This is a genomic window from Chloroflexus sp. (assembly GCF_034434295.1).
Lineage (GTDB): Bacteria > Chloroflexota > Chloroflexia > Chloroflexales > Chloroflexaceae > Chloroflexus.
Genome location: NZ_DAOTZQ010000108.1, coordinates 1 through 57671, shown reverse-complemented (window position 1 = coordinate 57671; position 57671 = coordinate 1). Strand labels below are relative to the sequence as shown.

Below are 57671 nucleotides of genomic sequence, written 5' to 3'. Positions count from 1 at the left end.
CCTTCATCTGCTCGGTCAGAGCCTTCAACTCGTCCCAGGTGGTTGGTACCGTGTAGCCAGCAGCTTCAAAAGCAGGCTTGTTGTACCAGATGAAGCCTTTGGCGTTAACGCGGTGGAAGACGCCGTAGGGAGTCCCATCGAATGTACCCAATTCCTTCCAGAACGGTGCATAGTTTTGATCAATCTGGGCAATGATTTCTGGCCACAAGGGAGTAAGGTTGCCCTCGGCAGCCAACCGGGCGGCACCACCCGGTTGCGGGAATCCGGCAATATCCGGCGGATCGCCTGCCTGTACACGGACAACAATCTGCGTATCGAAATCATTCACACCGGTGTACACGACATCGATATCCGGGTTGGCGGCCTCGAAAACCTTAATCACTTCCTCGAAGGCATCGGCCTCACCACCGCCAAATGCCCCGAGAATGGTAACGCGCTTCTGTTCACCAGACGTCTGGTTTTCGGTCCCACCAGCCGGTTGGGTTGGTTGAGTCGTTTGCCCACCGCCACCACACGCCGCCAGCACGAGGCTTACCACGGCCATCAGCACAATCAAAAAGCTCAAACGCGAACGAAACATGGTTCTAGCTCCTTCCAAGGGTTGCAGTCAACTCTGACGATCCGTTAAAAAGTGATTGTTGTGACAAAGACACCTCCTTTCTAATCCAGGGTTTACAATGTTGCCGGTTGAATGCCGGGCAACAAGCGGCAGCTATATTGAAGCCCGTTCAATTAACGGGCAGGGGATATAATGCTGTGTCGGTGGCAGGCTCTCGCCTGTGGGCAGCGATTGTAACAGTTCTACGGCTCGTCTGCCCATCTCGTAGTGCGGTAGCTCGATGGTCGTGAGTGGTGGGTAGAGCTGAGCAGCGATGAGTTCGAGATTGTCAAACCCGATAACTGCCACGTCCTGGGGGATGCGCAAGCCCAGCCGCTTGATCGCATCATACACGCCCATTACCATCTTGTCATTGAAGCAGAAGATGGCGGTTGGCCGATCAGGTCGTTCAAGCAGATCACGGGCTGCGCTGAATGCATCCTGAGCATTGGAATGACAACTGCGTACTAGTGACTGATCAAACGGTAAGCCATAATCGGTCAGTGCTCGTCGGTACCCCTCCAGGCGGCCAAACAGAGCTGGCATAGGAATGATCTCGTTGATGAAGGCGATCCGACGGTGGCCGCGCAGGATCAGGGTTTCCGTCGCCGTATACCCTCCCTGTACTTCGTCAGGAATGATTGCCGGCAACGACCGGTCGGCCACGAAGCAGTTGACCAGAATTGTTGGTACTGTCGTGATACCAGTCGGTGGTGTCACTTCGTGGTGATACATGGTTGCGTAAATCAAGCCCTCCACCTGGCGTTCCAGCATAAATTGCAACGCTGTCTGCTCAATATCCTGCTGACCACTGGTATTGACCACCAGGAGCATCTGACGATTATTCCACGCCGCTTCTTGGGCGCCCAAAATCATGCGTACCGCGTAGGGAGACGTGACGACCTCGTCGGAAATCAACCCTAGCGTTTGTGAGTGGCGGGTACGCAAACTACGCGCCACCGCATTGGGACGCCAGCCAAGGGCATGAATGGCTGCCCAGACCCGGTCGCGCGTTTCCTGACTGATGGCCGCGCTCGTGACATTGTTGACCACGAATGATACTGTGGTCTGCGAAACGCCAGCCAGTCGCGCCACATCGTACATGGATGGCGGACGATTCCGTTTTGGACGAGATTGGTCGTTCATTGACCGTATTTTCGGTTAACTAAAACGAATTACTAATTCGATTTATAATATAACACAACCCACAACTTTTGTCAAGGTGAGCTGTCTTGTTTGTCGTGCGTTGCCCCTAAAGTAACGTATTTCGAGTGTTGTTCGATGCGTAGTCTGAGCGTGATTCACGCAATTATCCTGTACTCATGGACAGAACATGTTGCTGAAATGCTTCCCCAACCCACTCAGTACTTCATATGTGGTGCTGTGTAGTGTGTAGAAGCTGCATCTCTACACCAACCTGCTTAATTGCCGTCCAGGTGTAAGATGTGCCAGCCCGATAGTTACCGACGGACAAAGAAGCATTTGTGGCAATACCACCGCAACCTGACACGGTGCTCTGTGATCCCCCAGATTGCTGCCATCGTTTGGGTTGTTGAGATGCCTGTTGAGAGAATATATTTGTATTATACCGCATTCTACCCACGTAAGCGATCACATCTAAATTAACCCAAATTGCCACCTACCCTGTGAGCAGGCCTCGAAGGCTACTGCTGTGATGAACAGCACGACGCTGCGCACAACACCGTGCAGCATAACTGCACGTTATGAACCGTTTAGGTAGCAGCCGTTCCCATCGACGCGCTCCGTCACGCCTTAAGGCAACAACTCGGGTTATGCCCATCCTCTGTGTCCTCCGTGCCGCTGTGGTGATATAAGGTAGCAACTTGGATTAAATTATTAGAAATGTTCCAGGGGTTGTTTTGCTATCATACCAGACTTGTCAATAGTTGCCGGTCAGATAGGGGGGATACCGTTTGCTACCATCTATCTTGACCGGCTTTTTCAAACATGCAGCGCAGCTTCGCTATCGTGTGAGGTTGTGGCCTCAAACGCGAAAGGCGGACAGGTGACCAGAATTTATTTCATAACCCAAGTTACCACCTATGCTGAGAGCAGGCGACAGAAGCCAACTATCAGTATGAACAGCACAACCAGTATGAACAGCACAACGTTGCCCTCACCACCGTATGGCGTACCGCATAACGATGTAAGGAGCAGCCAGTTCCTATGAACATGCTCCGTCACGCCTCATGGTAGCAACCCGCATTATACCCATCCTCCGTGTCTCTGTGGTGACAAAGGGAGCAACCTGGGTTATGGTATCAGTGGTGAAGAGCGGACAAACACTGCGCACTATCTCACCACTGGCGTGGCGACTGTTAATCGCGCCACGCCAGCAGGTGGTTGTGACCGCTACTCCTCATCGAGAGGCAGGTTTCGTTGGCGGGCAATCTCGCGTAAGGCACGGGTCAGGCTTTCTAATTGGCGTAACAAGAGCCGTACCTTGAAGACTGCACCCTCGTCTCGTTCAATCCACTTCAGCAGATCGCCATCATGCACAGCACGGGCCAACCGATCACTCTCGTCGACCATCTGATCGAGCGAGCGGATGCGGAAGACGCGCACCTTGTTTTTGGGCTGATTCTCGATAGTCTCTTCTTCTACAGTCAGATAGGTGTCGGCCTGTTCCTCATCGTCCCAGGTGTCATCATGTGCCGGGAGATCGACCGTTGCCACCGGGGTATGGCTCAGCGGACCACCACTGCTTCCGGCTGGCGTGGCCTTCGTGCGTAACTCCTCACCCTGTTCGAGCGCCTGCAAAGCCACGTCAAGGGTGAGGTTTGGGTTGGCGGCAAAGTAGGTGGTGAGCCGACTCAATTCGGCTGCCGACATCCCCTCCTCAACGGCAAAGCGGGCGAGATCAATTTGTGTCTTCGAGTTGGTAATTCGACGTAGATGTTGAGCCTGGGTTACGTTTAGATCGCCGCGCCGAATCATCTGTTGCACTTCTTCAGGCAGTTCCAGGAGGCCGAGATAGCGGCGAACCGTGCGTGCTCCCAGCCCCACCGCCTGACCAACCGCCTCGTCGAGTTCGTTGTCGGGCAATTTACCGCGGGTTGCGATGATATGCTCGCGGAGACGGGCAAAAGCGCGGGCCTGTTCGAGGTCGTTCAAATCCTGCCGCTGCACATTTTCTATGAGTTGGCGTAGCAGAAGATCAGGATCATCGTTATCGAGTACAATGCACGGCACTTTGCTCAGACCGAGCTGGATGGCTGCGGCTCGCCGTCGCCCGCCGTACACTACCCGGTAGCGTCCACCGCCGATTGGTGTCACCCCTATTGGCTGGAGCATTCCGTATTCAGCTATCGTTGTCGCCAGACCGGCAATATCCCCCGGTTCTTCACGCACACCGGTGGGATCAACCTCTAACTGATGTGGATCGAGGTAGAGCAACTGCATTTCAGAGTTCTCCCTCTGACAACAGAATGACCGGCCTCACCCGGTCATTGTGATCTATCCGAACAATTGTACCAAGTATAGCAGGATTACGCTATTCTGGCAAACAATAACCCAAGATCAGTGCACCGGCCCGCCGTGGAGAGTCCTGGTAGTGCTTACATTCCACCATCTGATACCAAATCTTTCTCAACAATCTGCATCGTTCAGGTGTGCCACCAGCGGGTCGGTTGGTTGTCGGTGGTGTTGTAGGGGCGACGCATGCGTCGCCCGCTGTGCTGTCGTGCTAGCCGATCATTACGCAGGCTCATGAACGCTTGCTCATCCCCAACGCCAGAATCTGCTGCTCCCAGGCTGCCGGTATGGGAGCGAGGAGGGCCGACGACCATCACCAGTATCACCACTCGTTTGATTTGGTTGCCTTGAACACTCATTATGCACGTGTCGCAGCGTTTGGAGTGCGGCAGCCATGCTCACAATCCGGTGAATGTCATGCCGTGTATCCTGCTAGCTCCGGCGATGCAATGTATTCTCATCACGCTAGAACTTATTTCATAAACACTGTGCTATCGTGCTACAGACTATCACCCAGACGCATAAACACTTACCCATCACCAAAGACCCGTTTATCCTGCTCCTGACCTGTTGACAGAGAGCAGCTCCAGTCGTGCCATCACGCACTGGATGGGTTGCCGTGCCCGCTCGTCACGCACGTGTCGCAGTATTTGGAGTGCGGCAGCATGGCTGCCGCAGCAGCCGTGCTCACGATCCGGCACGGGGCACACCGTTGACCCTACCGGTCTCTGGGATGCTGGATGTGCTCGTTACGATCATAGAGGAGGTTAGGAGTGAATGATAACTTCTAGCAGATGTTTTTGAAACAGGTTCTAGTCTGTCAGTCATTAATGACATAACCGCTCATCATGCCAGTATTGGCTTCCAGCAGTTGCATTTCCTATACCGTTGCGTACTTGCGTATAGCATAACCGCTCATCATACCAGTGCTGGCATCCAGCAGTGTCTCGTTCAGGTGCAGTATCAGGGTAAGAGTTGGCTGGTGTGTCACGTTGTGCTGCCATACTTGCTGTGATGATGAGTTGTAGGGGCGACGCATGCGCCGCTCTGACATGCCGGCGAGTGGTGCATCGTTCAGGTCAACACACAGTGCAGCATTTGTCGCACCGTCTGGCGTAGCTGTGCCCTCTACCAGATGCGTGTCGTACCGATCACCCTGCTCACTGGGAAGATGCGCGATCCATTCTCGATCATGCCTGATAAAGATTAACGGGCTGACTTTGCTATCACCACAACAGCGGTCGCTAGCCTGTCCTGATGCGTATTCACAGTGTGCTGACCGGCTCCTGTCGGCGATGCCAAACGAACTTTGCTTTGTTGCAACAGGTTCTACACTGATCGGACTGTCAATAGTTGACTACCGTATCTTTTGGAATTATGATAACGCATCATCATAACCGCATACCGAGGGTCATCAATGTTTGATCTACGAGGTCGTACTGCCATTGTCACCGGTGCCGGACGTGGTATCGGCCACGCAATTGCCACCGCATTTGTCGAACATGGTGCGCAGGTTGCGTTGCTAGACCGTGACGCGACAGTGGTTGCCGCTGCTGAGCGACTCGGTGATCAAGCGCAGGGTATCGTGGCCGATGTTGCCGTTGCCGCAGAGGTAGATACCGCCGTCAATCACGTATTACATCAGTGGGGGCGAATTGATATTCTGGTGAATAACGCTGCCGTGCTTAGTTCCGCGCCATTTCTTGATTTAACACCTGCTGAATGGGAACGCACGCTGGCAGTCAATCTTACAGCGATATATCACACATGCCGGGCAGTCGTGCCAGTAATGATTGCGACCGGCTACGGTCGTCTAATCACCATTGCTTCAGTTGCCGGCAAGCGTGGCGGTGGGATCCTCGGCAGTGCTGCCTACAGCGCCGCCAAAGCGGGAGCGATTGGTCTGACTAAAGCACTGGCCCGCGAGCTGGCGCCACATGGGATCACGGCAAACACAATTTGTCCCGGCCCAGTCGAGACCCTACTGTTGTCGGTGATGACGCCGGAATTGCGGGAACGAGCGCAGCGCCTGATCCCTCTGGGTCGTTTTGCCCTACCGACAGAGGTGGCGGCAGCAGCGCTGTTTTTGGCCTCAGCCGAAGCATCTTTCATCACCGGCGAGACAGTTGATGTCGATGGTGGCCTGACGATGGATTAGAAGAAAAGCCTGACTGACATGCGTTTGTTAAGATATGATAGTATGGCGTACCGGACATCGCCATAAACAACGCAGATCGCAATCATGTGAGGAATTATGTCCATGAGCGAGTCAACCATGTCCATCCTTACCCTCGAACAGGTTCGCCAGCTCCAGCGCTTCTTTCTCTGGGTAGCCGGGATTGTCGGGATTGTCGCAATCGTTGCGACCGTGTCTGCGGCAATCTGGCGCACCCCCACCCTGATTGCGCTCATGATCCTGGATTGGGTATTGGTTGTCGGTCTCCTACAGGCATGGGCACAAACACGCAGCGGTCAGGTACGTGTCGCGTTAATGACTTCATTTATTGCTCTCATTCTGTACGGCCTATTCGGAGCGGTTATCTTGCCGAATCTGGCCTCGCTGATGGCATTTGCCCCTGTGCTGGCAATTGTCGCCATGCTGCCATTTCTGAGCGGAGTTGCGCTCAGGCGCTTGCTTATCGTAGCCTGGATTGCCGTTGTTGTCACGATAGTACTGGGTTCGCAGGTACGTCTCTTTCCGCCGGTACCCGAGGTTCTGGAACTACCGTTTCAGTTTGCCGGTGTGTTGGGGATCAGTGCAATCCTGTTATTGCAGCTCTGGCTCTTTCACGAACGCCTGTTGGGGGTTATCAGCCAGTTGCGGCAGACCAACGAGGCGCTTCAGCATGAGCGCACCGGCCTGCAGGAACGGGTTGCCCAACGGACGGCTGATTTGCAGCAGGCGTTGGCCGAAGTTGAGCGGCAAATGGCCGAGCAATCGCGACTACTGGCTGAAAATGAGCGTCAGCGTGAGCTGATTCGAGGTTTGAGTATGCCGGTGCTGCCGGTTTCTCAGGAAACCCTGGTGATGCCTCTGGTTGGTGAGCTTGATGCCGAACGGATCGCGGTGGCGCAGGCGACAGCACTTCAGGCGATTGATCGGGCCGATGCCCGCCATCTGGTGCTTGACATCACCGGGATGCCGTTTGTTGACACAACGGTCGCTGCCGGTCTGATGCAACTGGTGCAGTCGGCCCGCTTGCTGGGGGCAACAGTAACCCTGGTTGGTGTGCGTCCAGAAGTTGCACAGACAATTGTAGCGCTGGGGATCGATCTGTCTGAGGTAACGACCGCAGCCGATCTGGCGTCGGCACTACGGCGTCAGCGGGTAACGGCGTAGGCACCGGTTGAAAGCGACCCACAAACACACGCCCTACCTGCACTTGCGCAGACTCTATAGGCATATCCCGGCAGGTATGTACCGGTTGCCCACCCTACCCGGTTCCTGATACCATGTATCTATGACTGCCCGCTATTGTCTTGTGTTATGTGTCGTTGATAGGTTTGATGTCAGTCTCCTGTACCATTGCGCGTATACATGCCCGTCACCAATCCGGTGCGTGTCGTATGGTGAGAGAGTGCTGGCGGCTTGAAGCAAGGTAAAACCTCACCCTTATTAACCTGCACTTACCTCTCCGATCGACAATCCCCCCGTCACCATGGTTGGCGCACAAAAACAAGGTACGGTGCAGTATTCAGATGTTGCACCGTACCAGATCATCGACAACAGCTTAACGGTACGACGAACGGCGTCGGCGCTGCCGATCCGCCAGCCAGCGGTCAAAGGCTTGCGAGAGTTCGCGCCAGTTGAAGATCTTAACGTCAGGTGCCACCCGATTCCGCCGAATGATGACCCACGACCACAGAATGGCCTGCCCAATAAAGACGAAGATGACGATACCGATCATAATCCAGAGATCCATCGCTCGCCTCCTGCCTGGACATATATTTGACATATCATACCGCTATTATACACTAAATACAATCCGGCTACTGATATATCTTGTGCGTGTATATACAGCATGGTAGCACTATTGGAGGTAGATAGGAAGCAGGTGGAAGATTGTCTTATGATTCGTCTTAGCTAGAACTTATTTCATACAAGCTGTGCTGTTGTGCTACCTGATCATCGCCCACGCTTATGAACGCTTGCCAATCGCCAATAACAACATCTCCTACACCCAGGCTACCGGTATGGCAGGAGGAGGCTGACTACCGACCATTGCCGGTGCCAGCATACGCTGGATGGGTTGCCGTGCCCGTGCGTCATCCACGTGGCGCTGTGTATGGCGTGCGGCAGCCATGCTGCCGCAACAGCCGTCCTCACGACCCAGCGCGGGGCACGTCGTTGACCCTACTGGTCACGCGGGGCGGGTTGTAGGCCACACGACACGCTCGCCACCCATCACACTGGTGCGGTGACCGGGCGTGACAACGCGTGAACCAGTTCGTGCACCTCTGATGAACCACTAGCAGCTCGCCAGGAACACACCGGCAGCTTGCCAACAAATGCATAGTGTCATTCAAGAGAAACATATACGCTCAAACCAAAAACAAACAGGGGTGCACGTTCGTACACCCCTGTCATACTATCGTAGCGCTGGAACGTTAGAAGTCCATCCCGCCACCGGCGCCCGGAGTTGCCGCCGGCTTTTCCTCAGGAATGTCGGTAATCAGCGCCTCGGTGGTCAGGATCATACCGGCAATCGAGACCGCGTTCTGCACAGCGCTGCGGGTGACCTTCACCGGGTCGATAATACCCTGCTCGATCATGCTGCCATACTGACCGGTCAGCACGTTGTAACCGATGGTCTTGTCACCCTTCTCCTCTTGCAAGCGGCGGACATTGGCGATAATCACCGAACCGTCCTCGCCGGCGTTGCGGGCCAGGATGCGCAGCGGCTCCTCGAGTGCACGACGCAGAATCTGGAGACCGACCTTCTCGTCTTCGTGAGCAACCTGCACGTTGTCGAGCGCCGGAATAGCGTTGATCAGCGCGACACCACCACCGGGCACGATGCCCTCTTCAACGGCAGCGCGGGTTGCGCTCAGCGCGTCCTCAACGCGATGCTTCTTCTCCTTCAGCTCAGGCTCGGTCGCAGCACCGACCTTGATCACGGCCACACCACCGGCCAGCTTGGCCAGCCGCTCTTGCAGCTTCTCGCGATCAAAGTCGCTGGTTGTGGTCGCAATCTGGGCACGGATCTGCTCGATGCGGGCGCGGATCGCCGCCTCATCGCCACGGCCCTCGATAATCGTCGTGTCGTCCTTGGTTGCAATCACCTTACGAGCGCGGCCCAGGTCCTCGATGGTAGCGCTATCAAGCTTGCGGCCAATCTCCTCGCTGATGACGGTGCCACCGGTGAGAATAGCAATGTCCTGCAGCATAGCCTTGCGGCGATCACCGAAGCCAGGCGCCTTGACGGCCAGGGCATTGATCGTGCCACGCAGCTTGTTGACCACCAGTGTCGCCAGCGCTTCGCCATCAACGTCTTCAGCGATGATGACGAAGTTCTTCGTCACCTGCAACACCTTCTCGAGCACCGGCAGGATTTCCTGAATGCTGCTGATCTTCTTGTCGGTAATCAGGATGTAGGGTTCGTCAAGCTCGGCTTCCTGGCGCTCGACGTTGGTGACCATGTAGCCCGAAATGTAGCCCCGGTCGAATTGCATACCTTCGGTGTATTCCTTCTCGAAGGTAACGCCCTTCGACTCTTCAACGGTGATCACACCGTCCTTGCCAACCTTCTCCATCACTTCGGCGATCAGCTCACCAATTTCGCTGTCAGCCGCCGAGTTGGTGGCAACGTGGGCAATGTCGGCGCGGTCGCGGACCGGTACGGCGCTCGCCTTGATAGCGGCTACCAGGGCCTCGGCACCACGATCAAGACCACGCTTGAGCAACATGGCATTGGCACCGGCGGCTACTACCTTCAGACCCTCCGTAACGATGGCCTGGGCCAGCACCGTCGCAGTGGTGGTACCATCACCAGCCACATCGTTGGTCTTGGTCGCAGCCTCCTTAAGCAGTTGCGCACCCATGTTCTCGAAGGGATCCTTCAGCTCGATCTCCTTCGCGACCGTCACACCGTCGTGGGTTACTGTCGGCGAACCAAACTTCTTGTCAATTGCCACATTGCGACCGCGCGGGCCGAGCGTGGTCTTCACCGCATCAGCTACCAGGTCAACACCACGCTTCAGGGCACGGCGTGCCTCTTCATTGAAATAAAGCTGCTTTGGCATAGGATCTATAATCCTCCCTTGAGAATAGCGCTACTTGCGCGACGTTGTTACTCCTGAACGATACCCAGAATATCCTTCTCCGACAGGATTAGATACTCGACATCATCGAGCTTGAATTCGGTGCCGCTGTACTTGGCGAAGATCACACGGTCGCCAACTTTAACGTTCATCGGGATCAGCTTGCCATTGTCATCACGGCGACCCTCACCAACTGCCAGCACCGTGCCTTCCATTGGGCGCTCTTTGCTGGCCGTATCAGGCAGGTAAATGCCGGTCTTGGTCTTCTCTTCACGCTCTACCGGCTTGACCACCACACGGTCGCCAAGGGGTCGGATGCGGAAATCCGCCATAGCTGCTATCCTCCGTTTGGTATAGGTTTCTTCCAATGTGCGAAGGTTCCATGAATTAGCACTCTCTATGCGACAGTGCTAATCCGTTGGTAATAGTACACAAGAACGGTCGGTTTGTCAAGTCAGTTTTAGCACTCGGCGTTAGAGATTGCTAGAAGTCCGTTCGCCAGGCAGATTATAGCAGTTGTGCAATCCGGCTTTTGCGCTGCAAAGCTGCGCACAGATGTGCATCTCGCCAGGGGTGATCGTTCTGTCTGTACCTGGCCGTGCGGCCATATCGAAGCAATATGCTGGCAGCACGACTCACCTTCACCATTGCCACCAATCCCACCCCGCATGCTTACACCCTGATGCAGCCTTATACTAAAAGTGGCACATAGATTTTCCTGGAACTCATTTCATCAAAGCCGTACTGTCGTGCTAACTGACCATTGCCCAGGCGCATGAACGCTTGCCAATCGCTAAAGCCAGTATATCCTGTTCCCATGCTGCCGATGTGAAAGCGAGGCGGGCTGATAACCATTGCCAGCGTTGGATTGATTCCCTGACCCGCCTGTCATGCGCGTGTCGCGAAGTTTGGAGTGCGGCAGCGTGGCTGCCGCGCCAGCCGTACTCACGATCCGGCACGTGGCCTGCCGTTGACCCAGCTGGTCACGCGGATGCTGTGGGTGCTCGCCACGATATGGGGTCGGTCGGCAATGAATGAGATAATCTCTAGCAGATGTTTTTTGAAATAGGTTCTACAGTGATGCCGGATATAGCGATAGCGCAGCAGTGTGGGCAATCCCAGTTTTTTGGTTTCTGTCACGATAATCCAAGTTGCCACCTATGCTGTGAGCGGAACAGAGGGGTTTACTACCAGGATGACCAGCACGACGTTGCACGCAACACTGTATGGCGTAACTGTACGAACGATATGGGGAGCAGCAAGTTCCTGTGGACGTGCTACGTCATATCTCACGGAAGCAACCCGAGGTATCCACTTCCTCTGTGTCCTCCGTGTCTCTGTGGTGAACTAAGGTGGCAACTTGGGTTATGATAGAAGTATTCAGTTGTTGCGAGTAACGAACGACGGAGGGGACATGAATGATCTCTTCGCATTGCATTGGAATGGGCCGCCATTTGTACTCTTCAGCGGGCCACACCTGATTGCACTGACGTGTGTCGCCGTTGCGTGTGGTTGGATACTTGGCCCTGGTCGTCGAATGTCGTCAGAGGCAGGACGCTACTGGCGGTATGGCTTGGCGTTTACCCTGGCGGTCAATGAGCTGGCGTACAACTGGTGGTTCTGGGTGCACGGTCTCTGGTCAATTCAGTATATGTTACCGCTGCACCTCTGCACCATGTTTACGTGGCTTTCTGCCATCATGCTCCTCACCCGTAGCTATCGCATCTTCGAGTTTGCTTACTTCATGGGGATTGGCGGTGCAGTGCAGGCATTGCTAACGCCCGACATCGGAGTCTATGGTTTTCCCCACTTTCGGGCGTTTCAAAGCTTTATTTCGCACGGTGGCATCGTGTTAGCCGCGTTAACAATGATCGCGCTGGAAGGATACCGCCCCACCTGGCGTTCGGTAGGGCGGGTGATCATCGGGGCGAATCTGTTGATGGCGGCGGTCGGCGTCGTGAACTGGTTGCTTGACAGCAATTATCTCTTCCTGGCCCGTAAACCGTATACGCCGAGTCTCCTCGATCTGCTCGGCCCGTGGCCAATTTACATCATCTGGATGGAGGTGATCGGCATTGCTACTATTCTGATTCTCTATCTCCCATTTGCCCTGGCCGATCTCCGTCAGAGATCTCCGATGACGGCGAGTAAATGATTCCGGTAGGTGGAACTTGCCAGAACGCTCCAGCATTCCGGTAATTCCTGACGAAGCGTAGCCCATTCCGCTTCACGCGCCGCCAGGTAGCCGGCAACCGCCGCCGGCGCATGGTCAGTATGGGGTGCCAGTAAACCACGCGCTACACTAATATCGTTGAGAGCACCGAGATGATCCTGGAAATCGATCAGAGGTTGCAAGAGATCACCTAATCGCTCACCGACAATATCTCCGACCAGCTCAAGCGCGTAGCGCAGCCGTTTCCCGGCAATGCGCATTGCATGCAGGCTCGCTTCATCTTCGGGTAAACCATCACGATCATACGAACGTAGCGCTTCATAATGGGCGTACAGCATACTGCCTGCATGATCACGCACCCGCGGTCGGTTGTCCCATCCTTCATTGATGCATGCCAGTTGGGCTAACGCCCGCAGCTCACGCTCGTATCGCTTGGCGGATACATAATTCACCAGTTCAGCGTGCGCAGCCATTCGTTCGGCGCGTATTGCCTCAATCACCGGTGCCAGACCGCTCATATCGCGACCGGTCATATCATGGAGCAAGACATCCCGATCACGGGTAGCACTGGCCTGCCGGGCCAGTGTACGGACAGCGGTTGTTACCCGTCGCGCAGCTTTGGCCGGGGCGACCGGCGATAGGAGACGTAACGCGGCCCGAATCCGTCGAGTAGCGACCCGTAGATCATGAACCGCTTCAATCGTTTCATCATCCTTGACCGCCCGCGCCGTTTGCTGGAAACGACGAATCTGGCGCCGCAAGACGATACGCCCCAATTCAGCAAATGGAACTGCCCCTGATGCATACCAGTATGGCAGCCTGTCAGTCGGCTCATCTTCACCGGGTACTGCTTCAACGACGGTACCCTCACTCTGCACCACTATTTCCGGGCGTGGCCCGATCACACGCTCCCACAGATCGGCTTTGGCCAGTGCCCGCTCACTATCAACCGCAGCATGTGGGCCGGTAGCCACCAGGCTCAGCCGCCCATTCCTGTTCAGAACCTGAATTTTTGTGGTCTGGGTCTGGCTATAATCGAAACCGTCGGCGACCCGCACAATCGCAGCCAGTTGTAGAGCCAGCTTCCGTGCTCGTTTGTTCAGGCAAATCACTGTTGGTTCTATTTGAAAGCGCGGCTTGCGGCGATGAAGGGCAATAATTGCCGCGATAATCAGATGATCGGTTGCATCACCAGGAGCATGGCGTAGCACAATATCACGACCAACCAGATGATGTTCTGGTGGATCGGTGGTCAGACCAACATTGTGTAACAACGCACCGGCTTCGACTAATGCACGGGCTTCAGATGATGAGCTTTGATCCAACTGTAATGCGTCAAACAGTATCAGAGCGTGATCGGCCACCTGCCGGGCATGTGCCCGGTCCACCCGGTATTCGGTGAGTAATGTCTCAACATAATCAGTCAAATGTGTGGCTACTCCCATCCGCCTGCTCCTCTCAGGTATGCAAGAATTACTTACGCTGTAGTAAGGCCATGCCCCGTTCGAGCTTGCTCTGGCGTTCGGGCATAATGTTGACCAGGGCGCTGAGTACAGCAGCCAGTTCAGTTATATCGTAGACCGATCCTGTCGGCAGCACTTCCAGTTCCAGCTCGCAGATTGGGGCCTGCTTCTTACCCGCATAGATGGTACCCCGGTCGAGACTTAGCTCAACGCGATCCTGACCATCACGATGGGCGTGAATAATCCGCCGATTGGTTTCGATGGTCAGCAGTGGACGCACCGGCGCTCCCAACAACAGCGCCTGCGCCAGATCACGAGCCGGTCCCGCTGGCCAGTGAGCCGGATCGGGATCATCTCCGGGAAACTCAAACTCTGCCCGACGATGAATGCCCTGGTCATCAACGCGGGCCGGCCCTTTAAGCGTGATGATTGATCGCTTACCAATCTGGCGAATCCGCAGGCCGTAACGTGCTTGAGCCAGCCTGCCATCAGCGCTGTCGTAATAGGTGTTCCGTTGATGTTCACTGGCCATTGTGCGTAACGTATATGGCCCAAGCGCACTCAACGTCGCCAGTCGATCCATATCACCGGCGCTGATCTTGTACTTTGCCTCAATTTCCATAAGGAACTCCGCGCATAGGTTTGGTCATACCTTTATCATATATTATTGTAATGGGTTTCGCACCTTACAGGGTGAACATGCCGCTCTGAACACGGTTTTCTGCAATATAAAAGTAAAGAAGTGGTATACTTGCCCTTGTCAATGGTGTTCAGTCAATGGAAGGAGGCCGCGTTCACATGAGTGCTGACTTTGAACGGCTGATCGGTCGAGCGGTGCTTGATCCCGATTTTCGCAAACGGCTGCTGGCCGATCCGGATGCAGCAGCGAAAGAAGCCGGTTTGCAGCCCGATCCCGAAGAGATGGATCGCCTGCGAAAAGCTCTTGCCGACCCAACGCAGCGAAAACAGCTTGAAGACATGGAACGGCAGGCGGCTGCTCCGGTCTGGAGCTGATAATACGATACTTCTCATGTTCATTCCATGAAGAGCATTCGCAGGGTATATGAAATCACAAGATATTCAATCATTTAACGAGTTACTGAAACAGCTTGATATTGAAAGCGACCAGATACGTCTACGTTTTACCTTGCGAATGCTTAACATTCTTGTGTTAACGCTAACCATAATAGCCTTACTCATCATGCTTATTCCACCCCTATCGCTACCAATAGCGTATATTCTGGTTGCAATTTCGATAGCAATAAATGGAACCATTGAATGGTTAATCCGCAGAAACCGTGAAATAGTCGGAGCAAGACTATTCGTTGGTTGGACAAACCTAGGGATCATTGTTTTCATGCTGATCAATGCAGCCAGACTTGACTCGATTGGCATGGCAATGTTTGCGGGAATTACTCCGTTATTTGTAATTTTGAACGGACTGTTATTAGGATGGGGCTTCGCCGGTTTTGTCGCTATCGTCAATCTTGTCATTGTCTTTCTAACCTATGTCTGGTATTTTGCAACCAGTGGTACTACACGCGGTGTTTTTGAAGAGGCGACCGGCTTTTTCATACCACTTTTTCTCTATACGACATTGGTGTGGGCGGCAATTTCGTTTTATCAGTATCAATTGACAACATCACGTCACAGGCTGAATCAGGCCCGTTCGCGCCTCATTCAGGATCAGATATTACACCACGATCTCGAAATTGCCCGCTCGCTTCAGCAACGCCTCTATCCACCACCACCACCACTGTTCGGGAATATCCGTATTGTCGCGTATTCTGAACCTGCCCGTGAGACGAGTGGCGATTTTTATGATTTTGTCCAGTTGGCAGATGGGCGTTGGGCGATTGTCGTTGCCGATGTTACCGGCAAAAGCATTGCCGCGGCCATGGTTATGGTGATGTCACGCTCAATTCTACGCTCCTACATTGCCACTGAACAATCACCAGCAGCGGTACTGCGTGCCACCAACAATGCACTCTGCCGTGATGGAGTTGACTCGCAATATGTCACTGTTTTTCTTGGAATCCTCGATTCATCCACTAATGTTATGACATTTGCCACTGCTGGTCATCCTTTACCCTATCTCCGTCGAAATGGTCAGATTCAAGAAATCGGTTCTGGTAGCCTCCCCCTCGGCACTCGTCTTAATCGGGAATATTGTGAGACGACGCTGCAACTTCAGGCTGGCGATCAGCTTTTTCTCCTCACCGATGGGTTTTTTGAGACGCGCAATGCACAGCGAGAACTTTTTGGCTTTGAGCGGTTGATGATAGCGATTGATCAATCAGACTCCACCAATCCGCAACGTGCACTCGATCATTTGTTATCGGTTTTGAACCAGTTTCGTGGCGATGCCGAACAGAGTGATGATATGACCGGGATTATTATCCAGGTACTGGCGTAAACGCATGTTGAGCCTGCTCCCTGCTGAAGAGGCGTACTGGCAACAAGTGTATTCTCGCCTGATCGCTCTGAGCGCCCCGCTCCCTCCTGTTATCCGCTGCCCGCTGAATCAGGTCCTCGATAACGAGATTCATCGTATCTTCACGCTCTGGCCGATCTGGTTGTCACCATTGCTGCCATTGCCGGCATCTATCATCGAACGCTTGAGCCTGGCGACATTATGCGGTGCCTGGGCTGCGGCGATACGCGATGCGTGCCTTGATGGTGAACTGACACAGACTGCTGCGCCGTTGGCCAGGGCTTTGTGGCGGCGAAGCTGGCGATTGTTCGGTACGCTGGCGGTTCATCGTGAGTTGCTACCAAATCTGGAGAGACGCATGGTCGCGGCGTACCGCCAGGAACTCGCGGCCCGCACGCATACCGGTTACTGGCAACCGGCCCAACTGCAAGCATTGACGGCGCATTGGGTTTGTGCACGCGCAGCCGGGTGGCACGTGGTGCAACGCGCTCATATCGCGCTTGCCGGCCTGAAGCCCGAAGATCCGTGCGCCATCGCGCTGAGTGTTGCACTCGATGCACTCATCCTTGCCCGTCAGCTTCGTGATGATGTACACGATCTGGCCGACGATGTTCGGGCCGGGCGGGCAAGTTGGGGGGTCCGGCTGATTGCAGATGCGATCTGGCGTGCAGAGGGAGGGCCGGCACTGATCGATGGGCAACGAATTGCCGGACGCTGGCTCATCGATCCTGCACTGCGCCACGAGCTGGTTTCGACCCATGTCACCCTGTGCCAACAGGCGATGCACGCATTGATGCCCTATGCGGCGTATATTCCCCGCCTGCTCGATCTGGTGATGATCGAGACCGAGGCTGGTCGGACAATTGCAACGATCAGGTTGCTACATCTGCCCGGCTAACCGCTGTTGCCATCGGGTAATCCGTTCGTCGCTATCGATGCAGGAGTCTAACGCATTGGCTGCCGGTTCCAGCGCGGCGGCGCACCCGATCAGGGTGAGGCGACAGAGCGGTCGGGGTTGGGTAGAGAGACGCAATGCGCTAAGAGTCAAGCGCCCGGCCACCAGATGAACTTCGTCTGCCCAGGGAGAGTCGGTGCAGTATACGATGCCTTTGGCCCGAAAGATACCATCGGCTGCCAGTCTGCGCAGGGTCTGTTCGAGCGCAGTGCGTTGTAATGGTAGATCGGTTTGCCAGCTCGTAACGGCAAATTCGTCGTGCAGGTGCGGACTTTCGGCAGGTAGTGTGCCATCGTAGCGTGGGCTGAAGATCAGCCCCGTTGGTACATCACCATGGACAATTGGAACGAGCGGTGCCCGCTGATTTACTGTGCGTAGTTGCTCACTAACCTGTGCGATGGTTTGCGTAGAAACCAGGTCGCTGTGGGTGATCAGGATCAAATCGGCGAGGTGTATCTGGCGCAGGGTGAGTGGTGAGGCAGCCATAGCCTGCTCGTAATCAACTGCTGAGACGAGAGTAACCAGTGTATCGATTGGAATATCGGCAGCGCGAAGCTGGCGGACCAATGCACCTGGCTCAGCAAAACCACTCGTTTCAATTGCGATAGCTGTCAGTGGCCCACTGGCGAACAGGGTTTCAAGCGCGAGGAGCAGATCACTGCCGGCGACGCAACAGACACAGCCACCGTTCAATTCGATCAGCAGCGTAGCACCACTCTGCGCTAGCAGTTCGCCGTCAATGCCCAACGCGCCAAATTCGTTGACGATCACCCCAATTCGCTGATCACCACGACTCAGCAGGCGGCGCAACAGCGTTGTTTTACCACTGCCAAGAAAACCGCTGATGATAGTGACCGGAATTGATGGTGGGTTATTGTCCGTCAGCATAACCGGTTAACTCGATATAACCGCGACCGCGCATGCTACCCTCTACTTCCACCGCGCCCTCCCAATAGACGACTGCCGTGGGTAGCTCTTGATCTTGCAGGGCCGGTGTGATAACCAGATCAATCCCATAACGGGGAATCCGCAGATGCCAGCCAGCCGGGTAGACCGCCCCACTCTTCGGACTTTGCCAGGTCGCGGTGACCTCCAACTCAACATCACCGGGGCCGAGGATGATCACCGTGTCGTCGGGGAGAAGCAGGCTACCACCGACAAATGGCGACGGTTTGCCATCGGCTGCCCGGAGCTGGTAATACATCAGGTCGTGGCCGCTCTCAAGCTGTAAGGCAAACCAGTCCCAGCCAGTCATTCCTTCTTCCAGAGCACTGGTACCCCACTCGCGATCCATCCAGGTCAGGCCGCTCACCGTATAGGTCGCTGAGCCGATCTGGATAGTGCCGTTGCTGATCATGCGGGTGAGCGAGTAGTAGGCCGATGCGTTGCCCACCTGCGACCCTTTCTGGCTGACTCCGGCATTTCCCTGTAACACCGGTGGTCGGCTATTAACGGCTACCAGGTCGAGGGCCACTCCATCCTGTGCAGCGCGGAGGTGCATCGTCATCCCTTGCGGGCCACTTCCCTCAACCGACCAGTCGTTGAGAAAGACCCGGAACGGATCGCCGCTAGCGTCCGCCAGACCGAGCGCGGATCGACTGAAGCGCTCGAAGGCGTAGAAACGACCACCATCAATATCGCTGATCGCAAAGTGTGCCATGTAGACATCGTTGGTTGCCCAGGCCGACTCACGGGCCAGCGGATAGGGACTGAGCGCCCGGCGGAAGAAGGTGAGCTGAAAGCCGAAGCGCCGGCCATTGTCGGCAGTCAGGTTGCCAGTGTAGTACCACCACTCGGTCTGGAACGTTGGATGAGGGCCATGGTCAGCCGGAAACACAAACGGACGTGGTTCAATCACCCGCTCAAAACCCTCAATATTATCGGCATTGACCGCCTCAATCGCGCCGATAGTGGCTTGAACGGTAGGCCGGCTGGTAGTAGTGCAAGCGGCGAGGCCAACCGTAGTTATCACGATGAGAAAACATCTAAGCCAGAGATGCATAACGTTTCGTCAATTCTAGCGGTTTATTGTATAGACACTCTACAAGTAGTGTACCACGGGTCCGGGTCGTTCAGAGGTTAGCGTACATCTCACTGCAGAATTGGTGAGGTGTTGTAGTGCAATGAGGGTGTTGCTATGATTGAGTCTGACAACGATGCACGGGTACTGGTTGTTATCGTGCCACAACCACACGATCTTGAACGGGTGCGTACTGCTGGCTGGTATCGCCTGCCACTGCGACATGCGCCGCCCCAACTGGCTGCCGATTATCTGGCATTCTACCAGCCAGCGTCATTCGGGGCAGCACGCTGGCAGGTGCAATACTATGCTCCTGTCCTGCGCTATCAACTTGTTCAGCGGCGTGACCTGCTCCCTGATGAACCCAACCATCCACGTGCCGGAGATCACTATTACCGGATTGATGTCGGGCCACTGGATGAACTGGAACGTCCCATACCGGCTGCCCGTCTTCGTCGGATAACGTTTATTGCAACGACCTTTGGCCGCTTGCGGCAGGCAATTGACATCACCGATCTGTTTATGTCACCGCCACCGCCCGACGTGTGGGGAGCCGGTTTGGCCGGTAAATCAATCACGTAGCCGATTGCCACCCCGTCGTTGAGGTATGAAGGTTACAGGGGGTGTTTGAGGTATTTAAGTAGAGGGCCGGGCTGCCTCTAGCACGATTGAAGCCTGTTCACACAGGTTGACGAGGCAGCCGGCCCTTGTCGGTGTCTATTGTTGTGAGAAACAGCTTGCTGCACTCTACTCAGCAACCACCCGCCAGCGTAGCGTCTGGCCAGCGGCAAACGGAACGACATCGCCATAACGCATCGGTACCTGCCAGGGGTCTTCGACCAATCGCACGGTGCGGGCTGGTGGGTTCAGGCCGTGAATCCGCCGGGCATTCCCACTCACGAAATCGGGCAGGCGTTCGAGGGCGTTGTGCCGCTCGAACAATTCCACCAGCATCGGCAGCAACACTGGTGCCGAGAAGACACCGGCAGCGCAGAACGCAGCTTCTTTGCGATCTATTGGATGCGGTGCCGAGTCGCTACCAAACATCAGTTTGGGATGACCGGCTAATGCCGCAGCTAGCAGTGCATCACGGTCAGCCGGACGTTTGGCAATCGGCTTACAGAAGAGATGCGGCTGCAACAGACCACCGGCCACATCGTCGAGAGTGATCAAGAGGTGGTGAAGAGTGACGGTGGCAAACAAATTCGGATAACGCTCCAGCAGGTCGAGAGCGGCAGCAGTTGTGATATGCTCCATCACAATCCGCAGGCGTGGGAATGTACGTGCCCACCGTTCATACACCGGCAAAAACTCGGCTTCGCGATCAAGCACAAACCCATGACTCTCGCCGTGTACCAGAAGCGGAATGCCCAGCTCTTCCATCATTGCCAGCGTTGGCTCAATCGCCGTCAGGTCACTGACCCCACCGGCGCTATTGGTCGTTACGCCTTCGGGGTAGAGCTTAATCGCGAAGATATGCTCACGCAATGCCTGCAAAGTTTGGACATCGTAGGGGCGAAAAAACAGGGTCATCAGCGGGAGAAACGGGTACGGGTCAACCGCAGCCCGAATCTCCTCGTGATAGCGGGCAAGGCGGTCGGCGTTATCCACCGGTGGTACGAGATTCGGCATGATCACCGCGCCGGCGAACTGCGCAGCAGAGAATGGCACGACGAGGCGCAGCATGGCACCTTCGCGCAGGTGCACATGCATGTCAAGTGGGGCAATTAATGTAACTGTCATAGACGCTTTCCTGGCTGGCGTGGCAGGCGTAGTCGTGCTGCCACAAAACTGTCGTGAGGCAAATTAATCGCAGCAGTGATCCGACTGATTTCGGCACTCTCGGCGCCGGAAAGTTCACCATCGGCGAGGGCAACCGCGAAGAGCGCATCGAGAAAGCGTTGCCGACGCTCCACAGTGGTCGCATCGGCGAAGGCTTTGGTAAGGCGAAAGAAATCGAGGCTGGCCGCACTCTCGTCGAGAGCTACCTCAGCAACCAGCGCTGCCTGCTTATCATCAAGCTGCCACCACTCCTTGAGAATGGCCACGATCCGGTCGTGTTCGGAAGGTGTCACCTGCTTATCGACATAGGCCACTCTTGCCAGTAAGCCTCCAGCCAGTGTCAACACGTGCAGCTCATCGCGATCAAGCCCGAACTCGTCAATATGCTGGCCCAGGCGCATCTGCAACGCATAGTAAATCCGATTACGCATAAATTCTGGCAGGAGGTCTTCGCGATTGGGGCCGCCGGCCCGTATGCCAAGTGCTAAGCGAAAGGCACGTCCGATTTGAAACAGCAGACTCTGGCTATCCTGAGTCAGGGCACGTTGAATCTCCTGCGCCACCTCGCGTTCAACCGGCGTGAGAACGCGGTCGGCGATCAACAGTCGTTCAATTGCCTGCAAGACGAGCTTTTGCTGTCCTGGCGTGATGATTAAATCGCGGAGATCGGCGATCAGGCGAGCGCGTTCGGCAGCTTCCACCGGTGAATAAAGGTAAATCTCCAGCTCCGCCCACTCATCGGCGGTCAAGGCAAACTGACCACCGGTCTGCCCAAGTTCAGCCAGTAATCGTTTGAGGTCGTTGACTTCGTCAAGTGATAATTCACCATCGGCCCACGCCGCCGCAATAATCACTTTGGCCAGGGCCATCGCTAACGGATGTTTCGCCATGACAATTCCTAAACCGTTCCAGAGAGTAGTTTATCGCTATGATATGCTATAGTAAAGCCTGATAACCGTATACATTGTATTGTATGGAGTGCAGTGGCCCCATCATGCACTTTGCCGGATGGATAGAACTTATTTCATAAAACGCTGTACTATCGCGCTCTAATAACCATCTCCGGTGCTATCATGCGCTGGATTGGTTGCCTTACCCGCTCATCATGCGCGTGTCGCGAGGTTTGGAGTGCGGCAGCATGGCTGCCGCGCCAGCCGTGCTCGCAATCTGGCACGAGTCAGGTCGTTGACCCAGCTGGTCACGCGAATGCCGGGTGTGCTCATCACGATTATGGCATCGGTCGGCAATGAATGAGATACCTTCATAGTAGATGTTTTTTGAAACAGGTTCTAGTTGACGCGCTGGTCGCTGCTAGCATGTGATTGTCAGGTACGCATCCAGATCAAACAGGCAGGTCGCTCATTGGTTACTGCGTGTGACCGATGTCTACGAGATGTGTACGTACATCCTGGGGAGTGCCTTTTTCGTTAAGATCACTCTATACAGAATGATGAGAATATTGTACAATAGCTAAGAGCAAGTTATCTACCGGTAAAGAGGCCGGATAAAGCAATGCCGCTCTACCCACAAGGGAGAGCGGCGTGTCGTTTTTAAGGAGAAGACGATATGCCCACCCATCTGACATGTCCACATTGTGGTCAGGCGCTCACCGCTGAAGGTACCTATCTGCGTTGCGCGACTCACGGCCTCTTCTTTCGCTACGGCCCCCGCCGTTTGTTAGCTGCGCCGATGCCGGTTGAGCGCCACGAACATCTATTGCCATGGCAGACATTGAGTGACGAAACACCCGTGGCGTTATCACTACCAGCCACCGCCGCCACCGCGTCCACCAAATGAGCCACCACCGCCGCCACGGCCAAACGAGCCGCCGCCACCGCCTCGACTACTCCACCCACTAGAGCGGGAGCTGCTCCACGAGCTGCGGCGGCTTGGCGAAGAACTCCACGAACGGCTGTGTCCCCAGCCTCCGGACATCCGTCCAAGAGTAGACGCGACACTGTCAGTTGCCAGGGTTGACGGCATCTGCGGCTGAAGGGTTCTCAGGAGATCGGTCGCCGCAGCATCAATCGCCTGTGCCTCACGTAATGCGGCCTGCAGGGCCGCTTCACCGTTAATCGGCAACCGAATCTGGTTAAACCGTTGTTGGAGAGCAGCAAATGTGCCGCTTGCTGCACTCGATGCACGCAGTGTCGATTGAAACTGGCTAATCCGGTTGAGCTTCTCGCGCACCTGCTGGAGTGTCTGATTGAGCGTAGCTCGCAACTGCTCAAGACGCTGTACCTCGGCGTAGGCACGCTGGTAGGTCTCCGTCGCTGCCTGGATGAGCGACTGATAGGAGTGAACCGCCGTTGCCAATGCCTGACGCCGCGCTGCGTCTTCACTTTCCTCGGCCTGCCGTAGTAGCGCATACGCTTGCTGAAGCTGTTGGCGCACCTGTTCAATCTGCTGCTGAGTAGCCGGAGAGAGATCGGCGTCGTGGACGGTGACATAATGTACGAGCTTTTGCACCTCGTTCCTTGCCATTTGCTGCGCCTGATGTGCCCGCTCGCGCAGACGATTTACCTGCTCGACCTCATCACGGGCACCGGCGAGTGCTTCATCGGCCAGGCGGTCGGCCTCTTGCGCTGCACGGGTCAGTTGTAGCCAGTCAGGTTTTTCTTTAGCAGCTTCGGCCTGTGCTGCTTGCAACAGCGAGGTGGCCTGGACCAGTAGCGTATCGGCCTGGGGGCTAACGTCGGCGTCATGGTGAGCGACAAATGTACGGCCCGCCTGAATGGATCGTTCCGCTTCGGCTAACACATCGCGGGCGATAGCCCGTGCCTCTTCCAGGGCACGCAGGCGGTCGGTAATGGCGGTTATCAGGCGCTCAACGTGATCGAGTTCCTGCTCGGCGGCGTCAAGATAATCGCGGGCGGTCAGGAAGTCCTGGACTTCCATCGTGTTGGCGGCACGGGCCTGCTCCCAGTGCTCAAAAGCCCGTTCGGCGGCAGCCTCTGCTTCACTGCCGTTTCCACGAATATCGGCCCAGGTGCTCTCGGCAAATTCATCAACCAGATCGAATGCTTCACGGCCTGCCTCGATCAGATCGTTGATCTGCGGCCCACGCTCGGCGAGAGCGGCAATGCGACGTTCATTATCAGCCCGAATTGTTGGCAGGTCAAAGCCTTCGCGTCGTGCCTGCTCAAGGGCCGCTTCAGCTTCAGTAATCGCAGTGACTGCTGCATTCAACGCTCCCTGTTGAAGCACACCGGCCAGCCGGTCAAGCGCCGCCCGTGCCGTATCCAGGGCAGCGTGACATGTATCCATGCGATAGCCTTCAGCAGCCAGTTGCTCGGCGGTGCGCCGCCCCTGGGCAATTGCCGTCCGTGCAGTTGCATATCGCTGAAGAAGATCAAGTAACGTTTGCCGGATAACCGACGCCTCTTGCGCTGCGGCGATTGCCGCATCAGCTTCCAGACGCTCCAGTGCAGCTTCGGCACGGCTGACAGCCCGCTGAAGCGGCTCCAGGACGGCAGCGTGGTTGGATAGCTCATTGCCAAACTGTGGCAAGCGCTCAGAGACGTCGGTCAATCCTTTTTTTGCCTGGGCGACATCCTCCTGAGCCTGCCGGATCAACGCATCGAGTTGGGCACGGCGTTGTTCAAGGGCGTCCAATCGTTCGGCGACGACGGCAGCCTGCGGTTGCAACTGCTCGTAAGCGACAGCGGCCTGCTCTAGTCGTTCTAAGGTTGGTTTGGCCTCACGTTCCAGATGCTCACCGATTGCATCAAAAGCTATTTTAAGGTCGGTAAATGCTTTTTGTGCTGCCTCGCTCATCTGGGCCAGCTCGGCAACGGCAGCGGGTGGATACGAAACGCGGTCAAACGCAGCTTTTTCGGTGGCAGTATTGAAGCGCTGCCCAAGCTGAACGATGAGCGTACCCATTTGCTCACGTGCATCACGCAGCCGACGTTCGGCAGCCTGGCGTGTCTTGCGGCGGCGTTGAACCTGATAAACCCCCGCACCGGCTGCTGCGGCACCGGCCAGGCCAAGCCCACCGATCACCACTGGTGTTAAATCTGTGTTGATGGTAATCCCCCCGCCAGGGCGCGGTGGATTGACAATCGCCTCTTCGATTGCGGTTAATGCGCTGGTGACCCCGCGGGTAAAATCACCGTCGGCCAGACCGGGATTAAGGCGGTCGGTGCGGATCAATTCATAGTTGTCATTGACAGCCAGCGCATCACTCCATTCGTCACCGAACCAGATGGCGCTGTAGCGATCATTCACGGCAACGTAAATGGCGATGAGCGTCGAACGCACACTGCCGTCGCTACGGGCCAGGCCATCGGCGATTAGGCGACGTTCAAAATCACTTGCACCACCATTGTCAACCACATACACTGCTACCTGTGCACCACGGCGTAGCAGTGGGCCGGCGGCAGCTTGAATTGCCGATTCGTTTAATCGACCACCGGGATCGACCAGTACCAGGCGTCCCTGGGCCAACACTTGCGCTAGCAAGAGAACGCTGAGTACAATACCAATGAACCAACGCAATGAGGCACGCATGAAGTTTCCCCCTGGACGACGCAGTTACTGCCCGTCTGCTACTCGTCGCGTTAATGCAGGCGAGCTATGTGTCTCCCACCTATACAATACGGCGCAATGTGGTCGTGCGTTGCAGTCTTTTACGGTGTACCGCTTCCGGGCGTGGGCAGGTCGCGTGCATCAGCAGGTGGGGTCAGGCGAATATCCTTATTAATATCGCTCAATTGCGCATCAAGCGCAAACGAGAATGGTTGAGCCTGGCCCTGTGGATCGGTTGCGGTACCACTAAAGGTTACAGTCAATTGCCGTAGATAACCATCCTCACACACCCAAATCTGGGCGGCGGCATCGGTAACGGTGCTATCGGGCAACTGGGTTGGTAGACCGATAGCGCCAAGACTGGCAAAGAGTGCGGTTGTCGCCTCACGGTCGCCGACATACTCCTGGCATTGCACACCATCACGTTCAGCGGTTGTACCAATCGTAAAACGACTGAAATCGGCACCCGCTCTGTTCACCGCACTGAGTGTCGTATCCACCTGGGTTGGAGGGGTAGCAATCACGCTCTGCTCAGGCGTCAGGCGATACCAGACATCATCAGGCGCACCGAGGAAGGTGAGTGGGCCGCGTACATAGCTGACACCACCGACCGTCATCGCCTGTAAACCACGGGTGACATCGGCGCCGAGGAATGCGGCCAGAAAACCGCGCAGGGTAAATGAGACATCAGCGCCGGCGAACTGACCATCAAGTGAGAGCAGGTCGGTCGTGGTATTGCCCAGATTAAAGCCACCGACCAGACCACTGCCGCGGAGCGACAATTGCATCCGATACGTCTCGATATTTGCCGTCTGGCGAATCGCTGCCGGGATAGCCGTTCCTGCCGGTTCGGCAGCCGGCGTTGGGGTTGGCACCGGTGTGGGCGTGGCGGTTGGCGTTGGGATGGGGGTAGGAGTTGCAGTTGGTGGTGGGGTTGGAGTTGGCGTCATTGGTGTTGTACAACCGGTGAGGATGATTGTCATTAGAATAACTGCAAGCAGGCGCACGCAGAGCCTTCCTTTCCACTCTAACGCATGACCAGAGAAATACGGCAAGTCATACGCATGCTGATTATAGCAGCGATGTATACCGGGCAACAAGATAAAGCTATTTCACCAACGACACGCCCGATCTTGTGGTGTGCAGGGCAATGACACCTGCACCTTCTTGCCGCGCTACGCGAGGTACTAACGAGACACGCCCGATCTTGTGGTGTGCAGGGCAATGACACGGATACCGGTGACTTCAGGTGAACACGTCACTCATGTGGGAACAGGTCTGATCTCTATATGTCAGTGCAGGAGACACACCTATTCAGAATCTCTTGCACCGTTTGGGCAATAGACTGATCGCCTGTAAACCAGATGGTCGTCACCAACACACCAAACGCTTGTTCAATAGCTGCAATTGTTTGTTGACGGCGCCGCTCAACACGTACTGGGTTGGCGTAAAAATCGGCCAGATTTTCGCTGGCGCCGAAGTCATCAACCACGATAACGTGACTAATCGCTGTGCGAATACCTGATTGTACCCGCTGCCAGAAGACCGGATCAGCCTTGGCAGTACTAAGATCGGCGGAATTGGCAATGAAGGCCAGGTTTGGATAAGCGGTTGCACGGACACGCCTGCGTCTGACCTGCCCGTGGTACCAGCGTAGTGCCCTGGCCGTCCATTGTAGCCCGGCTAATTGATCGGCGATCTGACCGGTGGCCTCGGCGTAATGATCGGTGGCAATCAGCGGGATTGCCCGGCATTCAGTGCGCAGTGCAACGAACAATGGTTGCCAGGCAGGATCGATAATCGAGGCTGCCATATATGCCTGTGTAAATCGACTTGCAGCACGGATCGCGATGGTCGAGCGAACTCCATACGCCTGAAGCCGGCGAGCCAATAGTCGTTTCAGCCCGATGCGAGTAGTGCTGCCTTCCGTCCAGGTTGGGACAACCAGATCATTCCAGTAGCGAGTAACGTCGACTCCCAGCTTTTGCAACCCTGAATGTTGTAGTGCGCTTGCCAGTCGGTCTGGTGCGCCGAAGCGTACTGCTTCCAGACTGAGGGTACCGGAAAAGTCAAGTACAAGGAGCGGTGTTGTCATTGTCAGTCCTGCTGTTCAATAGGCGCTCGTGAAAGAAGGGTAGCATATTTTATCGTTGGCATGGTAAGCGGTGGTAAATAATCAGCAGGTGGTATCCAACGGGTGAAAGTGACTGGGGGCCGGTTGTAAACTCGCCTTTCAGATGTGTTGTGAGATGATGATGTATCCCTGGAACAGCAACTTGACTCGACAAATGCCACAAATTGTGTATAATACAGGCAAAAGCAGGCGGGAGTGGCTCAGTTGGTAGAGCGACACCTTGCCAAGGTGTAGGTCGCGGGTTCGATCCCCGTCTCCCGCTCCAGTATACGGCCGACTCACAAGTTGTGAGTCGGTCATATTTTTTTCACAAAACCGTATATAATAGGCGCAATATACGTCTCTGATCTACGTTTAAGATAGAGCAATATCAACTAAACCTGAGAGGCCGCTGTGTATCTGCCACGTAGCAATCTGCATCGCATCTTTGCCCTTACTCTGCCAGGTGGGATTGCACTTGGGCTACTGCTGTATGCTCTACTTGATATTGTGACACGCTGGGATAATGGCGAAACGGCGCTGACGTTTGGAGTTGCGCTTATCCTGGGTGTTGGCGTTGGCCTGGTGCTATCACTTGTGGCGTGGCTTAGCCTCCGTTACGCCTTACGTGAGGCGCGGCAACACGCAGTACGGACATTGAATGCAGACCTCCCGCCACTGACCGATACCGATCCACTGGTTGCATTACGTCAGACGGTTGCCGATGCAGTTGCCGCAGTGCCCCGCTCTCCAACGCTGGTAACACTGGCTCAGCGACTCTGCGTAGCTTCTGATCGCGAGGCCATGCTGGCAGCGGTTGCCGAGACCTTATCTGAACATCTGCCGGTACGCGGTGCTGTGTTACTCTTGCACGATGCCGAGCGAGCACTTTTGTTTCCTTCGGCGGCCTGGGGGATCGGCATTGCCCGGCGATCAACCACATTTGACATTAACAGCAGTGCGGTTGGTCGGGCATTGCGTGAACGACGCTTTGTGCATCTTTCGAGCGTACAGATGCGGGAATTGTTGAATACTGCTTCGCCTCAGACCTTGACGGTCGTGAGCTGGCCGTTATGGGTTCAACAAACGCCAATCGGATCGCTTTGTTTGATATTAGCCGGTACCGATCTGCGCTTGAATGAAGAACAACAACAGTTGGTTGAGCATAGTACTGCACTCTTTACAGCTTATCTTCAGACGACAATCTACCGGCAATGGCTGGAACGAGAACAGAATCGGCTGGCAGTTTTCGAGCAGATTGCCGGCAGTGTAGCGGAACAACCCGATCTTGAGCGAGCACTGGTTCAACTCTTGCGCATTGCTGCTGAGCTAACCGAGTCAAGTCACGGCACCTTCTTGTTAATCGACGCCGAGACGTTGACCATTCGTACCCGGATTACACTCAGTGGTGGTGATATATTACCGCTTAACCTGGCATCAGTGCCAATTCTCAAGCATGGTCTGGCCGGTTGGGTGCTACGTTCCCAACGGGGAGTGATCATTGATGATATTGAGCGTGATACACGCTGGATTCCAACTCCTGGTCTGGAGTTGATGCGTTCCGCACTTTCGGTACCTCTGTTCCACGGCGAACGACCAATCGGTGTGTTGACGCTGGCCAGCCTTAACCCCTATCATTATAGCCAGCGTTCATTGGCGTTGGTATCGGTGCTAGCAGCGTATGCGATTACCGTTATGGTGCGCTACGGCTACGAAGGAATTGTTGAACCAGAGCACCTGTTTCACGCCCGACGGTTGCTGGGTAGATATTTACCACCGACCACGGTACGTGAATTGATGGGTCAGCAAGCGAAGTTAATGCAGGCGTTACAGCCGCAGGCGGTCTCTGCAGTGTTCGTGTACGCCTGCTTACGTGGGATCGAGCGTCTGACCGACCTGACCGCTCAACAGTTGTTTGAATGTATTGCAGCTCCCTTCCACAACGTGTGTCGGTCAGCAGTCCATCAACAGCGCGGGGTTTACATCGCAATCGACGAGCGAAGTTTCGGTGCAGTCTTTGGTTTTCCACAGCCACAATCTGATGACGCAGTGCGGGCATTGGAGACGGCGCACAAAGTACATGCTGTGCTTGGCGATGTACGGTTGCAATGGCGACAACAGTTTGGGGTTGATCTCGCGCTGGCCGGTGGTGTTACTACTGGACAAGTGGTTATTGGCGTGATCGGTCAGGCCGATAATGCAACAATCGCATGGTCTGGTGCTGCGGTACGGGAAGCGCAGCGCCTGTTTCAATTAGCGCGTAACGATGAGATAGTGGTAGCTGAGAGTGTCTTGAAGACGGTTCCAGCCGGTCAATTTGTTCTGGAGCCGTTGACGCCGGTTAGTTTGCACAACGGAAATGAACCGGCGTCGGTGTATCGATTGGCCGGCCATCTGTGAGTGGGTGTGATGAAGAATGAACCATTGTCGATAAAACGATCAGAGTTACATCCTGAGAGTCTGTTACGGATTGCAACGGCGATAGAAACGGCAGCAACCCTCGATGAACTTCTCCTGCTGGCGCTGAATGAATTTGTTCAGGGGTTGGAGGTCTCGATGTGTGGTGTGCTGCTTCTCGATCCCACGGGTGAAACTATCTCGCTGGTCAGTACCTTTCCGCCACGGGTATCATTACCACCGCCCCTCCCGCTACGCGATTTCCCTCTCATACGCCAGTCGTTGCAACAGCGACAGGTGCATCAGATATCGGATGTCACAACTCTTGCGGGGCAACATAACCGCTCGGCAGAAACGGTACATCTGCTCAGAATGCTCTCCGAAGCCCGTATCCGCTCACTCTTAATCATCCCCCTGGTTGCGCAAGATCAGGTGATTGGTGCATTGGCCTTTGCCACTATCGATCAGGTGCGTCAGTTTGATGAGAAAGAGGTCTATGTTGCCCGCCTGATGGCCAGTCAATTGGCGGCTGCTATCACCTCATTTCGGATGATTGAAGAAGCAGCACGTCGTGAAGCGGAGCTGGCAACCTTGAACGATATTGCCGCGGCAGTCACCTCGTCCCTGGACCCGCAGGAGATTTACCATCTGGTGATGGAAAAGATTAACCAGTTCTTTCACGTCGATGCCGGCTCGTTGCTCATGCTCGATGAAGAGACGGGTGAACTGGTATTTGTTATGACGCTTGAAGAAGGGCAGGAAAAGCTGGTTGGCTTGCGCGTACCGCCTGGCCTGGGAATTGTTGGTGACGTGGCACGCACGCAGCAATATGCGATTGTACATGCCCCGGAACAAGACACACGCTTCTACCGTGAGGTCAGTGAAGGGATTGGCTACAATGTTCAGTCTATCCTCTGTGTACCAATCGTGGTGAAAGGGCGCACAATTGGGGTGATCGAGCTGCTGAACAAGCGTACCGGTCACTTTACCGAAGAGGAAGCGATTCGGCTCACCCGGATGGCGGCGACGATTGGGATTGCGATTGAGAATGCCCATCTGTTTCAGCAGGTCAGCACTGTCAGGGATCGCTTCGAGGCCATCGTTAATTCAACCAGCGATGGGATTCTGATGGCCGATATGCGCGGGATTATCGTCACCGGAAATCCGGCTGCTGCGCGTATCTTCCATCGCTCACGCGAGGCTCTGATTGGATGTCAGGTTGCAGAGTTGATCGAAGAATTGATGAGCAAAGCGCTGGCGGTAGAGGAGCCGCCGTGGTTGAATGAAGGTGCACCACATCGTGTGATTGAGATGGAATTAAGCGAGGGAGCTGTCCGTTATCTCCGCCATACCATTTTACCGGTGCGCGATACTGCTGGGATGCAGATCGGTAGCCTGGCACTGTTTGAAGACATTGCGAAAGAGCGGGAGCTGGCACGTTTGCGTGATGATTACACCGGGATGCTGATCCATGATCTACGGGCACCGCTAACCGCAATTATGAATGGCATCATGATGGTACAACGCGGATTTGGTGGTGCTCTTTCTGCGCAGCAGCAAGAGCTGTTGAGTATTGCCTACCAGGGTAGCGAAACGATGCTGGCAATGGTCAACACCCTGCTTGACATCAGCAAGATGGAGCAGGGGCGGATGACGCTGAATTATGAACAACTCTCACCATATGAACTGGTTGAGGATGCTGTTGAGCGCCTTCAGGTAGCAGCTCAGCAACGGCAGATTACGCTGGCTCGTGACCTGGACACCGGATTGCCGCAGATTGAGGTTGATCGGGATAAGATCGTTCGTGTCTTGCAAAATCTAATCGATAATGCGGTTAAGTTCTCTCCCGATAAGGGGGCGGTGACGATAGGTGCACGCTATCTGTCATTGCCAACCAATGCAACCGGCGGTGAACATCCGGCACTTTCCTTTACCATCCCGGCACTGCCCGCCGGCGAGTGGCTGGTCTACTGGGTACGGGATGAAGGCCCTGGGATTCCGCCTCAATACCACGCTCGCATCTTCGAGAAGTTTGGGCAGGTGCAACAGGAGAAGTCGCGTGGTACCGGGCTGGGGCTGACCTTCTGCAAGCTGGCCGTCGAAGCGCACCACGGTCAAATCTGGTTACAAAGCCGTGAGGGATTGGGCAGTACGTTTGCATTTGCCCTGCCGGTGAAACGCTGCGATTCCTGAAGGGCGGATTACCAGATTACGAAACTGTTACCAATCCCCTCTGTTCTATCATTGTGTCATCGGCTATACTGGCTGTGAGTCGTCGCCGCACATATATGAATGTATATACACCGGGGGAATGCCGTGCGGCAGGTCATCACTGTTTTACGTTCGCGTATTCTGTTCACGATCATCCTGCCTTACCTGCTCCTGATGATTATGGTGATGCTCGTCGGTTCGGGCATTGCGATGACACTGGTAGCGGGAAGCTGGCAGGAACGGTTTAATAATCAACTTGGGCAGGTTGCACGCAACTTTGCCGAAACCCTGGCTTTGCGCGAGATTAGCAATATTGCTTACCTCGGGCAAATTGTGTTTACCGCAGCCAACGCCGATAGTGGTGCACCGGCGGTGGTCGATGCAATTGCCCGCCGTGACGAAGATGGGCTGGCAATTGCACTGCGCGGTTTGTGGACACTGGGTCAGAGTAACGAGAATATTGCCCCTGATCGGCTGATAGTCTTCGATCCCACCGGAATGGCGTTACTCGACTGGGAACGTTCGCCGGTTGGGGATGAGCCGACCCGGTATGTTGGGACAAACCTTGCCAGTTTGCCGTTGATCGAACAGGTCTTGCAAGGTGTGCAGACACCGGTTGGCACTGATGAGATTCTGGGCGATAAATATAGTGGGTTGATTGCCTTCCAACAGGCTGATGGCAGTCAGGTTTTGCACTTCTTTACGGTTGCTCCTGTCTATGCCCGTGCCGATGATGCTGACGCGCCACAATTGCTGGGTGGTGTACTGGTTGCGCAACGGCTCGACCGGACACTAACCTTTCTGCAGGAGCGTAGCCAGGCTGCCTTGACCGTGTGGTTAGACAGCAATGGCGATCTTCTGGCTGCTACTGTTCCAGAGAGTTTTCGCCCCCTGTTTCGTCTGAATAGCAATCAAATCGAGATGTTGGTGCGTCTGAACGCGCTCGGTACCTGTCTCGATATTGGCAATCTAACCGGACGGTTGCTAACTCCTATCGAGCCGGTGCGTCTACCGACCTGTTCGTTGTCGACCACGATCAGCGCCGGCGACTACGAATATCAACTGGTATATGCACCGTTGCTGATAAGAGGCTCCCAAAGCGGCTATTTTGCTGTTGGACTGTCACGCGATTTTATCTTAAGCGCCTGGGCCAGTAGTCGTAACGCAGTTATCGGCGTTACCGCCGGCCTGGCGTTAGCGGCGGTGATTGTTGGCTACTGGGTTGCCCGCCAAATTACCCGTCCACTCGACGAGCTGGTCGCAGTGGCCGATGCGGTTAGTGCCGGTGATCTCGACCGGCGCAGTATGGTGCAGGCGGAAAATGAGTTGGGGCGACTGGCCCTCGCCTTTAACCAGATGACGGCGCATCTGTTGCATTTGTATCAAACCAGCCGTCAGCTCAACCGTGAATTGCAGATTGATGCCATTTTGCAGATTGCTACCACCAGCGCTGCCGATCTCCAACCGCAAACAGAAGCTATTGCCATTGTCCCTGATCCCGATGGCTGGCGCTTTCGGGTGCGCGCGAATGCACCCCTGAATTATGCAACGCTAACCGAACATGCGCTGACGACACTGCCGGTAAATGGTGAAACGCAACTGGTGCCCTACACCGATCCGTTGCTGGCTGCCAGTGGGGTGCAAAGTGCTCTGGTAGTGCCAGTACTTCGTGAAGAGCAGACAATAGGTGCGCTCATCTTTGCCCATCCCGAGCGAAATGCCTTTTCATCCGCCGTGCTGCCGCATTTACAGGCGATTGCCAACATGACAGCAGTGGCTTTAGTGAATGCACTGCTGTACGAAGCTGCGCAACGCGATGCCGAGCAACGCCGTGCTATTCTGGCCTCAATCAGTGATGGGGTGATTGTCAGTGACGCACGAGGGCGGATTGTATTGCTGAATCCAGCAGCCCGGCAGTTGCTACAACCGGTACTACCGCCACACGCTGATCTATCGATCCACGACCTGCCGTTAACCGGTCAAGAGGCGCGTTCCGAGCTGTTTGGCCGACCAGAAGAAGTTGTGACGATTGGGCATCGCTTTCTGACAGTAGGACGAGCACCGGTATGTATGACTGATGGCACCAGGCTCGGTGAAGTGATCGTGTTGCACGATGTTACATCAGCGATCCAGATAGATCGGGCCAAGACCGATTTTATCGCCACGATCTCACACGAGTTGCGCACACCGCTAACGATTGTCCGTGGCTACATCGAACTGATCCTTCGGCAATCGGCTTCGGCGCTCAACGCCGAACAGCGTGAAATGCTGGAAGAGGTGCGCCAGAGTGCTATCCAGATGACCCATCTGGTCAATAATGCAATTATGGTCGCCAATCTCGATGCCGGTCAGATAGAGGTGCAAATCCAGTTGGTGGCACTGAAACCGCTCATCGAAGATGCGCTGCGTCCCTATCGGGCTATGTTGAACGAGCGCGGCATTCAGGTCCTACTCGTCCTCCCGGACGACCTGCCACCAGTTCTGGCTGACCGTGAGTTATTGAAGCAGGCATTGAGTCAATTGTTCGACAATGCCCATCGCTACGTACAACAGGGCCAGGTATTGGTGAGTGCGGGTATCGATGGTGATGTACTCTGGCTGGCGATCAGTGATACTGGCCCTGGTATTCCGACCGAGATCATGGGGCGTTTGTTTACCCGCTTCCAGCGGGTTGACGGGAATAATTCGGCTCAGCGTGGCGGGGGATTAGGTCTGGCAATCGCACGCCAGTTGCTGGAGTTGCAGAGTGGTTCGATTACCGTGACCAGCACGCCCGGTCAGGGAAGTACCTTCACGATCCGGTTACGTTATACGAAGGAGCGAGGACGTGTCGTCGGTGGGTGAGACACAGACGAATACCGGCCCCGACTATTTGCGCTGGCTGGTAGGAGGAGCGCTTTTGCTGGCGATCCTACCGGTATTCTGTGTCACTCAGGTCATCTTCTGGTGGCTGACCCCGTATAATCAGCCGTTTATCAGTGTTAGTGCTGCACGCATACTGCGAGCGTATGAACCATTTCCGGCCGATCTGAGCTTCGCGCCACCGGCTGCTGATCTCCCGAATCTGGCAGCGACTGAAGTGGCACGGCGAACTCAAACCCCGACCCAGGCAGCGGCTTTCCCTTCACCGGCACCAATAATTGCTGTGCCACCGCCACCTACCCGCATCGATCCACCAACGCCAACGATCACGCCAACCCCAACTGCAACGGCTACTTCCAGTCTGTCCGGTGGTGGAGTACCTACATTCACGCCTACCGTCGGCGGTAGTGTGGTTGTGCCAGGGCCAACCGCCACGCCGATAGTCATAAGCACGCCAACACCAACCCGCTCAACCACACCGACTGTTAGCGCTCCTGTGGTTGCTACGGAAACGGCAACTCCAACCACACCACCAACTGACCGCCCAACTAATACACCGACGGCAACTGATGTACCGTTGCCAACAGCAACACCGACACAGCAACCGGTCACTCCGACAGTAACGCCCACGTTGGTACCAACCGACACAGCGACACCAACGCGCCAGCCGCCGGTGCCAACGGACACCTTTACATCTACACCGACACCAACCGTAACGCCTACGCCAGAACCGACTGCTACGGCAACACCGGAGCCAACAGCGACGGCAACGCCGACCGCTACCCTGTCGCCAACGGTCGTTCCAAGGCCGACGAATACGCCGACGGCCACGGCAACGTTCACGCCGGAGCCGACCGCGACACCAACGCTCATTGCGACGCCAGTGCCCACCTCGACACCGGAGCCAACCGCAACACCTACGGAGACCCCTGTGCCTTCTGCACAGGTGCGTGTCAGGTCAATCGATCCGGTCAATGAAGGTAATCCGACTGTGGTCACCCGTCGCGATGTGGTGGTCGAGCTGCTGACAGATGCTGCGGTTGACGTAGAGGTGACGTATTGGGTTGAACCCGACGGAACATACCCGGCGGGTAATCGTGATTATGGTGTTCCAGGTGGATCATACGGTACGTTACGGTTTGCAGCCGGTCACGGGCGGGCACAACTGCAACTGTTACCATTGAGGTGTACGGCGATGACATTGTCGAATAGGACGAGACGATTCGTTTCCAACTCACCGGTATTACCAACGGCGAGCTGATCGATGCCGTGCAGGTGCTGACGATCCGTGATGATATACGGTCGTCGTGAGTGTTGGCCCAGCCGTCGTAGATGAAGGTATTTCAGGAACGACAACGCAATTAGAGTTTCCACTATTGCTTAGCAGCACCAATCGCGAGCGCGATGTGCGGGTGCGTTATCGCATTGAACCAATTTCGGCGACACCCGGTCAGGACTATCAGGCAACAACACCGGCCGAGCTGGTCATTCCACGCGATGATCAGAAGCCATCAATTATCGTTGTCGTTATTGGCGATGACATTCCTGAGCCGAACGAAACGCTTCTGGTGGTATTAGAAGCAGTGAGTGGCGGTTTTATTGGAACAGAATCGGCCATTGGCACGATTATAGATGACGACACACCGAACAGTGGCGGCAAGAGCCAGCAGCCATTGTATGCGCAGCGAGTGAGGTATCGCGCCGGCACATTCGCAGGCGACATTGCATATAACCAGGAACGCGCTGGTGATCAATCGCTGTTGTTGGGGGTATCGGATTGGCGGGAAAAGAGAAACCAGAGACCGAGTTCGAGTGCGATGGGAATGAAAGCCAGCGCAATCAGCGGTGGCCAGATGGGGCTGAGTGCAAAATAGAGGGCAAGGGGTGGAATTGCCAGGATAAGTGCAAAGACGGTCATTGCCAGGTTTCCCCACCCAACCGCGGCTACGACCCCGAAGACGGTTAGAACGACGATCACGGCATCGCTACAGGTTGCCAGGGCCGGACGGTTATAGCAACTGTTGAGTGCTGAGGGTACGGCAATATCAAACATGACCCCCTGTAGCTCAAAAAAGGTCGGGAGGAAGACACGACGCAACCAAAACAGTAGTGCACCGAGCGCAATGACGAGGTAGGCGCGAACGACGCGGTGAGTCAGGATTGGTGGCAGATTCATATCCAGATCAGGGAGAGCCGTTGCCGGGCAGCGGCTCTCCTCTATATTCTGTAACCTATGCGCCAACGACAATATTTACCAGGCGCCTGGGAACAACGATCACGTTTTGGATCGGTTTGCTATTAATAAACTGCTGTATCCGTTCATTATTCAGTGCTAGCTCACGGAGTTGCGCTTCATCGAGATCGACCGGTACGGTCAATTTTCCACGCACTTTGCCATTCACTTGCACCACAATCTCGACCTCTTCCTCAGCAGCGACTGCCGGGTCGGCAACCGGCCATCGTTGCCGGTGGATACTGTAGGGTTTGCCGAGGCGTGCCCACAGTTCCTCGCTGATATGCGGTGTGATCGGTGCCATCAGCAGCAGCAACGTCTCAATCGCCTCTTGCCAGGCCGGTGTTCCGGCCAAACCGGCATCACGGGCGCGATAGAGGGTATTGGTGAATTCCATCAGTGCCGCAACCATCGTATTGAACTTGAAGTTCAGAATATCGTTTTCTACGCGCTGAATGGTCTGATGGGTCACGCGCCGCAGTTGTCGTTCGTTCATGACCACATTGCTTTGACCTCGTTCAGCCGTTGGAAAGAGCACAATACGCCAGACCCGGTCGAGCCACCGTTTTACGCCGGGTACGCCGTCGGTGCTCCAGGGCACCGAAAGCTCGAAGTCTGAAATGAAGGCTTCGTAGCCGCGCAGAGCGTCTGCACCGTGTTCGGCAACTACCTCGTCGGGTGTAATCACGTTGCCCTTCGACTTCGACATCTTTTCGATCACGATCTCGCCGTTCACCTCGCGTGGTGGGGCCAGGATTAGACCCTGATTGCGCAGGCGGGTAAATGGTTCAAAGAAGTTCACCACACCAAGATCGTAGAGCACCTTCGTCCAGAAACGGGCGTAGAGCAGGTGCATGACAGCGTGTTCTGCACCGCCGACGTACATATCAACCGGCAACCAGTAATTGAGCGCTTCCGGGCTGGCCAGGGCCTGATCGTTGTGGTTGTCGGCAAAGCGCAGGAAGTACCACGACGAACAGGCAAACGTACCCATTGTATCCGTCTCCCGGCGGCCACGGCTGCCATCGGGGAAGGTGACGTTGACCCATTCGTCGATCAGCGCCAGTGGTGACTCACCAGTAGCGGTTGGCTCGTAGCTCTCGACGTTTGGTAGCGTGAGCGGCAAATCCTGATCATCCAGCGCAATTTCAAGCCCATCTTCACGATGAATGATCGGGATGGGTGTGCCCCAGTAGCGCTGGCGGCTGATCAGCCAGTCTCGCATCTTGTAGTTGGTACGGCCTTTGCCGATGCGTTGTTGTTCGAGGTAGGCGATGGTCCGCTCTACCGCCTGATCTGCCGGTACGCCGTTAATTGGGCCGGAGTGAATCGGTACGCCATACTCGTCGTGATACACGAGATCGCGGTAGGCGTCGATACTGTGCAGATAGGCCATTGCCGTTGGCAGATGGGGATTACCAGTTCCCTCGCGCAACCGTGCTGTAATGCGCTCATCGGCGGCTATCGATTCAAGAGCGATGACTTCATCGGGGAAGATGAAGAGCCAGCCCGATCCGGCCACCTCGGTCCAACCTGAACGCAAGCGGGGCTGAATCAGCGCGGCATACTCCGCAGCGCGATCAGCGGTCAATTCAACCAGCAGGTCGCCATTATCTTGCGGGGTGACGGTGAAGCCCGCGGCCTGCAATGCCGCCGCCGTATCATCAGTTGTGGTGCCGGTGCGCACCAGTGAACGTGCTACCTGATCGGAACGGGCGATAACCGGAATAATCGGTAGCCCATACGTGAGCGCAAAGGCGAAGTCGCGCTCGTCGTGGGCCGGTACCGCCATAATGGCGCCGGTTCCGTACCCCATCAATACGTAATCGGCAATCCAGATCGGAATGCGAACCCCGTTTACCGGATTGATCGCGTAGCTACCCGTCCAGACACCGGTTTTTTCCTTCTCTTCAGCAACCGCCGTCGTTGTGGGGCGATTACGAGCCTGTGCAATATACGCTTCGACCTGTTCACGCTGCGCATCCGTCGTCAGCTTCGCGACTAGCGGATGTTCGGGCGAGAGTACCATAAAGGTGGCGCCCCACAGTGTATCAGGACGAGTCGTGAACACGATGATGGGATCGCCAGCTTCGGTGTGGAAGACGACCTCAGCACCTCGCGAGCGTCCGATCCAGTTGCGCTGCATGGTGACGATCTTCGCCGGCCAGTCGACTGTGTTCAGATCGCGATCCAGACGGTCGGCGTAAGCCGTAATGCGGAAAAACCATTGTTTGAGCACCTTGCGCTCAACTTTGGCGCCGCTCCGCCATGCCGTCCCATCGGGCAAGACCTCTTCGTTGGCCAGCACGGTCTTATCCACCGGGTCCCAGTTCACAACGGCTTCGCTGCGATAGGCCAACCGAAAACGGCGCAGAATCTCTTGCCGTTGCAGGGGTGTGGCCTGGCGCCATTCTTCTGCGGTAACCTGGGGTTCGGTGAGTGGCAGATCAAGACGGCTGGTGCCATATTCGGCCAGTTCAGCTTCCAGCTCGTGGATGGGACGTGCCTTATCAACCCGCCGGTCGTACCACGAGTGGTAAAGGCGCAGGAAAATCCACTGTGTCCAGTGATAGTAATCGGGTTCGGAAGACGTAATCTCACGGTCCCAGTCGTAACTGAGGCCGAGCATATTCATCTGACGTTTGTAGTTGGCGCTGTAGCGACGAGTCAATACTGCCGGATTGGTTTTGGTCTTAATCGCAGCATTTTCGGTTGGCAGGCCAAAGGCATCCCACCCCATCGGATGCAAGACGTTGTAGCCGCGCATGCGATAATAGCGTGCGACGACGTCGGTTGGGACGTAATTACGGCAGTGTCCAACACTCAGCCCATCGCCACTGGGATAGGGGTAGAAATCAAGCACATAATACTTTGGTTTGGCGGGATCAATTGATGGTGTGCGGTACAGTTGGTCGGCAGCCCAACGGTTCTGCCATTTGGACTCAATGGCGGCAGGGTCGTAGCGTTCAATCGGAGTTTTTTCTACTTTGACGTCGCTCATACGGTATGATACCTCCAGAGGTGAGCAAATGAAGACGGCACAAACACAAATGCTGATGGCGACAAAGGTCATCAAGGCTGGGGTCTGCCATATGCTCACCTCCTTCCGCTACATGTTTTCGATCATTAGAGCGTGCAGATATTGGTTGCATTATAGCATCATCTGAAGATTTGGCGCAAAAAAGTGATTGCCGGGCGGATGCACCACAGAGGCAAAGAGGGCACAGAGGGATGAGCAGAACTTATGTCAAAAAACATCTCCTGGAAGCTATCTCAATTCATTCCTGACCGACTGATCGTGACGAGCACACAATGCCTCCTCGTATCTAGCAGAATCAACGGCGTAACTCGCGTCGGATCGTGAGCACGGCTGCTGCGCCAGCCACGCTGCCGCATGTAAACATCTGTCAAGCCGGTTGGCGCAGTATGGCGTCGCCAGCCACGCTACCGCATCCACCGAACGCAACGCCGGGCACGTGTCGCTCCGGTTACCCTGCTGGTCACACAGACCGCTAATCCTCACCCACAGCGGCAATCACGTGATCGTAATCAACAATTCGCCCAGCTCGAGCGATAAGCGCGATCACGTCGATCCGCCAGCGGGTTGTGGCAGGGAGATCGTGCGCTGAAAGATAGTGATACGCCAGCGCAACCAGCCGTTGCTGTTTTGCCGGCGTAATCGTCTCCAAGGCGTGCTGATCGTGACGGGTACGAACCTCAACAAAAACGATCTGGTCGTCGTCACGGGCAACCAGATCGATCTCACCATCACGGCAGCGCCAGTTACGAGCGATAATCGTGTATCCGCATCGTTCCAAATACGCTGCTGCCGCCTGTTCACCAACATCGCCCAACCGACGCTTAGGTGTAGGCATACTTTCGCCAGACGTCGTGCCGTTCCAGCTCGCCGAGCAAGGCAAACGCCAGATACTGCGGCTGGCGCGGCGTCGAGAGCAACACCATGTTGGCCTGTTCAGGAGTACGACCACCCTTACGGTGGTTACAATCACGACACGCCGTCACCACATTCTCCCAGGTGGTCTGACCACCTTGCGAACGTGGGATAACGTGATCCATTGTGAGATTATTCCGTCCGGGTTGCTGCCCACAATACTGACAGGTCTCACGATCGCGGGCAAATACTGCCCGCCGCGAACAGGGTAGCCTGAGCTGGCGTGGAATCCGAATGTAGCGCACCAACCGAATAACCAGCGGCACACTGTAGGTTACGGATTGTGCCCGCAACTGCTGCATGGCAGCTTCGACAAGCTCAGCCTTTTCTTGCAGGAGGAGGATAAGCGCACGGCGCACTGAAATCAGTTGCAGTGGCTCGTAACTTGCGTTGAGAACGAGAACTCGCTGTGCCAAGATACAACCCCCTTAACATGAACCGATGTTATCACCATAACAAAGGCTCTTGCCCGGGGGCGTCCTGGCCCCGTGCTAGAGCGGCCTGATGCGGTTTGCGGAAGAAACAGCCCTTATGGCTTGCAACGCCGCACTATCACCGCCCATACTGCGCTGCCCGCGATGACGGCTGGCACAGTAACAGGCGACCTGTCCAGACGGTGCCGGACGGTACAATCTACGGTGTTGTAACGGCGAATGCGCCATAGAATATAGCTTTCCCATAAAACAATCTGAGTAACCGATATAAAAGTAACATATATTTCGCTACTTTGTCAACCCATTACCGATCTATTCTCCCTACCTCACTGAAAATTAAACCATCAATCAGTTGTTCAACCGGTGCGTGATCGTCGGTGAAGGGTTGGAATTGCGCCATCGCTGGCGTGAATTCACGTAGTGGCCCGAAGCGCCCTTCGTACAATGACCAGTACATCACCAGTTGCAGCGCCGGCTCGTCGATCTGGGTGGCATTTTCGATAAAGTTGATCACCCCGTCGCCAACCGGTTGATTCACCCCGATCAGGATCGCGTTACTGAAGCGGGTGTCGATAATATACACCTGCGGGAAGACAGCGATCATGGTGGAAGCCAGCGCATTGACCAGCCGGTCATCACCGCTCGCTGGTCTGCCGGCGTTCACGACCGCAACACCACGCGGGGTGAGTTTCGCTTTGACTTCACGAAAAAATTCGACGGTGGTGAGATGGAATGGAATGTATGGCTGGTGGTAGGCATCCATCCCAATCACGTCGTATTGGCGGTCGGTGGTTGCCAGCCAGTAGCGCGCATCTTCGTTGTACGTTGTGAAGTAGGGCGCCTGCACTGTACCATCAGCCATGTCGAAGTAGCGCCTGCCTACGTCGCTGATTTTTCGATCAATCTCTACTGCATCAATGATGGTATCAGGGCCGTAGATAGCCAGAAATTGCTGGGCAATGCTCCCCGCAGCGGCGCCGAGCAACGCCAGTGACCGCACATCCTCTGGCCGGGTATTGGGGTAGAGGTATGGTGCAACGCTGAAGTAATCCCACGGCCCACCATCGGTGAGGAGATCGAGCGGATCACCCGTTTCGCGGTATTTGAGCCGGTAGATGGAATGTAACGCCAGTCCTTCGTTGAGGATCAAGACCCGCCGCCGATCAACCACGCCGTCGCTGTAGGTTACTTCCTGCTCGGCAACCTGAATATAGTTGTAATCAGACTCGAATTCGGCGACCAACCGGCAATTACGACAATCAGCAGCTTTGATAGCACCGGTGCTGAGCTGATACGCTCCGGCTAGCAGGATAACCGTCAACACCAGAAACAAGCGTCGCGGATCGCGTAAACCGATCAAACTCAAGACTACCAAAAAGCCGGCAAAGAGAAAGAGGGTGTTAGTGACACCAATCGCCGGAATCAGCACCAGTACCGTCAGGAAGGTACCGGCAATAGAGCCAATCGTCGAAAGCGCCGAGATGGTACCGGCTGTCCGTCCAGCATGTTCAACATCGTCGGCCTGCCGCAACTGCAACCGGATCGCAAAAGGGCCAACCATCGCCATCAGAATGACCGGCACTGCAAAGAGAATGATCACGCCGATCAAAGCTGCCAGGAATCCACCGGCAGCGACGTTCCGTAGTGCGCCCTGGGCCAGCCCAAGGATTGGACGGGCAATGAAGGGAATGATTGCGCAACTCAGCCCGGCCCACCCAATGAGTTGAAACAACAACCGCCAGTCTGGACGACGGTCGGCCAACGCACCACCCAGGCGATAGCCTATCGCCAGGTAGACCAGGGTCATCCCGATGACTACTGCCCAAATTGGTTGTGAAGTGCCGAAGAAGGGTGCCAGCATGCGCGGCATCACCATCTCGATACCGAGCGTGCCAATGCCGGCGAGAAACACGACGGTTAAGAGCAGCCTATCATCTACTGTTGAAGCCTCGTGCGAGGGTAACGTTTCCTGAGTCATGCATTACGTCCACAATGTCCGACGAATACACCTTTGCTCTCATCCTACAGGGAACCTGCCGTTATTTTATTATGTCAATCAGATAATGAATACCGGGGAAGTAGATTCAACTATCGCATGTACCACTCGTAAGTGTTCGTCATGCGTTCAATAATCATTACCGGCAGATACCTGTCACCGAATTGCACTGATGATAAGCCGCTCAAGAAGCTGGAGGAGCAGCATGGCAATAATCGGCGAAAAATCAAACATCCCAAAGTTAGGCATTACACTGCGAATAGGCCCTAGAATCGGTTCCGTAATTTCGTGCAGAAACCGGGTGGCCGGAAAATTACCCTGTGGATCGATCCACGACGCCAGCACACGTCCCAAAATGGCATAAAACAGGACAGTGAAGAGAATACTGACAAAACTAACCAGAAAGCCTGACATACTACTCCCTCCCATCGGTATCTGCCGACTCGAAGCGAACTTTGACGGCAGCAGCATGCGCAACAAGCCCCTCTGCTCCTGCTAACCGCATCGCTGCTGGCCCAATCCGATTGAGACCATTCCGATTCAAGCCAACCAGCGAGATGATCTTACGAAAACTATCAACGTTGACCGGTGAAGCGTAGCGCGCCGTACCCTCGGTTGGCATGATGTGTGATGGCCCGGCAACATAATCACCCAGTACTTCAAACGACTCTTCGCCCAGGAAAATACCACCGGCGTTACGCACTATTCCGACATACGACCACGGATCGGCGACCAACAGGCAGAGATGCTCTGGCCCATAGTCGTTGGCCAGCGTGAAGGCTGTTGCCAGATCGGGCACAATCACGATACCACCACGCCGGGTCACTGCATCACGGGCAGCCTGTGCATTTGGTGGCGGCAGCATGGCAAGCTGTCGTTCAACTTCAACCTGCACCTGTTCGGCTAGCACCGGATCAGGGGTCAATAAAATGGCACTTGCCTCGACATGTTCGGCCTGTGCCAGCAGATCAGCCGCAACCGCCTGCGGGCTGGCAGTGTGATCGGCGATGATCAGGGTCTCGGTCGGCCCTGGCAGACTGACGATTCCCACTGTGCCGTACACAAGGCGCATCGCTTGAATGACATACCGATTCCCTGGCCCAGCTATCGTCTCTACCCGTGGGATACTCTCGGTGCCATAGGCCAGCGCGGCAATTGCCTGTGCGCCACCAACCGCAAACAGGCGATCAACCCCGGCCAGATGCGCTGCTGCCATCACAACCGCGGCTGGTTCACCGGTCGAGCGTTGCGGTGGCGAGCAGACGACGATCTCGCGTACCCCGGCGACACGTGCCGGTACCGCAGCATGGATCAACGAAGACGGAAGCGGGGCTGCACCACCGGGAACGTAAAGCCCAACTCGATCCAGGGGCCGCACTAACTGCCCCAGTGCTCCTTCGACGCTAAATTCAACCCAGGAGTTGCGCAGTTGCCGTTCATGAAAACGCCGAATCTCGCCGATTGCCAGCAAGAGGGCCTGACGTAATGCCGGATCAAGATCGGCTGCCGCCGCAGCCCACCGCTCACGTGGAATTTCAAGCGTTTCCCGATCAACTCCATCGAAGCGTTGCGTATACTCGCGTAATGCGGCATCGCCCCGCCGGCGCACGGCAGCAATAATCCCGGCAACAGCGGTAGTCGTCGCGGCATCGTCATCGAGTGGCATACGCTGCAAAATACCGGCACGGGCAGTATCGATGTCGCGGATGATAGGGATCGTCATGCTATATCACTCTCACACTCTACTGGCTGCCCCATCACAAGGATTGTCATGCAGCTCTGAAGCCAATCCTTACCGTCATTCTACCGCATCCTGGCAACTACGGACGCGCCACCAGCGTCACCGGGACGGTCACCGACTCGTTATCCCGCCAGATCGTTAGCGTAACCTGATCACCAACCTGAAACCGATCAATAATTCCAACGAGCTGGTCACCTGAGAAGACCGCTTCGTCGTTGCAGGCGATGATCACATCACCTCCGATCTGCACCGGTAATCCACGGTACGTGGCAGAGGTCGTACCACCACGCAATCCAGCTACTGCTGCGGGGCTACCCGGCTGCACCGCGCCGATCAACACGCCCCGATCAATCGACAACCCAAACCGTTGCGCAAACAGGGTATCGACCGTCGTCATACTGATCCCCAGCCATGGATGATCGTAACGGCCCTGGCTGATCAACGCCGGCACCACCCGCACCACGGTACTCGCCGGCACCGCATAACCCACCCCCTCGAAATCACGCCCACCCAGGCTGACGGCAATCGCTGTGTTGACCCCGATCACCTCACCACGCAAATTCAACAGTGGCCCACCCGAATTGCCCGGATTGATTGCGGCATCGGTCTGAATCACGTTAGGAATACTGAAACTGCCAAAACTACGCGCCGGTGCGCGCAACGTGCGCCCCAGACCACTAATCACGCCAACGGTGAGTGTATTCTGTTCGCCGAATGGACTCCCAATCGCAACGGCAGTCTGACCCACTTGCAACGTGCCACTGTCACCAAGTGGCAGTGGTTCCAGGCCCTCCGGCAGATTGGTTAACCTGATCACAGCCAGATCACTATCGGGATCGCTACCGACCAGATCTGCCAGCACCGTCGCACCATTGGCAAACCGTACCTGAATGTTCGTTGCACCGGCTACTACGTGGTGGTTGGTGACTACATGGCCCTGCCTATCATAGAGAAAGCCAGACCCTTGACCAATCAGGCCATCGGGCGATACCGGTGGATGCCCTGGTGGTAGATTCGCACTCTGATCCACAACCACATCGAGGCTAACCACCGCCAGATGAGCGCGCCGGTAGAGTGCGATCAATTGCTGCTCAATCTCATTCAACCCAGACGTGCTGACCGCAGGTTCAGCCAAAACACTTGCCGTCGCCAGCGGAGGTAGCGTTGTTGGCGACGGACCAATTGTTGCTGTCGGTGGCGGCAACTGGCTGACCGGCGTCGGCACCTCGTTCAGTTGTGGACGCGGCGCATTTGCAGAGGTACAACCCGCCACGACGAAAATGGCAAACACAATGAAAAGCCGGTGCATAACAGTATCCTCGTTGATGTAGCACAAAAAAACAGCAAGTAGATCAGTATTACTACTCTCATCATACCAGGAAACTACTGCTCGCAGTGGGTATGAGACAGATCAACCTCACAATTTCCCCATCCCGCCCCTGTCGAAGGGGTACAGGCGGAATAAAAAATCTCTGTGGTGTGATAAAACCACAGAGACACGGCGAGCACAGAAGAGAATAGGCCAAATCAACACTTCTCGATGTATCCGCGTGTGGAATGGAATTATTGCAGCGATGGCACACTCTCGCCTGTACGGGCAGCCGGCCACAAGCCAGGCCAGACTGAAGCGAAAAAGATGCCGGCAGCGAAACCAGCCTGTATCCCATTCACCAACAACAGCCAAAGCGGTGCAAACCACCAGCTGCTGTAATGTCCGACAATTTCAAGCGGCCAGAGCAGAAAAGGCAGTGCAGACAGCAACAAGCGCCACGACCAGTGCAGAGAACGATACCGACGCAATAACGCAGGAGCACGGTCACCGCTAGCCAGGCGGCCCAGCCAGAGGCCAATGGTGGCACCCCAGCAACGGGCGCAGACCGCCATCGGCCATCCCAGCAACCACAACGAGCGTTCTGGAGTCGGGCAGATATACGTAGCCAGCAGATCACGGGCCAGAGCGCCCGTCTCGCCGACGAGGGGTAAGCCTGTCGCCCGTAACAGTGGCGAAGCTATCGGACCTAAAAAGAGGACCCACAGCATTAGATCAAAAACCAACGGCGACCACGAGCGTTGTGAGTGGGGCCTGGTGAGAGCGTAAGATGACATAGCACTGTCCGTTTCGGTGTATCAGGGTTGAACCTGGCGAGCAATCCTGAACTCATTGTACCAAAAACCCAGTGCGTTCACGAACAGAACAGCACACCATCACCGCGACAACTTCTTCGTCAAACCACGCACATCCCACCAGATACCGGGCAAACGCGCAATCTTCTCGCGCAACGGCACATAGGCCCGGCGAGTATATGAGTCGTATTGGTTTTGTTCTATTTTATCCAGAATGCCACTATACACCCGGGCCGCGGCGGCAATCGCCAGGCGCACCTCTGGTGGGAGCAGAGCAATACCTGGCCAGCTCTCGGCGTACAACTGCCGGGCACGTGCAATCTGGAACTTCATCAACCTGATAAATCGCTCGTCGTACACACGGGCCAGAATATCATCGGCAGTCAAACCAAACCGTGCCAATTCATCTTCAGGCAGATAGACACGCTGACGATCGGCATCTTCGCCAATATCGCGCAGAATATTAGTGAGCTGCAAAGCGACACCGAGCTTGATCGCGTAAGGTTGAGCACCGGGTGCAGCGCCGGTAATCCCGATCACCAGCAATCCAACTACTGAAGCCACCCGATAGCAGTAAAGCCAGAGATCGGCAAACGTGGTATAGCGCGAAATCGTGAGATCCATCGCCACACCGGCCAGCAACTCATCAATCAAATTCGGGGCAAGATTGTAGCGCTGACAAGTATCGGCCCAGGCCAGCAACACCGGATGCGAGGTGTCAAACCGTGGTCGGCGGGCAATGCGCACCCATTCGGCCAGAGCACGCGCCGGATCAGACTCGGCCATGTCAACCGTATCGTCAGTTGTCCGACAGAAGGCATATAAGGTGCGCACGGCTCGCCGCTGCGCTGGCGGTAGAAACTGGGTGCTGAAGAAAAAGCTCTTGGAATGGCGACGAATGATTTGTTCGCAGATCGCATAAGCCTCGGCCAGTGTGCGGCCCGGCGGTGGCGGCAATTCATCGGCGTGAGGCGAGACAGGAAGTTCGTTAAGACGGAGGAGTTGGGCAAGCTGCTCTTCAGCCGGTAGCGCCTGATTCACCGGCAAACTATTACCTCGCGAAAAGATCGTGAGTGAATTCAGCGACACACCACACTCCTTTTGTCACATATTACGCTTGTTTTTACTATACGCAATATTGAGCTTAAAGGCAATACTGAGTTACGCATTATCAGCCAGTACCCGGTGATAATGCCAGCGGTTTACCTGCACTATTAGCGACTGCGACTCAGGAGTGATGCGACGTTCTCAACTGCTTCCTGTGCGTCACGCCCTAGAAATGTGCCCGGCATTTTATGCGTCAACACCGGATTCAAATTGAATGCACGACCACCATAGCCGAAGAGAGGGGTAGGCGGTGGCAACTGTTGCAATGCCCGACCGATTTCGAGTAACTGGGTGGCTGTTTCGGTTGTTGAAGCAGATAGACACACCAGGTCGGGTTGGATATGCCGCACCGCATCAAGAAGATCTTTTACCGGCACTTCCGGGCCGAGGTAGATCACCTGCCAGCCGTGCCGCACCAGAAAGACGGCCAGCATCAGGGCACCAAGATCGTGTTGTTCGCTTGGTGCGCAACCCACAACAACCAGCCCCCGCCCCTCAGTAACGTTGTAGGTATTGAACAGGCTCGATAACTTGCGTCGAATGAACTGGGTGGCAAAATGCTCTGCGGTTACCGAAAGCCGTCCGGCATGCCACTGCTCACCGATTTCAACCATCGCCGGCTGGATCAATTTCAAAAAGACATCTTCCAGCGGATAGAGCGCAAATGCTTCACCCAGAATTTGCTCGGCCCGTGTCGCATCAAAATCGGTTAAGGCAGCGATCATGCGTGCCTGCATACGTTCCCATGTATGCGGCTCGGTATCAACTGCGGTATTCAGCCACGAAAGACTGGTGTCGCTCCCCTCGATCATCAGGGCAATCGCCTGACTGATCGTCAGTCCTTCGGCGGTTCGATCACGCAGCCAGCGAATCGTTGCAATGTCGCGCTCGGAATACAGGCGATGACCACCTTCCGTCCGCTGTGGACGTGGTACACCGTAACGGCGTTCCCAGGCGCGGAAAGTGTCGGCAGGCACGCCCGTCTCCTGTGCGACAGCCTTAGTGTTGTAGCGTGGCTTGTCTGAAAATTGGGAGAGAAAATGCTGCGGTGCCATAATTCCGCGACCCTTCCCAGCGCTTATGCAAAGACGAGACTATTGCGCATAGTTTTTACACTTGAATCCTATTGTACTATCACTCACGGAAACGATTGCACATTGGAATGATATTTTGCGCTGTATTGAGCAACCGTGAAGCATGGTACAATGTTACAAATATTGTAACACGGTGCACAATCACTGTCAATAAATTGCACAATCAAACAAGACACTTCTGAACACAAGGTATCAATAATACCATGCGGGCACTTATCACAGGCATTAACGGTTTTGTTGGCGGTCACCTCGCCGAATATCTTCTGGCCGATGGAGGCTGGGAGGTTTGGGGATTATCCCGCTCTCCTTCGCTCGTTCTCCCCGAACTGATCGGTAACGTGCAGATCGTGCAGGCCGATCTGGCCGATGCCGAAGCCACTACGCGCGCCCTGGTGCAGGTACGACCAAACGTTATTTTTCACCTTGCCGGCCAGCCATTCGTACCGGAGTCATTTCGCGACCCGGCGGGGACGCTGGCCGCCAATACGTTGGGTGCCTTGCACATCTTTCTGACGTTGATTGAATACCGCATGACTACCCGCGTGATTGTGATTGGCACGAATGAGGAATACGGGAAGATTGACCCGGAGGATTTGCCGATTGACGAAGACACACCCTTGCGTCCGACCAGTCCGTATGGCGTGAGCAAGGCCGCCCAAAGTTTGCTGGCGTTGCAATACCACTATAGCCATGGTCTGGATGTCGTGCGTGTACGACCCTTCACCCATATCGGGCCACGCCAGAATGAACGATTTGTGACTGCCGCCTTTGCCCGTCAGATTGCCCGGATCGAATTGGGTTTGCAACCGCCGGTTGTGCAGGTCGGTAATCTGGCTGCGCAACGCGACTTCACCGATGTCCGTGACGTTGTTGCCGCGTATGCGTTACTGGCCGAACATGGCGAGAGTGGCGAGGTGTACAATGTTGGATCGGGGCGGGCTGTGATGATACGCGAGCTGCTGGATATGCTGTTAGCCGAATGTACTGTACCGGTTGAAGTGCGGCTCAATCCCGAATTGATGCGCCCGATTGATATTCCGCTGGTCGTCTGTGATGCGAGTCGGCTCCGTGCCCGCACCGGCTGGCAACCGCGCTATACGCTGGTAGAGACGCTGCACGATATCTTGAACTATTGGCGCACACGAGTCCGTGCAGAAGTACAAGCAACCACCGGCTGAGAAAATCGTCACCCAAACCCCGGTTTGCGGTAAACTTTTTGTGGTCTGATGGCGTTATACTACGCCTATCTGTCAGGAGAGTTGTGTACATTTAGTAAGTAGAACTGTCTATGAAAGCTGTTATTCTTGTTGGTGGGCAGGGATCACGTCTGCGCCCGCTTACCTGCCGGACACCCAAACCAATGTTGCCGCTGGTTAATCAGCCATTCATCGAATGGATGTTGCTGCGTCTCCGCGACTATGGCATTCGAGATGTCATCCTGGCCGTGCAATATCTGGCCGACCGCTTCCGCACTGCGCTCGGCGATGGTTCACGGCTGGGCATGAATGTCCACATCGTCGAGGAGCCGGAACCGCGCGGGACAGCCGGCGCGGTTAAGCATGTCGAGCATCTCCTCGATGGCACAACGTTTGTCTTCAATGGCGATGTGATGACCGACCTTGACTTGCAGGCAATGCTCGATTTTCACCGCGAGCGTGGCAGTAAGGTGACAATCTCGCTCACGCCGGTTGATGATCCAACACAGTTTGGGCTGGTCGAAACCGAACGCGATGGACGTGTGCGCCGTTTTCTTGAGAAGCCCCGCGCCGAAGACATCACGACCAATCTGATCAATGCTGGTACTTATCTGATTGAACCGGAGATATTCCGCTACGTGCCCCCGAATCAGTTCTACATGTTCGAGCGCGGCCTCTTCCCGGTGGTACTTCAGACCGGCGATCCGATGTATGGTTTCCCATCACGTGCTTACTGGACGGATATTGGCAAGCCGCAGACCTATCTCGACGTGCATCACGACATTTTGATCGGCAAGGTGCAGTACCACTTCCGGGGTCAGCAGATTGGCGATCGTGTCTGGCTTGAAGGCGAAGCAGAGATTCACTCTAGTGCGCAGATTGTTGGCCCGGTAGTTATCGGTCACGGCACCCGCATTGGCCGCGGCACACGCATTATTGGCCCGACCGTCATCGGCTCGCGCTGCACGATTGGTCCTGAATGCCAGATCGAAGGTGTGGTCATGTGGGATGGAAATACGATTGAAGAGGGCAGCACACTTCGTAACTGTGTGCTGGGGTACAACAATCGAATTGGCGAGCGCTCCCACATCATTGACGGCACTATCATTAGCGACGATTGCCAGATTGGTCAGGAAAACCGGCTTGAACGCGGCATCCGCATCTGGCCGGGTACCACCCTGGGCGACCGGGCAGTTTCGTTCTGAGAGGCTATCCGATCCGCAGAGTGAACCGAACGTTCTCCCGCACGATATTGCAATCGCCGCGAAAGATTATTCTGTTATCACTCGTAGGGGCGCACGGCTGTGCGCCCCTACTGATGCATCTGCTGCGCTGCGTGGGATTCCGTACATCCCGGAGTACTGTCTGAAACTGGCTCGAATCTACTTATCAGAATCTTGAGCGACGCAGAGTATCACTGCCTGTAACCGGAAATGCCCTGAACCGCGACTATCCATCCCCTCTGCGATGATCCGCGGGTGTCACCTGCAGAATACGAATGGGCGGGTTCCCGTAAGGGCGGGTTCAGAACCCGCCCTTACGGACTCACATTGCCATAAGAGGGGGTAGCGTATGAAAGATTATTCCTCGGCAATCGTGCGGCAATCACATCAGGCAACGCATCCTGCTTGTAGACGAGTGATGGCGGCGGACGTCGTGCTGGAGCGTGGGGCAGAGTGCTTGAACGTCCGTCATCACGCTGTGCTATTGTGTACCTTTCGTCCAGACGCATGACTGCGTGTCAGGCACCAACGACAACTTACCGGGATCCTGGCCCAGTGGCGGGGTGCTGCTCCAGCCATGCCAGCACGTGCTGGATAGGTTACCTTACCCGTTCGTCCATGCACGTGTCGCATGGTTTGGAGTGCGGCAGCATGGCTGCCGCAGCAGCCGTGCTCACGATCCGGCGCGTGGCACACCGGTACCCATCCTGGTCACGGGGGGCTGGATGTGCTCGTGATGATCATCGAGTCGGTCAGGCATGCATGCGATCCCTGCACGTAGACGTTTGGTTGCACCAGGTTCGTGCCTGCACACCAGCAGCCACGGCCAGCACCTGACGGCGGTGGCAATGATGCCTGCACGCGGGCTGAAAGCCCGCACCACGGGGAGCGCTTGCAGCCCGGCCTAACACAGCAGGATGCCGTGGATCGCCTGACCATACGGTGTGCATAACGTATGATGCATCGTATCCATGACGATGTGATATGCGGCATCACACCGGCTTCAGTGTGACTTGTGGGTAATACATAGGTGAAAGGGCAGGGAATGACGCGATCAACCTCCATTCACCCCCGCTGAGCCAACAAATCACGAATTTCGGCCAACAGGCGTTCGCTCGGCGTTGGTTCCGGTGGTGCCGGAGGCGGAACCTCCGGCTTACTCCGCATACGATTGACGGTACGTACAATCATGAAGACCACGAATGCGATCAACAGAAAATTGATCACAGCCGTCAAGAACGAACCGTAGGCCAGCACCGGCCCGGCGGCCTGAGCTTCGGCTAACGTTGTCGCAGTTTGACCGGCCAGTGGAATAAAATAGTTGCTGAAATCGGCCCGCCCACCAACCAGCAGGCCAATCAGCGGATTGATAATGTCGTTGACCAGGGAATTGATGATCGCTGTAAACGCTGCCCCGATAATCACGCCAACCGCCAGATCAATCACGTTACCACGGCTAATAAACTCGCGAAACTCCTTGAGCATCGCCCCCCTCCCATACAACACAAAAACACTACATGCAACCAACTGATTTCATGAGTAAAGATTGAGGTGTCGAAGATTGAGAAATAGTCTAAGAATCTTCACACCTGGTTGCGGGCTATTGCACTCTACGTAACCGAATTTGTGATAACGTGTACATAGTATCACCGTTGGCAGAGGGTTTCAAGTCGGAGATAAGCACGCTATGGCACGCCCAAAACGACCGCCTCATCCGATGATTGCTCGCGCTCGCGCTCATCTGCGCACTATTGCACCAGATCTGCAATATGCGCCACTGATCCTGCGCACACTCGATGGACCACCTGGCAGCCCGCGCTACGCCGTCTCGGTCGCACGCTGCCAGAATGTGGGAGAATGTCCGTATGAAATGGCCGATCCTTCGGTCTGCACTGTGCCAAGTTGTGATCTCCGCCGCTCACTACGCCTCTTGCTCAATGCCGATGGCAGTCTAGCACAGGTTATCGAAGGTCACCGTCGTTGGAATCCACGGCCGCTTGACGATCCTGGACCGTGAAGGATGACGCAACAAGGAGGTTGCAATGTATCACCACATTCTCGTTCCCCTCGATGGTTCGGAACTTGCCGAGCAGGTATTACCGCACGTCCATGCCCTGGCCGCCAATGAAGGTACGACGAAGATTACATTACTCCGTGCGGTACCACCCATTTTTACCACCAGTGTCGATTACAGCGGTATGCTGGCGACAACAACTGAAGCCATCACGCAGATGGAACAGGAAGCGCTCGATTATCTGCAACACATTGCCAAACAGTTTCAGAGCGAGGGTTACCAGGTACACACCGAAATCAGTGCACTACCACCAGCCGAGGCGATTATCGAGTACGCCGAGAACCACAATGTCGATCTCATTGTCATCGCCACCCACGGTCGCAGTGGACTGAGTCGCTGGGTGTTTGGTAGTGTGACCCAGAAGGTTGTGCAGGTTGCCCCCACGCCGGTACTGGTGATTCGTCCGCGACACGATGATAACAAGTCGTGAGCGCCGTACCACCGGCCTATGACGTGGCTGTTTCCGATGTGCCGGTGGGGTGTACAGGCGCTCGACAATCGGCTCTGATCCCAACCAGTCGTTGATGACCTGTTCATTCATTCTGAGAGGGCAGGGATAACACCTGCCCTCTAGGAACAGCGATTACCCTTCGCTGCTCAATCCCTTTGCGGAAGATATGCGCCGACTATCTACACCAGACAGGTACCGGCAACGATGCCGGTTTATGCCTCTGGTCGCTCAACAGCTTTGAATTTCCTGTGCAAAAGTTGTGTTGCGTCTTACCCTATTGACGCAACCCTCACACCCCTGATAATCTGTTCTTAACAAATTTATTTTCCTTTCCAGCACACGCCCAACGGGCGCGGGCTTGCGTCAAGGAGGACAGCTATGCGAGCGTTCGAATCGGAAAGGATCCACAACATCGGCATATTCGGTCACCTCGGCAGCGGGAAGACAACGCTGGCCGAGGCAATGCTGATGACCGCCCACGCCATCCCGCGGATGGGGCGCGTCGAGGACGGGTCTACGATGAGTGACTACGACCCCGACGAGCACCGACGCGGGATGTCTATTTCGCTGAGTGTGCTGCCACTAGAGTGGAACGGCGATAAGATCAACTTGATCGACGTGCCCGGTGCTGCTGATTTTGCCGGTGAAGCTGCCGCAGCGATGCGCATCATCGATGGCGCATTGCTTGTGCTTGATGCGAGTGCCGGTGTTGAGGTCGGTACCGAACTCTTCTGGGAGATGGCAGTTCAGCAGCGCATTCCGCGTATTCTGTTTATTAACAAACTCGACCGCGAAAATGCGAATTTCTACCGCGTGATCGAGCAGGCCCGTGAGTTGCTCGATGCCGCTGTTATTCCGATGCAGATTCCTATTGGCACCGGTAAAGAGTTCAAAGGGATTATTTCGCTGCGTCAACAACGAGCCTGGCTGACCGGCCCGAAGCACGACGGCGGCTACATTGAGGCCGATGTGCCGGCGGAACTCAATGATCTGATGCACGAGTGGCGCACCGCGCTGATTGATAAAATTGCAGCAACTAATGATCACCTGATCGAACGGTATCTTGAAGGCGGTGAAGATGCGCTGACCCGCGAAGAATTGCTACTCGGTCTGCGCACCGGTATTGCCGATGGTTCCATCGTGCCGGTGTTCTGCGGTTCGGCAACCGAAGTCGTCGGGATTGCCCAACTCCTTAACGGAATCGTTGACTCAATTCCTTCCGCAGGCCGTAAGACGACCACTGCCACCGATCTGAACACCGACCAGGAGGTTGAGCTGCGCCCAGATCGCACCGAACCGCTGGCGGCACTGGTCTTTAAGACGGTCTCCGACACCTACGGTAAGCTCAGCTATTTCCGCGTCTTTTCGGGTGAGGTGCGGGCCGGTATGATGCTCATGAATGCGCGTACTCGTAAGGAAGAGCGCATCGCCCACGTGTATATCGTGCGTGGCAAAGAGCAGATTGAGGTTGAGTCGGTCGGGCCTGGCGATATTGGTTTGTTGACGAAGCTCGGTGATACACAAACGAACGACACCCTCTGCCTGTCGTCGCGACCACTCTCGCTTGCTCTCATCCAGTTCCCGGCACCAGCCTTCATTGCAACGGTCAAACCACGCAGCCGCTCTGATCTTGACAAGCTCAGCTCTGCACTCACCAGGATGATCGAAGAGGATCCGTCTCTCCACGTATCCCGCGATCAGCGTACCGGCGAGGCACTGCTCAGTGGTCTGAGCGAAACGCATCTCCAGATCATTGCCGAGCGGATGAAGCGCAAGTTCGATGTGAATATTGATCTCGAATTACCCCGCATTCCCTACCGCGAGACAATCCGTAGTGTTGCGACCGCTCAGTACCGCCACAAGAAACAAACCGGTGGGGCCGGTCAGTTCGCCGATGTCGCACTGCGCGTCGAGCCGCTCCCGCCCGATCCGAACCGTGAAGATTCGCTTGAGTTCGTAAACGAGATTGTGGGTGGTGTGATCTCACGCGGGTTTATGCCGGCCATTGAAAAGGGCATTCGCGAGGCGATGGAAGAAGGTATCATTTCGGGCAATCCGGTCGTCGATGTGCGGGCTGCCGTCTTCGACGGGAAAGAACATCCGGTTGACTCGAAGGAAATTGCCTTCAAGACCGCTGCGAAAGAGGCGTTCCGGCTGGCTGCGCAAAAGGCCGGTGTGATCATCCTCGAACCGATCTACAATATGGAGATTATTGTTCCCGATCAGTTTGCCGGCGACGTGATGAGTGATATGAGTACACGCCGTGGTCGGGTACAGGGGATGATGCCAACCGGCACCGGCAAGACAGTGATCCATGCGCAGGCTCCGCTGGTTGAAATCCAACGCTATGCAACCGATTTACGAGGGATGACCCAGGGCCGTGGCCGCTTCTCGATCAGTTTCGCGGGTTACGAAGAGGTGCCGCCGCATCTGGTTAACCAGATTGTCGAAGCGCACAAGAAAGAACTGGAAGCGGCGCATAGCCACTGAGATGGTGCTGTCCGAGGGGATTAATGGAGGGGCGGGTTTGGAACCCGCCCCTACAGCATTGGGCCTACGGTCAGATAGCGGGCCTCCGGTTCAACACAACGCAACGAACCTACACCACGCGCCTGACCCTTTAGTCGAGTGATACTTTCATAGCCCAACTTCCAGCCTGTGCCCTGGCGTGACGGAATAAAGCCCACCTGCTGCTGACAACGGATGATGATTATGTCAAGCCAAAATATGAAGACGATCACCTGGAGGTGCG

At 55.5% G+C, this 57671-nt stretch carries 46 protein-coding genes, 1 tRNA gene and 1 pseudogene (1 of these 48 running past the window's edge); 19 read left to right on the top strand and 29 right to left on the bottom strand.

The window, feature by feature from the left end:
* From VAE57_RS15135 to VAE57_RS15120, 4 genes are all read right to left on the bottom strand, one after another.
* Positions 1–580 carry the 5' portion of an ABC transporter substrate-binding protein gene (locus VAE57_RS15135; RefSeq protein ID WP_322822696.1) on the bottom strand. 752 nt of this gene lie to the left of the window's left edge, so 580 of the gene's 1332 nt are visible here — the first part of the coding sequence; its start codon is at positions 578–580; the stop codon falls past the left edge of the window.
* 132 nt (positions 581–712) lie between these two features.
* A complete protein-coding gene (locus VAE57_RS15130; protein WP_322822695.1) occupies positions 713–1744 on the bottom strand; it encodes a LacI family DNA-binding transcriptional regulator in 1032 nt (343 codons plus the stop codon).
* A 1227-nt stretch (positions 1745–2971) separates the two neighbouring features.
* Positions 2972–4021 (bottom strand): ParB/RepB/Spo0J family partition protein, encoded by a 1050-nt coding sequence (locus tag VAE57_RS15125; RefSeq protein ID WP_322822694.1) that lies wholly within the window; start codon positions 4019–4021, stop codon positions 2972–2974.
* A 203-nt stretch (positions 4022–4224) separates the two neighbouring features.
* Positions 4225–4452 carry a hypothetical protein gene (locus VAE57_RS15120; RefSeq protein ID WP_322822693.1) on the bottom strand — a complete coding sequence of 76 codons (228 nt, stop codon included), beginning with the start codon at positions 4450–4452 and terminating at the stop codon, positions 4225–4227.
* Between the two features lie 1058 nt (positions 4453–5510).
* Here VAE57_RS15120 and VAE57_RS15115 point away from each other — a divergent pair.
* A complete protein-coding gene (locus VAE57_RS15115; RefSeq protein ID WP_322822692.1) occupies positions 5511–6251 on the top strand; it encodes an SDR family NAD(P)-dependent oxidoreductase in 741 nt (246 codons plus the stop codon).
* A gap of 102 nt (positions 6252–6353) precedes the next feature.
* Positions 6354–7433, top strand: coding sequence for an STAS domain-containing protein (locus VAE57_RS15110; RefSeq protein ID WP_322822691.1), 1080 nt, complete (start codon positions 6354–6356; stop codon positions 7431–7433).
* Positions 7434–7824: 391 nt separating this feature from the next.
* On the opposite strand, the gene VAE57_RS15105 is transcribed toward VAE57_RS15110, so the two are convergent.
* The 3 genes from VAE57_RS15105 to groES form a co-directional block, all read right to left on the bottom strand.
* Positions 7825–8016 (bottom strand): hypothetical protein, encoded by a 192-nt coding sequence (locus VAE57_RS15105; RefSeq protein WP_322822690.1) that lies wholly within the window; start codon positions 8014–8016, stop codon positions 7825–7827.
* A 685-nt stretch (positions 8017–8701) separates the two neighbouring features.
* Positions 8702–10336, bottom strand: coding sequence for a chaperonin GroEL (groL, locus tag VAE57_RS15100; protein WP_322816893.1), 1635 nt, complete (start codon positions 10334–10336; stop codon positions 8702–8704).
* A gap of 47 nt (positions 10337–10383) precedes the next feature.
* Complete coding sequence (gene groES, locus VAE57_RS15095; protein WP_012258595.1) at positions 10384–10686, bottom strand: co-chaperone GroES; 303 nt, start codon at positions 10684–10686, stop codon at positions 10384–10386.
* A 1082-nt stretch (positions 10687–11768) separates the two neighbouring features.
* On the opposite strand from groES, the gene VAE57_RS15090 reads away from it, so the two are divergent.
* Positions 11769–12509, top strand: a complete 741-nt coding sequence (locus VAE57_RS15090) for a TIGR02206 family membrane protein (protein ID WP_322822689.1) — start codon at positions 11769–11771, stop codon at positions 12507–12509.
* On the opposite strand, the gene VAE57_RS15085 is transcribed toward VAE57_RS15090, so the two are convergent.
* Both VAE57_RS15085 and VAE57_RS15080 read right to left on the bottom strand, forming a co-directional pair.
* Positions 12479–13972 (bottom strand): CHAD domain-containing protein, encoded by a 1494-nt coding sequence (locus VAE57_RS15085; RefSeq protein ID WP_322822688.1) that lies wholly within the window; start codon positions 13970–13972, stop codon positions 12479–12481. The two genes, VAE57_RS15090 and VAE57_RS15085, sit on opposite strands and share 31 nt — an antisense overlap.
* A gap of 28 nt (positions 13973–14000) precedes the next feature.
* The gene (locus tag VAE57_RS15080; RefSeq protein WP_322822687.1) at positions 14001–14612 is read right to left on the bottom strand and encodes an inorganic triphosphatase; all 612 of its coding nucleotides are present in this window, start codon (positions 14610–14612) and stop codon (positions 14001–14003) included.
* Between the two features lie 176 nt (positions 14613–14788).
* Here VAE57_RS15080 and VAE57_RS15075 point away from each other — a divergent pair, with 176 nt between their 5' ends.
* The 3 genes from VAE57_RS15075 to VAE57_RS15065 are packed head-to-tail and all read left to right on the top strand — an operon-like array spanning position 14789 to position 17322.
* Entirely contained in the window at positions 14789–15004 is a 216-nt protein-coding gene (locus tag VAE57_RS15075) for a Franean1_4349 family RiPP (protein WP_322822686.1), read from the top strand.
* 49 nt (positions 15005–15053) lie between these two features.
* Entirely contained in the window at positions 15054–16406 is a 1353-nt protein-coding gene (locus tag VAE57_RS15070) for a PP2C family protein-serine/threonine phosphatase (RefSeq protein ID WP_322822685.1), read from the top strand.
* Positions 16407–16410: 4 nt separating this feature from the next.
* On the top strand, positions 16411–17322 hold the full coding sequence (locus VAE57_RS15065) for a hypothetical protein (RefSeq protein WP_322822684.1): 912 nt from the start codon (positions 16411–16413) through the stop codon (positions 17320–17322).
* Here VAE57_RS15065 and VAE57_RS15060 read toward each other — a convergent pair.
* Both VAE57_RS15060 and VAE57_RS15055 read right to left on the bottom strand, forming a co-directional pair.
* Positions 17305–18267: a CobW family GTP-binding protein gene (locus VAE57_RS15060; protein ID WP_322822683.1), complete on the bottom strand. Its 963-nt coding sequence runs from the start codon at positions 18265–18267 to the stop codon at positions 17305–17307. The genes VAE57_RS15065 and VAE57_RS15060 overlap by 18 nt on opposite strands.
* Positions 18251–19381, bottom strand: coding sequence for a lipocalin-like domain-containing protein (locus VAE57_RS15055; RefSeq protein ID WP_322822682.1), 1131 nt, complete (start codon positions 19379–19381; stop codon positions 18251–18253). The genes VAE57_RS15060 and VAE57_RS15055 overlap by 17 nt, the downstream gene beginning before the upstream one ends.
* Positions 19382–19516: 135 nt before the next feature.
* Between VAE57_RS15055 and VAE57_RS15050 the strand changes: the two genes are divergently transcribed.
* On the top strand, positions 19517–19981 hold the full coding sequence (locus tag VAE57_RS15050) for a hypothetical protein (RefSeq protein WP_322822681.1): 465 nt from the start codon (positions 19517–19519) through the stop codon (positions 19979–19981).
* Between the two features lie 165 nt (positions 19982–20146).
* Here the strand turns inward: VAE57_RS15050 and pyrC are convergent, their stop codons facing one another.
* Complete coding sequence (gene pyrC, locus VAE57_RS15045) at positions 20147–21142, bottom strand: dihydroorotase (protein WP_322822680.1); 996 nt, start codon at positions 21140–21142, stop codon at positions 20147–20149.
* Entirely contained in the window at positions 21139–22071 is a 933-nt protein-coding gene (locus tag VAE57_RS15040; RefSeq protein ID WP_322822679.1) for a TerB family tellurite resistance protein, read from the bottom strand. Before VAE57_RS15040 ends, pyrC begins: the two co-directional genes overlap by 4 nt.
* A 676-nt stretch (positions 22072–22747) precedes the next feature.
* On the opposite strand from VAE57_RS15040, the gene VAE57_RS15035 reads away from it, so the two are divergent.
* Positions 22748–22978 carry a hypothetical protein gene (locus VAE57_RS15035; RefSeq protein ID WP_322822678.1) on the top strand — a complete coding sequence of 77 codons (231 nt, stop codon included), beginning with the start codon at positions 22748–22750 and terminating at the stop codon, positions 22976–22978.
* Here the strand turns inward: VAE57_RS15035 and VAE57_RS15030 are convergent.
* The 3 genes from VAE57_RS15030 to VAE57_RS15020 all read right to left on the bottom strand — a co-directional run bounded on the left by VAE57_RS15030 (position 22943) and on the right by VAE57_RS15020 (position 27806).
* Positions 22943–25693 (bottom strand): TPM domain-containing protein, encoded by a 2751-nt coding sequence (locus VAE57_RS15030; RefSeq protein WP_322822677.1) that lies wholly within the window; start codon positions 25691–25693, stop codon positions 22943–22945. The genes VAE57_RS15035 and VAE57_RS15030 overlap by 36 nt on opposite strands.
* Before the next feature lie 119 nt (positions 25694–25812).
* Positions 25813–26718: a hypothetical protein gene (locus VAE57_RS15025; protein WP_322822676.1), complete on the bottom strand. Its 906-nt coding sequence runs from the start codon at positions 26716–26718 to the stop codon at positions 25813–25815.
* Between the two features lie 278 nt (positions 26719–26996).
* A complete protein-coding gene (locus tag VAE57_RS15020) occupies positions 26997–27806 on the bottom strand; it encodes a hypothetical protein (RefSeq protein ID WP_322822675.1) in 810 nt (269 codons plus the stop codon).
* 228 nt (positions 27807–28034) lie between these two features.
* On the opposite strand from VAE57_RS15020, the gene VAE57_RS15015 reads away from it, so the two are divergent.
* From VAE57_RS15015 to VAE57_RS14990, 6 genes and pseudogenes are all read left to right on the top strand, one after another.
* Positions 28035–28110, top strand: a tRNA-Gly gene (locus VAE57_RS15015).
* A 128-nt stretch (positions 28111–28238) separates the two neighbouring features.
* Positions 28239–30224, top strand: a complete 1986-nt coding sequence (locus tag VAE57_RS15010) for a GAF domain-containing protein (RefSeq protein ID WP_322822674.1) — start codon at positions 28239–28241, stop codon at positions 30222–30224.
* A 9-nt stretch (positions 30225–30233) separates the two neighbouring features.
* Positions 30234–32414: a GAF domain-containing protein gene (locus tag VAE57_RS15005; RefSeq protein WP_322822673.1), complete on the top strand. Its 2181-nt coding sequence runs from the start codon at positions 30234–30236 to the stop codon at positions 32412–32414.
* 123 nt (positions 32415–32537) lie between these two features.
* Entirely contained in the window at positions 32538–35276 is a 2739-nt protein-coding gene (locus VAE57_RS15000) for an ATP-binding protein (RefSeq protein WP_322822672.1), read from the top strand.
* Entirely contained in the window at positions 35260–36555 is a 1296-nt protein-coding gene (locus VAE57_RS14995) for a hypothetical protein (protein ID WP_322822671.1), read from the top strand. Before VAE57_RS15000 ends, VAE57_RS14995 begins: the two co-directional genes overlap by 17 nt.
* 46 nt (positions 36556–36601) lie before the next feature.
* Positions 36602–36874 (top strand): annotated as a pseudogene (locus VAE57_RS14990) (Calx-beta domain-containing protein); the annotation flags it as partial.
* Between the two features lie 170 nt (positions 36875–37044).
* Here VAE57_RS14990 and VAE57_RS14985 read toward each other — a convergent pair.
* The 11 genes from VAE57_RS14985 to VAE57_RS14935 form a co-directional block, all read right to left on the bottom strand.
* Positions 37045–37470 (bottom strand): hypothetical protein, encoded by a 426-nt coding sequence (locus VAE57_RS14985; RefSeq protein WP_322822670.1) that lies wholly within the window; start codon positions 37468–37470, stop codon positions 37045–37047.
* A gap of 55 nt (positions 37471–37525) precedes the next feature.
* Positions 37526–40528: a leucine--tRNA ligase gene (locus tag VAE57_RS14980; protein ID WP_322822669.1), complete on the bottom strand. Its 3003-nt coding sequence runs from the start codon at positions 40526–40528 to the stop codon at positions 37526–37528.
* A gap of 511 nt (positions 40529–41039) precedes the next feature.
* The gene (locus tag VAE57_RS14975) at positions 41040–41402 is read right to left on the bottom strand and encodes a YraN family protein (RefSeq protein WP_322822668.1); all 363 of its coding nucleotides are present in this window, start codon (positions 41400–41402) and stop codon (positions 41040–41042) included.
* Positions 41389–41895: an HNH endonuclease gene (locus VAE57_RS14970; RefSeq protein WP_012258555.1), complete on the bottom strand. Its 507-nt coding sequence runs from the start codon at positions 41893–41895 to the stop codon at positions 41389–41391. Before VAE57_RS14970 ends, VAE57_RS14975 begins: the two co-directional genes overlap by 14 nt.
* A 322-nt stretch (positions 41896–42217) precedes the next feature.
* Positions 42218–43891 (bottom strand): fused MFS/spermidine synthase, encoded by a 1674-nt coding sequence (locus VAE57_RS14965; protein ID WP_322822667.1) that lies wholly within the window; start codon positions 43889–43891, stop codon positions 42218–42220.
* A gap of 174 nt (positions 43892–44065) precedes the next feature.
* Positions 44066–44323: a YggT family protein gene (locus tag VAE57_RS14960; RefSeq protein WP_012258553.1), complete on the bottom strand. Its 258-nt coding sequence runs from the start codon at positions 44321–44323 to the stop codon at positions 44066–44068.
* A 1-nt stretch (position 44324) separates the two neighbouring features.
* Positions 44325–45632 carry a histidinol dehydrogenase gene (gene hisD / locus VAE57_RS14955; RefSeq protein WP_322822666.1) on the bottom strand — a complete coding sequence of 436 codons (1308 nt, stop codon included), beginning with the start codon at positions 45630–45632 and terminating at the stop codon, positions 44325–44327.
* 97 nt (positions 45633–45729) lie between these two features.
* The gene (locus VAE57_RS14950) at positions 45730–46959 is read right to left on the bottom strand and encodes a S1C family serine protease (protein ID WP_322822665.1); all 1230 of its coding nucleotides are present in this window, start codon (positions 46957–46959) and stop codon (positions 45730–45732) included.
* A 254-nt stretch (positions 46960–47213) separates the two neighbouring features.
* On the bottom strand, positions 47214–47756 hold the full coding sequence (locus tag VAE57_RS14945; RefSeq protein ID WP_322822664.1) for a DUF2085 domain-containing protein: 543 nt from the start codon (positions 47754–47756) through the stop codon (positions 47214–47216).
* A gap of 99 nt (positions 47757–47855) precedes the next feature.
* Positions 47856–48863 (bottom strand): phytoene/squalene synthase family protein, encoded by a 1008-nt coding sequence (locus VAE57_RS14940; RefSeq protein ID WP_322822663.1) that lies wholly within the window; start codon positions 48861–48863, stop codon positions 47856–47858.
* 125 nt (positions 48864–48988) lie between these two features.
* Positions 48989–49936 carry a MerR family transcriptional regulator gene (locus VAE57_RS14935; protein WP_322822662.1) on the bottom strand — a complete coding sequence of 316 codons (948 nt, stop codon included), beginning with the start codon at positions 49934–49936 and terminating at the stop codon, positions 48989–48991.
* Positions 49937–50178: 242 nt separating this feature from the next.
* On the opposite strand from VAE57_RS14935, the gene VAE57_RS14930 reads away from it, so the two are divergent.
* Positions 50179–51153, top strand: a complete 975-nt coding sequence (locus VAE57_RS14930; protein ID WP_322822661.1) for a GDP-mannose 4,6-dehydratase — start codon at positions 50179–50181, stop codon at positions 51151–51153.
* Positions 51154–51263: 110 nt separating this feature from the next.
* Positions 51264–52376: an NDP-sugar synthase gene (locus tag VAE57_RS14925; RefSeq protein WP_322822660.1), complete on the top strand. Its 1113-nt coding sequence runs from the start codon at positions 51264–51266 to the stop codon at positions 52374–52376.
* 1083 nt (positions 52377–53459) lie between these two features.
* On the opposite strand, the gene mscL is transcribed toward VAE57_RS14925, so the two are convergent.
* Positions 53460–53879 (bottom strand): large conductance mechanosensitive channel protein MscL, encoded by a 420-nt coding sequence (gene mscL, locus VAE57_RS14920; protein WP_322822659.1) that lies wholly within the window; start codon positions 53877–53879, stop codon positions 53460–53462.
* 202 nt (positions 53880–54081) lie between these two features.
* Between mscL and VAE57_RS14915 the strand changes: the two genes are divergently transcribed.
* The 3 genes from VAE57_RS14915 (at position 54082) to fusA (ending at position 57409) form a co-directional block, all read left to right on the top strand.
* Positions 54082–54411: a hypothetical protein gene (locus VAE57_RS14915; protein ID WP_015909276.1), complete on the top strand. Its 330-nt coding sequence runs from the start codon at positions 54082–54084 to the stop codon at positions 54409–54411.
* Positions 54412–54436: 25 nt separating this feature from the next.
* Positions 54437–54898 (top strand): universal stress protein, encoded by a 462-nt coding sequence (locus VAE57_RS14910; protein ID WP_322822658.1) that lies wholly within the window; start codon positions 54437–54439, stop codon positions 54896–54898.
* A 399-nt stretch (positions 54899–55297) separates the two neighbouring features.
* Positions 55298–57409, top strand: a complete 2112-nt coding sequence (fusA, locus tag VAE57_RS14905; protein WP_322822657.1) for an elongation factor G — start codon at positions 55298–55300, stop codon at positions 57407–57409.
* 50 nt (positions 57410–57459) lie between these two features.
* Here the strand turns inward: fusA and VAE57_RS14900 are convergent.
* On the bottom strand, positions 57460–57671 hold a 212-nt coding region (locus VAE57_RS14900), incomplete at its 5' end, for a hypothetical protein (protein ID WP_322822656.1).

Bases quoted from the DNA above. Each gene is read 5' to 3' on its own strand.
- VAE57_RS15105 (WP_322822690.1), bottom strand. From the start codon at position 8,016: ATGGATCTCTGGATTATGATCGGTATCGTCATCTTCGTCTTTATTGGG.
- VAE57_RS15065 (WP_322822684.1), top strand. From the start codon at position 16,411: ATGTTGAGCCTGCTCCCTGCTGAAGAGGCGTACTGGCAACAAGTGTAT.
- VAE57_RS15080 (WP_322822687.1), bottom strand. From the start codon at position 14,612: ATGGAAATTGAGGCAAAGTACAAGATCAGCGCCGGTGATATGGATCGA.
- VAE57_RS15120 (WP_322822693.1), bottom strand. From the start codon at position 4,452: ATGAGTGTTCAAGGCAACCAAATCAAACGAGTGGTGATACTGGTGATG.
- VAE57_RS14950 (WP_322822665.1), bottom strand. From the start codon at position 46,959: ATGCACCGGCTTTTCATTGTGTTTGCCATTTTCGTCGTGGCGGGTTGT.
- VAE57_RS14985 (WP_322822670.1), bottom strand. From the start codon at position 37,470: ATGAATCTGCCACCAATCCTGACTCACCGCGTCGTTCGCGCCTACCTC.
- VAE57_RS14930 (WP_322822661.1), top strand. From the start codon at position 50,179: ATGCGGGCACTTATCACAGGCATTAACGGTTTTGTTGGCGGTCACCTC.
- VAE57_RS14935 (WP_322822662.1), bottom strand. From the start codon at position 49,936: ATGGCACCGCAGCATTTTCTCTCCCAATTTTCAGACAAGCCACGCTAC.
- VAE57_RS14975 (WP_322822668.1), bottom strand. From the start codon at position 41,402: ATGCCTACACCTAAGCGTCGGTTGGGCGATGTTGGTGAACAGGCGGCA.
- fusA (WP_322822657.1), top strand. From the start codon at position 55,298: ATGCGAGCGTTCGAATCGGAAAGGATCCACAACATCGGCATATTCGGT.
- VAE57_RS14965 (WP_322822667.1), bottom strand. From the start codon at position 43,891: ATGACTCAGGAAACGTTACCCTCGCACGAGGCTTCAACAGTAGATGAT.
- mscL (WP_322822659.1), bottom strand. From the start codon at position 53,879: ATGCTCAAGGAGTTTCGCGAGTTTATTAGCCGTGGTAACGTGATTGAT.
- VAE57_RS15005 (WP_322822673.1), top strand. From the start codon at position 30,234: ATGAAGAATGAACCATTGTCGATAAAACGATCAGAGTTACATCCTGAG.
- VAE57_RS15090 (WP_322822689.1), top strand. From the start codon at position 11,769: ATGAATGATCTCTTCGCATTGCATTGGAATGGGCCGCCATTTGTACTC.
- hisD (WP_322822666.1), bottom strand. From the start codon at position 45,632: ATGACGATCCCTATCATCCGCGACATCGATACTGCCCGTGCCGGTATT.
- VAE57_RS15130 (WP_322822695.1), bottom strand. From the start codon at position 1,744: ATGAACGACCAATCTCGTCCAAAACGGAATCGTCCGCCATCCATGTAC.
- VAE57_RS15055 (WP_322822682.1), bottom strand. From the start codon at position 19,381: ATGCATCTCTGGCTTAGATGTTTTCTCATCGTGATAACTACGGTTGGC.
- VAE57_RS15030 (WP_322822677.1), bottom strand. From the start codon at position 25,693: ATGCGTGCCTCATTGCGTTGGTTCATTGGTATTGTACTCAGCGTTCTC.
- VAE57_RS15125 (WP_322822694.1), bottom strand. From the start codon at position 4,021: ATGCAGTTGCTCTACCTCGATCCACATCAGTTAGAGGTTGATCCCACC.
- VAE57_RS15070 (WP_322822685.1), top strand. From the start codon at position 15,054: ATGAAATCACAAGATATTCAATCATTTAACGAGTTACTGAAACAGCTT.
- VAE57_RS15085 (WP_322822688.1), bottom strand. From the start codon at position 13,972: ATGGGAGTAGCCACACATTTGACTGATTATGTTGAGACATTACTCACC.
- VAE57_RS14980 (WP_322822669.1), bottom strand. From the start codon at position 40,528: ATGAGCGACGTCAAAGTAGAAAAAACTCCGATTGAACGCTACGACCCT.
- VAE57_RS14915 (WP_015909276.1), top strand. From the start codon at position 54,082: ATGGCACGCCCAAAACGACCGCCTCATCCGATGATTGCTCGCGCTCGC.
- VAE57_RS15110 (WP_322822691.1), top strand. From the start codon at position 6,354: ATGAGCGAGTCAACCATGTCCATCCTTACCCTCGAACAGGTTCGCCAG.
- VAE57_RS15050 (WP_322822681.1), top strand. From the start codon at position 19,517: ATGATTGAGTCTGACAACGATGCACGGGTACTGGTTGTTATCGTGCCA.
- pyrC (WP_322822680.1), bottom strand. From the start codon at position 21,142: ATGACAGTTACATTAATTGCCCCACTTGACATGCATGTGCACCTGCGC.
- groES (WP_012258595.1), bottom strand. From the start codon at position 10,686: ATGGCGGATTTCCGCATCCGACCCCTTGGCGACCGTGTGGTGGTCAAG.
- VAE57_RS15075 (WP_322822686.1), top strand. From the start codon at position 14,789: ATGAGTGCTGACTTTGAACGGCTGATCGGTCGAGCGGTGCTTGATCCC.
- VAE57_RS15060 (WP_322822683.1), bottom strand. From the start codon at position 18,267: ATGCTGACGGACAATAACCCACCATCAATTCCGGTCACTATCATCAGC.
- VAE57_RS14945 (WP_322822664.1), bottom strand. From the start codon at position 47,756: ATGTCATCTTACGCTCTCACCAGGCCCCACTCACAACGCTCGTGGTCG.
- VAE57_RS14910 (WP_322822658.1), top strand. From the start codon at position 54,437: ATGTATCACCACATTCTCGTTCCCCTCGATGGTTCGGAACTTGCCGAG.
- groL (WP_322816893.1), bottom strand. From the start codon at position 10,336: ATGCCAAAGCAGCTTTATTTCAATGAAGAGGCACGCCGTGCCCTGAAG.
- VAE57_RS14925 (WP_322822660.1), top strand. From the start codon at position 51,264: ATGAAAGCTGTTATTCTTGTTGGTGGGCAGGGATCACGTCTGCGCCCG.
- VAE57_RS15020 (WP_322822675.1), bottom strand. From the start codon at position 27,806: ATGACAACACCGCTCCTTGTACTTGACTTTTCCGGTACCCTCAGTCTG.
- VAE57_RS14960 (WP_012258553.1), bottom strand. From the start codon at position 44,323: ATGTCAGGCTTTCTGGTTAGTTTTGTCAGTATTCTCTTCACTGTCCTG.
- VAE57_RS15040 (WP_322822679.1), bottom strand. From the start codon at position 22,071: ATGGCGAAACATCCGTTAGCGATGGCCCTGGCCAAAGTGATTATTGCG.
- VAE57_RS15115 (WP_322822692.1), top strand. From the start codon at position 5,511: ATGTTTGATCTACGAGGTCGTACTGCCATTGTCACCGGTGCCGGACGT.
- VAE57_RS15035 (WP_322822678.1), top strand. From the start codon at position 22,748: ATGCCCACCCATCTGACATGTCCACATTGTGGTCAGGCGCTCACCGCT.